This is a genomic window from Alsobacter sp. (assembly GCF_059501845.1).
Genome location: NZ_JCACDK010000018.1, coordinates 1,114,297 through 1,170,472 on the forward strand (window position 1 = coordinate 1,114,297; position 56,176 = coordinate 1,170,472).

Annotated in this window: 48 protein-coding genes and 1 tRNA gene (1 of these 49 cut by a window edge); 28 read left to right on the forward strand and 21 right to left on the reverse strand. The window is 69.3% G+C overall.

Features of this window, described 5'->3' with window-relative positions; all coding sequences use genetic code 11:
- The first annotated feature begins 33 nt into the window (after window positions 1-33).
- The 4 genes from AC5JCN_RS20180 to purU all read left to right on the forward strand — a co-directional run bounded on the left by AC5JCN_RS20180 (window position 34) and on the right by purU (window position 2,995).
- Window positions 34-720, forward strand: a complete 687-nt coding sequence (locus tag AC5JCN_RS20180; protein ID WP_495756880.1) for an urease accessory protein UreE — start codon at window positions 34-36, stop codon at window positions 718-720.
- Window positions 620-1,393, forward strand: coding sequence for an urease accessory protein UreF (locus AC5JCN_RS20185; protein ID WP_495756881.1), 774 nt, complete (start codon window positions 620-622; stop codon window positions 1,391-1,393). The genes AC5JCN_RS20180 and AC5JCN_RS20185 overlap by 101 nt, the downstream gene beginning before the upstream one ends.
- Entirely contained in the window at window positions 1,390-2,010 is a 621-nt protein-coding gene (gene ureG / locus AC5JCN_RS20190) for an urease accessory protein UreG (RefSeq protein ID WP_495756882.1), read from the forward strand. The genes AC5JCN_RS20185 and ureG overlap by 4 nt, the downstream gene beginning before the upstream one ends.
- Window positions 2,011-2,125: 115 nt before the next feature.
- Window positions 2,126-2,995, forward strand: a complete 870-nt coding sequence (gene purU / locus AC5JCN_RS20195) for a formyltetrahydrofolate deformylase (protein ID WP_495756883.1) — start codon at window positions 2,126-2,128, stop codon at window positions 2,993-2,995.
- 72 nt (window positions 2,996-3,067) lie between these two features.
- On the opposite strand, the gene AC5JCN_RS20200 is transcribed toward purU, so the two are convergent.
- A complete protein-coding gene (locus AC5JCN_RS20200) occupies window positions 3,068-4,507 on the reverse strand; it encodes a peptidoglycan-binding domain-containing protein (protein ID WP_495756884.1) in 1,440 nt (479 codons plus the stop codon).
- Window positions 4,508-4,699: 192 nt separating this feature from the next.
- Here AC5JCN_RS20200 and AC5JCN_RS20205 point away from each other — a divergent pair, with 192 nt between their 5' ends.
- Both AC5JCN_RS20205 and pbpC read left to right on the forward strand, forming a co-directional pair.
- The gene (locus tag AC5JCN_RS20205) at window positions 4,700-9,985 is read left to right on the forward strand and encodes an alpha-2-macroglobulin family protein (protein ID WP_495756885.1); all 5,286 of its coding nucleotides are present in this window, start codon (window positions 4,700-4,702) and stop codon (window positions 9,983-9,985) included.
- A gap of 190 nt (window positions 9,986-10,175) precedes the next feature.
- A complete protein-coding gene (gene pbpC, locus AC5JCN_RS20210; protein WP_495756886.1) occupies window positions 10,176-12,278 on the forward strand; it encodes a penicillin-binding protein 1C in 2,103 nt (700 codons plus the stop codon).
- A gap of 188 nt (window positions 12,279-12,466) precedes the next feature.
- Here the strand turns inward: pbpC and uxuA are convergent, their stop codons facing one another.
- A complete protein-coding gene (uxuA, locus tag AC5JCN_RS20215; protein ID WP_495756887.1) occupies window positions 12,467-13,651 on the reverse strand; it encodes a mannonate dehydratase in 1,185 nt (394 codons plus the stop codon).
- Window positions 13,652-13,816: 165 nt separating this feature from the next.
- Between uxuA and AC5JCN_RS20220 the strand changes: the two genes are divergently transcribed.
- The gene (locus AC5JCN_RS20220) at window positions 13,817-15,232 is read left to right on the forward strand and encodes an L-serine ammonia-lyase (RefSeq protein ID WP_495756888.1); all 1,416 of its coding nucleotides are present in this window, start codon (window positions 13,817-13,819) and stop codon (window positions 15,230-15,232) included.
- Window positions 15,233-15,963: 731 nt separating this feature from the next.
- Here the strand turns inward: AC5JCN_RS20220 and gcvA are convergent.
- Window positions 15,964-16,866 carry a transcriptional regulator GcvA gene (gcvA, locus tag AC5JCN_RS20225; RefSeq protein WP_495756889.1) on the reverse strand — a complete coding sequence of 301 codons (903 nt, stop codon included), beginning with the start codon at window positions 16,864-16,866 and terminating at the stop codon, window positions 15,964-15,966.
- Window positions 16,867-16,987: 121 nt separating this feature from the next.
- On the opposite strand from gcvA, the gene amaB reads away from it, so the two are divergent.
- Window positions 16,988-18,505, forward strand: coding sequence for an L-piperidine-6-carboxylate dehydrogenase (amaB, locus tag AC5JCN_RS20230; RefSeq protein ID WP_495756890.1), 1,518 nt, complete (start codon window positions 16,988-16,990; stop codon window positions 18,503-18,505).
- Window positions 18,506-18,656: 151 nt separating this feature from the next.
- The gene (locus AC5JCN_RS20235; protein WP_495756891.1) at window positions 18,657-19,871 is read left to right on the forward strand and encodes an acyl-CoA dehydrogenase; all 1,215 of its coding nucleotides are present in this window, start codon (window positions 18,657-18,659) and stop codon (window positions 19,869-19,871) included.
- Between the two features lie 39 nt (window positions 19,872-19,910).
- Here the strand turns inward: AC5JCN_RS20235 and AC5JCN_RS20240 are convergent, their stop codons facing one another.
- Window positions 19,911-20,249, reverse strand: coding sequence for a hypothetical protein (locus AC5JCN_RS20240; RefSeq protein WP_495756892.1), 339 nt, complete (start codon window positions 20,247-20,249; stop codon window positions 19,911-19,913).
- Window positions 20,203-20,442 carry a BrnT family toxin gene (locus tag AC5JCN_RS20245; protein ID WP_495757688.1) on the reverse strand — a complete coding sequence of 80 codons (240 nt, stop codon included), beginning with the start codon at window positions 20,440-20,442 and terminating at the stop codon, window positions 20,203-20,205. The genes AC5JCN_RS20240 and AC5JCN_RS20245 overlap by 47 nt, the downstream gene beginning before the upstream one ends.
- Here AC5JCN_RS20245 and AC5JCN_RS20250 point away from each other — a divergent pair.
- The 5 genes from AC5JCN_RS20250 (at window position 20,326) to AC5JCN_RS20270 (ending at window position 24,417) form a co-directional block, all read left to right on the forward strand.
- Window positions 20,326-20,571: a hypothetical protein gene (locus tag AC5JCN_RS20250; protein ID WP_495757714.1), complete on the forward strand. Its 246-nt coding sequence runs from the start codon at window positions 20,326-20,328 to the stop codon at window positions 20,569-20,571. The genes AC5JCN_RS20245 and AC5JCN_RS20250 overlap by 117 nt on opposite strands.
- Window positions 20,568-21,764 (forward strand): CaiB/BaiF CoA transferase family protein, encoded by a 1,197-nt coding sequence (locus AC5JCN_RS20255; protein ID WP_495756893.1) that lies wholly within the window; start codon window positions 20,568-20,570, stop codon window positions 21,762-21,764. Before AC5JCN_RS20250 ends, AC5JCN_RS20255 begins: the two co-directional genes overlap by 4 nt.
- A gap of 72 nt (window positions 21,765-21,836) precedes the next feature.
- Complete coding sequence (locus AC5JCN_RS20260) at window positions 21,837-22,121, forward strand: GIY-YIG nuclease family protein (protein ID WP_495756894.1); 285 nt, start codon at window positions 21,837-21,839, stop codon at window positions 22,119-22,121.
- Window positions 22,091-22,747, forward strand: a complete 657-nt coding sequence (locus AC5JCN_RS20265) for a hypothetical protein (RefSeq protein ID WP_495756895.1) — start codon at window positions 22,091-22,093, stop codon at window positions 22,745-22,747. The genes AC5JCN_RS20260 and AC5JCN_RS20265 overlap by 31 nt, the downstream gene beginning before the upstream one ends.
- Entirely contained in the window at window positions 22,744-24,417 is a 1,674-nt protein-coding gene (locus tag AC5JCN_RS20270; RefSeq protein WP_495756896.1) for a thiamine pyrophosphate-binding protein, read from the forward strand. The genes AC5JCN_RS20265 and AC5JCN_RS20270 overlap by 4 nt, the downstream gene beginning before the upstream one ends.
- Before the next feature lie 5 nt (window positions 24,418-24,422).
- Here the strand turns inward: AC5JCN_RS20270 and AC5JCN_RS20275 are convergent, their stop codons facing one another.
- Window positions 24,423-25,589 carry an alpha-hydroxy acid oxidase gene (locus AC5JCN_RS20275; RefSeq protein WP_495756897.1) on the reverse strand — a complete coding sequence of 389 codons (1,167 nt, stop codon included), beginning with the start codon at window positions 25,587-25,589 and terminating at the stop codon, window positions 24,423-24,425.
- 342 nt (window positions 25,590-25,931) lie between these two features.
- Here AC5JCN_RS20275 and AC5JCN_RS20280 point away from each other — a divergent pair, with 342 nt between their 5' ends.
- The 4 genes from AC5JCN_RS20280 (at window position 25,932) to AC5JCN_RS20295 (ending at window position 30,668) form a co-directional block, all read left to right on the forward strand.
- Complete coding sequence (locus AC5JCN_RS20280; protein WP_495756898.1) at window positions 25,932-27,059, forward strand: sugar ABC transporter substrate-binding protein; 1,128 nt, start codon at window positions 25,932-25,934, stop codon at window positions 27,057-27,059.
- 62 nt (window positions 27,060-27,121) lie between these two features.
- Entirely contained in the window at window positions 27,122-28,660 is a 1,539-nt protein-coding gene (locus tag AC5JCN_RS20285; protein ID WP_495756899.1) for a sugar ABC transporter ATP-binding protein, read from the forward strand.
- An 11-nt stretch (window positions 28,661-28,671) separates the two neighbouring features.
- Window positions 28,672-29,712, forward strand: coding sequence for an ABC transporter permease (locus AC5JCN_RS20290; protein WP_495756900.1), 1,041 nt, complete (start codon window positions 28,672-28,674; stop codon window positions 29,710-29,712).
- Entirely contained in the window at window positions 29,709-30,668 is a 960-nt protein-coding gene (locus tag AC5JCN_RS20295) for an ABC transporter permease (protein WP_495756901.1), read from the forward strand. The genes AC5JCN_RS20290 and AC5JCN_RS20295 overlap by 4 nt, the downstream gene beginning before the upstream one ends.
- Before the next feature lie 3 nt (window positions 30,669-30,671).
- Here AC5JCN_RS20295 and AC5JCN_RS20300 read toward each other — a convergent pair whose 3' ends face one another.
- Window positions 30,672-31,085 (reverse strand): DUF2177 family protein, encoded by a 414-nt coding sequence (locus AC5JCN_RS20300; RefSeq protein WP_495756902.1) that lies wholly within the window; start codon window positions 31,083-31,085, stop codon window positions 30,672-30,674.
- Between the two features lie 32 nt (window positions 31,086-31,117).
- A complete protein-coding gene (locus AC5JCN_RS20305) occupies window positions 31,118-31,255 on the reverse strand; it encodes a hypothetical protein (RefSeq protein WP_495756903.1) in 138 nt (45 codons plus the stop codon).
- 134 nt (window positions 31,256-31,389) lie between these two features.
- On the opposite strand from AC5JCN_RS20305, the gene AC5JCN_RS20310 reads away from it, so the two are divergent.
- Entirely contained in the window at window positions 31,390-32,592 is a 1,203-nt protein-coding gene (locus tag AC5JCN_RS20310) for an acetyl-CoA C-acyltransferase (RefSeq protein ID WP_495756904.1), read from the forward strand.
- Between the two features lie 69 nt (window positions 32,593-32,661).
- Here AC5JCN_RS20310 and AC5JCN_RS20315 read toward each other — a convergent pair whose 3' ends face one another.
- Window positions 32,662-33,312: a DedA family protein gene (locus AC5JCN_RS20315; RefSeq protein ID WP_495756905.1), complete on the reverse strand. Its 651-nt coding sequence runs from the start codon at window positions 33,310-33,312 to the stop codon at window positions 32,662-32,664.
- 140 nt (window positions 33,313-33,452) lie between these two features.
- Between AC5JCN_RS20315 and AC5JCN_RS20320 the strand changes: the two genes are divergently transcribed.
- From AC5JCN_RS20320 to AC5JCN_RS20335, 4 genes are all read left to right on the forward strand, one after another.
- A tRNA-Arg gene (locus AC5JCN_RS20320) sits at window positions 33,453-33,529 on the forward strand.
- A 447-nt stretch (window positions 33,530-33,976) separates the two neighbouring features.
- A complete protein-coding gene (locus AC5JCN_RS20325; protein ID WP_495756906.1) occupies window positions 33,977-34,207 on the forward strand; it encodes a hypothetical protein in 231 nt (76 codons plus the stop codon).
- 28 nt (window positions 34,208-34,235) lie between these two features.
- Window positions 34,236-34,634, forward strand: a complete 399-nt coding sequence (locus AC5JCN_RS20330) for a hypothetical protein (protein WP_495756907.1) — start codon at window positions 34,236-34,238, stop codon at window positions 34,632-34,634.
- A gap of 2 nt (window positions 34,635-34,636) precedes the next feature.
- Entirely contained in the window at window positions 34,637-35,056 is a 420-nt protein-coding gene (locus tag AC5JCN_RS20335) for a hypothetical protein (protein WP_495756908.1), read from the forward strand.
- A gap of 271 nt (window positions 35,057-35,327) precedes the next feature.
- Here AC5JCN_RS20335 and AC5JCN_RS20340 read toward each other — a convergent pair whose 3' ends face one another.
- Window positions 35,328-36,104, reverse strand: a complete 777-nt coding sequence (locus AC5JCN_RS20340) for a hypothetical protein (protein WP_495756909.1) — start codon at window positions 36,102-36,104, stop codon at window positions 35,328-35,330.
- Window positions 36,105-36,414: 310 nt separating this feature from the next.
- On the opposite strand from AC5JCN_RS20340, the gene AC5JCN_RS20345 reads away from it, so the two are divergent.
- Complete coding sequence (locus AC5JCN_RS20345) at window positions 36,415-37,755, forward strand: PAS-domain containing protein (RefSeq protein ID WP_495756910.1); 1,341 nt, start codon at window positions 36,415-36,417, stop codon at window positions 37,753-37,755.
- A 9-nt stretch (window positions 37,756-37,764) separates the two neighbouring features.
- Here the strand turns inward: AC5JCN_RS20345 and paoC are convergent, their stop codons facing one another.
- The 3 genes from paoC to paoA are packed head-to-tail and all read right to left on the reverse strand — an operon-like array spanning window position 37,765 to window position 41,618.
- Window positions 37,765-40,011: an aldehyde oxidoreductase molybdenum-binding subunit PaoC gene (gene paoC / locus AC5JCN_RS20350; protein ID WP_495756911.1), complete on the reverse strand. Its 2,247-nt coding sequence runs from the start codon at window positions 40,009-40,011 to the stop codon at window positions 37,765-37,767.
- A gap of 3 nt (window positions 40,012-40,014) precedes the next feature.
- The gene (locus tag AC5JCN_RS20355; RefSeq protein ID WP_495756912.1) at window positions 40,015-40,965 is read right to left on the reverse strand and encodes an FAD binding domain-containing protein; all 951 of its coding nucleotides are present in this window, start codon (window positions 40,963-40,965) and stop codon (window positions 40,015-40,017) included.
- A complete protein-coding gene (gene paoA / locus AC5JCN_RS20360) occupies window positions 40,962-41,618 on the reverse strand; it encodes an aldehyde dehydrogenase iron-sulfur subunit PaoA (RefSeq protein WP_495756913.1) in 657 nt (218 codons plus the stop codon). The genes AC5JCN_RS20355 and paoA overlap by 4 nt, the downstream gene beginning before the upstream one ends.
- A gap of 178 nt (window positions 41,619-41,796) precedes the next feature.
- Between paoA and AC5JCN_RS20365 the strand changes: the two genes are divergently transcribed.
- Window positions 41,797-42,447 (forward strand): DsbA family protein, encoded by a 651-nt coding sequence (locus AC5JCN_RS20365; protein ID WP_495756914.1) that lies wholly within the window; start codon window positions 41,797-41,799, stop codon window positions 42,445-42,447.
- 6 nt (window positions 42,448-42,453) lie between these two features.
- On the opposite strand, the gene AC5JCN_RS20370 is transcribed toward AC5JCN_RS20365, so the two are convergent.
- From AC5JCN_RS20370 to mgtA, 3 genes are all read right to left on the reverse strand, one after another.
- Window positions 42,454-44,178: a metallophosphoesterase family protein gene (locus tag AC5JCN_RS20370; protein ID WP_495756915.1), complete on the reverse strand. Its 1,725-nt coding sequence runs from the start codon at window positions 44,176-44,178 to the stop codon at window positions 42,454-42,456.
- 157 nt (window positions 44,179-44,335) lie between these two features.
- Window positions 44,336-44,782: a PAS domain-containing protein gene (locus AC5JCN_RS20375; RefSeq protein ID WP_495756916.1), complete on the reverse strand. Its 447-nt coding sequence runs from the start codon at window positions 44,780-44,782 to the stop codon at window positions 44,336-44,338.
- Between the two features lie 88 nt (window positions 44,783-44,870).
- Window positions 44,871-47,417: a magnesium-translocating P-type ATPase gene (gene mgtA, locus AC5JCN_RS20380; protein ID WP_495756917.1), complete on the reverse strand. Its 2,547-nt coding sequence runs from the start codon at window positions 47,415-47,417 to the stop codon at window positions 44,871-44,873.
- Between the two features lie 186 nt (window positions 47,418-47,603).
- On the opposite strand from mgtA, the gene AC5JCN_RS20385 reads away from it, so the two are divergent.
- Complete coding sequence (locus AC5JCN_RS20385) at window positions 47,604-48,005, forward strand: cupin domain-containing protein (protein WP_495756918.1); 402 nt, start codon at window positions 47,604-47,606, stop codon at window positions 48,003-48,005.
- A gap of 12 nt (window positions 48,006-48,017) precedes the next feature.
- Here the strand turns inward: AC5JCN_RS20385 and AC5JCN_RS20390 are convergent, their stop codons facing one another.
- The 4 genes from AC5JCN_RS20390 to AC5JCN_RS20405 all read right to left on the reverse strand — a co-directional run bounded on the left by AC5JCN_RS20390 (window position 48,018) and on the right by AC5JCN_RS20405 (window position 52,506).
- The gene (locus AC5JCN_RS20390; RefSeq protein WP_495756919.1) at window positions 48,018-48,857 is read right to left on the reverse strand and encodes a sugar phosphate isomerase/epimerase family protein; all 840 of its coding nucleotides are present in this window, start codon (window positions 48,855-48,857) and stop codon (window positions 48,018-48,020) included.
- A 232-nt stretch (window positions 48,858-49,089) separates the two neighbouring features.
- Window positions 49,090-50,262, reverse strand: a complete 1,173-nt coding sequence (locus AC5JCN_RS20395) for a Gfo/Idh/MocA family protein (protein ID WP_495756920.1) — start codon at window positions 50,260-50,262, stop codon at window positions 49,090-49,092.
- A gap of 75 nt (window positions 50,263-50,337) precedes the next feature.
- Window positions 50,338-51,399 (reverse strand): sugar phosphate isomerase/epimerase family protein, encoded by a 1,062-nt coding sequence (locus AC5JCN_RS20400; RefSeq protein WP_495756921.1) that lies wholly within the window; start codon window positions 51,397-51,399, stop codon window positions 50,338-50,340.
- Between the two features lie 69 nt (window positions 51,400-51,468).
- Window positions 51,469-52,506 carry a LacI family DNA-binding transcriptional regulator gene (locus tag AC5JCN_RS20405; RefSeq protein WP_495756922.1) on the reverse strand — a complete coding sequence of 346 codons (1,038 nt, stop codon included), beginning with the start codon at window positions 52,504-52,506 and terminating at the stop codon, window positions 51,469-51,471.
- Window positions 52,507-52,682: 176 nt separating this feature from the next.
- Here AC5JCN_RS20405 and AC5JCN_RS20410 point away from each other — a divergent pair, with 176 nt between their 5' ends.
- Window positions 52,683-53,810: a 2Fe-2S iron-sulfur cluster-binding protein gene (locus AC5JCN_RS20410; protein ID WP_495756923.1), complete on the forward strand. Its 1,128-nt coding sequence runs from the start codon at window positions 52,683-52,685 to the stop codon at window positions 53,808-53,810.
- Window positions 53,807-55,738, forward strand: a complete 1,932-nt coding sequence (locus AC5JCN_RS20415) for a mechanosensitive ion channel family protein (protein WP_495756924.1) — start codon at window positions 53,807-53,809, stop codon at window positions 55,736-55,738. The genes AC5JCN_RS20410 and AC5JCN_RS20415 overlap by 4 nt, the downstream gene beginning before the upstream one ends.
- A gap of 135 nt (window positions 55,739-55,873) precedes the next feature.
- On the opposite strand, the gene AC5JCN_RS20420 is transcribed toward AC5JCN_RS20415, so the two are convergent.
- Window positions 55,874-56,176 carry the 3' portion of a transglutaminase family protein gene (locus tag AC5JCN_RS20420; RefSeq protein WP_495756925.1) on the reverse strand. The gene runs 585 nt beyond the window's last position, so the window shows 303 of its 888 coding nt (coding positions 586-888); the start codon falls outside the window, past its right edge; the stop codon is at window positions 55,874-55,876.

The following is a 56,176-nucleotide window of genomic DNA, read 5'->3' on the forward strand; positions in this document are numbered from 1 at the left end:
TCCGGCGCCCTTGTCACCATCCAGGACAATCCCATGCTCCGCGCCACCGCCATCGTCCGCAGGCTCGCCGTCAAGGCCGACAAGGTCGTCGATACCGTCGTGCTCGATCATGAGGGCAGGCACCGCCGGCGCATCGCGCTGACCGGGGAGGCCGGCACCGAAGTGCTGCTCGACCTCGAGAAACCCGCCTCGCTGCAGGACGGCGATGCCCTGAAGCTGGAGGATGGCCGCCTCGTCAGGGTCAAGGCGGCAGACCAGGACCTTGTGGAGGTCCGCGCCGAGAACCCCCTGCGTCTCCTGCGGGTAGCTTGGCACATTGGCAACCGGCACACCCCGGCGGAGATCACGGCTGACGCCATCTACATCGAGGACGATCATGTCCTCGTCGAAATGGTGCGGGGGCAGGGCTGCAGCGTCACGCCGGTGCGCCGCCCCTTCCAGCCCGAGCGCGGCGCCTATGACCAGGGTGGCCACGGCCACCACGGGCACGATCACGGCCATGACCACCACGACCATGATCACGCTCACGCGCATGCCCACGCCGCGCACGGCCATGCGCAGGCGTCCGCGCACAGCCACGCCTCGTCGCACTCCCACGCGCACGATCATGGACACGAGCATGGCCACGAGCACAGGCATGAGCACGGGCCCGGCTGCGGCCACGACCACCATGATCATGACCACGGCCACGGCCACAAGCATTCGCACCGGCATGACTGACGCCGCCGCTCTGCCGTTGATGGTCTGGCTGTCGCCGGCCTTCCCGGTCGGGGGCTTTGCCTACTCGCACGGCCTGGAATGGGCGGTGGAGGCCGGGGACGTCCGCGACGCCGCGACGGCGCGCGACTGGATCATCGACCTGGTCGAGAAGGCGTCCGGGCGCAACGACGCCATCCTGCTCGCCCACGCCTGGCGCGCCGTCCGCGACGATGCCGCCGACACCCTCGCCGAGATCGCCGAGCTGGCCGTTGCCCTGCAGCCCTCGGCCGAGCGCCATCTGGAGGCGACGGCGCAGGGCAACGCCTTCGTCGCCGCCGCGCGCTCGGCCTGGGCCGTGCCGGCCCTCGACCTGCTCTCCCGCGCCTGGGACGGCGACGTCGCCTATCCCGTTGCCGTCGGCGTGCTGGCCGCCGGCCATGGCGTGCCGCTGGATGCGACCCTGCGCGCCTATCTCACCGGATTTTCCGGCAACCTCGTCTCGGCCGCCGTGAGGCTTGGGCCGATCGGCCAGACGGACGGGCAGCGCATCATGGCCGCGCTCATGCCTGTCGTCGCCGCCGTCGCGCGCGAGGCGGAAGCAGCCACGCTCGACGAGCTCGGTGGCGCGTCCTTCCGGTCCGACATCGCGTCGCTGCGCCACGAAACCCAGTATACGAGGCTGTTCCGCTCATGACCCGATCGTCCCACGGTCCCCTCCGCGTCGGCATCGGCGGCCCAGTCGGCTCCGGCAAGACGGCGCTGATGGAGCAGCTCTGCAAGCGCTTCCGGGACGTCTACGACATCGCCGCCATCACCAACGACATCTACACGAAGGAGGATGCCCGCCTCCTGACGGTCGCCGGCGCGCTGCCGGAGGAGCGCATCATGGGCGTCGAGACGGGCGGATGCCCGCATACCGCCATCCGCGAGGACTGCTCGCTCAACCTGGCCGCCGTGGACGCGATGAACCGGCGTTTCCCGAATCTCGATCTCGTGCTCATCGAGTCCGGCGGCGACAATCTCGCCGCAACCTTCTCGCCCGAGCTCGCCGACATCACGATCTACGTCATCGACGTGTCCGGCGGCGAGAAGATCCCACGCAAGGGCGGCCCGGGCATCACGCGGTCGGACCTTCTCGTCATCAACAAGATCGACCTCGCGCCCTTCGTCGGCGCCAGCCTCGAGGTCATGGAGCGGGACGCCAGGACGATGCGGCGCGACAGGCCCTTCGTCATGGCCAACACGCGCGAAGGCATCGGCGTGGCCGAGATCGCGGCCTTCGTCGAGAAGGCCGGCGGCCTGAAGGCCTGAAAGGCCCCGGGCAAGGCGCCTTTGCTGGAAAGTGGCAGCCGGATCCGGGACAGACACTCTTGCTGCAGTGCGGAAACTGTGGCCTGAGAAGTCACCACTCCGCCCGGAGCCGCCGATGCCGCAGACGCCCGATGCCTATGTCCTGAAGCTCTCCTGCCCCAACCGGCCGGGTATCGTTTCGGCCGTCTCGACGCTGCTCTTCGAGCAGGGCTGCAACATCCTCGATGCGCAGCAGTTCGACGACGTCGAGACGGACCGCTTCTTCATGCGCGTCGTCTTCAATCCGGTCGAGGGCACGCGGACGGTGGAGGATCTGCGCGGCGCCTTCAGGCCGGTGGGCGAGCGCCTGGGCATGGACTGGACGCTGCGCTCGCGCGGCGAGAAGCGGAAGGTACTTCTCCTCGTCTCCCGCTTCGATCACTGCCTGGTCGACCTGCTGTACCGGCAGCGCATCGGCGAGATGCCGATGGACGTGGTCGGGATCGTCGCCAACTACCCGCGCGAGACCTACTCCCACATCGAGTTCGGCGATGCGCCCTTCCATTACCTGCCGGTCACCAAGCAGACCAAGCTGGAGCAGGAGCAGCAGCTCTGGGAGGTGGTGAAGGCGTCGGGGGCCGAGGTCGTCGTGCTCGCGCGCTACATGCAGGTGCTGTCGGACGGCCTCGCCGCGAAGCTCTCGGGCAAGTGCATCAACATCCACCACTCGTTCCTGCCGGGCTTCAAGGGCGCCAAGCCCTACCACCAGGCCCATGAGCGCGGCGTGAAGCTGATCGGTGCGACGGCCCACTACGTCACGTCGGATCTCGACGAGGGCCCGATCATCGAGCAGGACGTCGAGCGCATCACGCACCGTGACTCGCCCGACGACCTCGTTCGCAAGGGCCGCGATATCGAGCGCCGGGTGCTGGCCCGCGCGCTCGCCGACCATCTCGACGACCGCGTTATCTTGAACGGGCACCGCACGGTGGTGTTCAACGGCTAGGACCGCCGCTGAACGACGTCATTGCGAGCGCAGCGAAGCGTCGCTGCGCTCCTCGCAAGGACGGATGGCTGATCAGCCGCCGCAGGTCACGGCGACGAGGCTGAACTTCAGCGCCTGCGCGAGGTCGCCGGCGCTGAGGGAGGCCGACGGCGGAGAGCCGGGCGTCAGGTTCGTTCCCGCCTGTTGAAGGAGGCGCGCCACGGCATCCGTCTTCACGACGGGCCAGCTTGCCGCGGGCGTGATCCCGGCCACGAGGCGCGGCTCCTGCGCGGTACCCGAGACGACCCCCGCCAGCCCGCCCTGCCGGTCGAGCACGAGGCTCCCGGCCGCTCCGTGCTGCAGGGGCGCGAAGACACGCAGGGTGCCGCTGCCCTGCGGAACACGCGCCTCTCCAGGCGCCACGACGAGTTGCGGGGCGCCTTGTCTTTGCTCCGCGAACCCGATGACCACCAGCGAAGCGCCTTCGGCCGCACCGCCGGGCATCAGGGCGGCCGGCCTGGCCTTGAGGCCGGCCACATCGAGCACCGCGAGGCCGGCATCCTTGTCGGAAGCGGCGACCTTGGCTGGAAGCGTCGCGGCGTTGATCGTCGCGCAACCCGCCACGGATGCCGTCGTCAGCACCTTGCCGGGCGCGATGGCGACGCCCGTCGCGATCAGGCCCGAACCGCCGGGGAGGCCCCGCTGCGCCGCCGCCGGCGTAACCGGCTGGGCGGACGCGCCCTGCTGCGGGGGTGATGATGCCGCCACCGCGCCGCCCTGCGCCGGATCCGGATCGAAGCTGTTGGCGATGGCAACGGCCAGCCTGTCGAACTCCGGCCCGCCGGAGATCGGGTAGGAGAAGACGAAGCCCTTCAGGGCCTGCCCGACCGCGGCGTAGCGCACATAGGTCCGCTGTCCCGCGGTGTCGGCCGTCACCACGAACCAGTCGGGCCGCAGCAGCTTGTACGTGACCTTCCGGTTCGGCGCCGGAGCGTTGAAGCGATCGAAGAGGGCAGCGAGCGGCGTGCCGTTCTCGACGCCTGTCTCCAGCGAGATGGCATTGTCGGCGCTGGCCCAGCGCGTTCCCGTCGCGCCTGCCATCGTCCGCGCCAGCGGGCGCTGCGGCACGCCGATGCGCACGCCGGTCTTGCCGTCGACGACCACCGAGAACTTGGCAGACGCCCGCGCCTTGCCGGCCGCGGCGGCAATGGTGGCGCGCTGCTCGGGCTTCAGGTTGCCGTCTACCGTCGCGCCCGTCTGTTTCTGGAAGGCACTGACGGCCCGGAAGGTCAGCGGCCCGAAAGACCCCGATGTGCCGCCGCGAAAGTCGGTCGCCCAGACGAGGTCGTCCTGTATTGCCTTCCGCTCGGCGTCGGACAGGGCCTCAAATGCCTTCTGGGCCGCCGCGAAGACGGGATCGGGCTGCGCCGCGCCGGCGGGCGCCGGCGTCTGCGCGCCAGCCGGGGACAGGGTGGCGCAGGCCGCCATCATCAGCAGGGCGGTTGCGGTGGCGGCACGGCGAAGATCGGGCATTCGGGCTCCACGGGCGCAGCCACGCGCTGGTCTACTCCGGCGGACGGGCTGAAGCGCGCCGTTCCGCCCCGGAGCTTTGGGAATGTTGCAGAAACTCTCTTTGCGGTCGAGGCAAAGGGCGTGTGCGCTCGCACGTTGCGGTGTCAAAACGGAGTGCTAGGGTTGCGGCCCCGTCAATGCCGGAGCCTGTCGATGCGCTGGACTCTTCGGTCGCTCGCCCTCGCCCTCGTCCCGCTCCTCGGGCTCCTCGCGATGGCGGGGGGCGCGGGCGCGCAGGCCCAGAAGTCCTTCGTCCGCGACGACCTGCTGAGCGACAGCGTCCGCCTGGAGGCGAGCCTGCGCAAGGAGGCCCCGGCGACGCTCCAGGGCAAGGCGGCGGCCCAGCTGCGGGCCGACGCGGCGACGGCCATCACCCGACGCAACGTCCGCCAGGCGCTCACCCTCTATGGTGCCGCCGTCGGCGCGGACGGCAAGGACGCATCCGCGTGGCTCGGCTATGCCCGTGCCGCGCTCGCGGTCGAGCCCAAGGATTCCACCGAGCGCTGGCAGTTGCGCGAGCGCGCCAGCGTCGCCGCCTACGCCGCCTACCAGCGGGCCACATCCCGCCCGGAGGAAGCCACGGCGCTTGCCGTGCTCGGCGAGACCTACGCGGCGCGGGAGGTCTGGCGCCCGTCGCTCGACGCGTACCGCGCCAGCCTTGCCCTGACCGACGACAGCGGCGTGCGCTCAGTCTACGAGGCACTGCGCGAGCAGCACGGCTTCCGCATCACCGACTACAAGGTCGATTCCGACAGCGCCGCACCGCGCGTCTGCTTCCAGTTTTCCGATCCGCTGGCACGCGGCAAGGTGGATTTCGCGCCCTACGTGGCCGTCTCCGGCACGGCCAACGCCGCCATCTCCGCCGAGGACCAGCAGCTCTGCGTCGACGGGTTGAAGCACGGCGAGCGCTATGCCATCGTGCTGCGCCAGGGCCTGCCCTCGTCGGTCGGCGAAACCCTCCTGAAGGCGGCCGACTACGAGATCTATGTCCGCGACCGCTCGCCCCAGGTGCGCTTTACCGGCAAGAACTATGTTCTGCCCCGCACAGGCCAGGAGGGCATCCCGGTCGTCTCGGTGAACACGCCGAGTGTCGACGTCTCCGTGTTTCGTGTCGGCGACCGCAATTTGATTTCCGCCGTGCGCGGCGAGTTCCTGCAGCAGCTCGGCGGCTACTCCGCCCGCACCTTCACCAATGAAAGCGGCCAGAAGATCTGGTCCGGCACCCTCTCGGTGAAGAACGACCTCAACAAGGACGTGGTCACCGCCTTTCCCGTCAGCGAGGCGGTCGGGAAGATGGAGCCCGGCGTCTACGTCATGCTGGCGAAGGCCACCGGCACCGGGAACTCCGCATCCGGCACGTCCGACGACAGCGGCGATGGCGAGGAGGATGTCGACTACGCCCTCCAGGCCACGCAGTGGTTCGTCGTCTCGGATCTCGGCCTCACCGCCATGGCCGGCGACGACGGCGTGCACGTTCTGGTGCGTTCGCTCGCCAGCGCAGAACCGCTCAAGGACGTCGAGATCCGCCTCTTCGCCCGCAACAACGAGATTCTCGCGACGAAGCCGACGGACGGCACGGGCCATGCCGCCTTTGATCCCGGCCTCGCCCGCGGCGCGGGAGGCCTCGCGCCGGGGCTCGTCGTCGCGACGGATTCCAGCGGCGACTACGGCTTCCTCGACCTCGGCACCGCTGCCTTCGACCTCACCGATCGCGGCGTGAAAGGCCGCGTCGCGCCGAAGGGTCTCGACGCATTCCTCTACACGGAGCGGGGCGTCTATCGCTCGGGCGAGACGGTGTTCGTCACCGCGCTGCTGCGCGATCCCGTCGGGCAGGCCGTCTCCGCCTTGCCCCTGACCCTCGTCGTCAAGCGACCGGACGGCGTCGAGTACAAGCGCACCGCCGTCGAGGACCAGGGCCTCGGCGGTCGCGCCCTGTCGGTTCCGCTCCTGAGCGGTGCATCGCGGGGAACGTGGAGGGTGCTCGCCTACGCCGACCCCAAGGGTGCATCCATCGGCGAGACGAGCTTCCTCGTCGAGGACTACGTGCCCGAGCGTCTCGATGTCACGCTGACGCCGAAGGACAAGTCGCTGGGAGCGGGCGAGCCCGCCCGGATCGACATCGCCGCCCGCTATCTCTACGGCGCGCCGGGCGCCGACCTCGACGTCTCCGGCGAGTACACGGTGCAGGCGGCGACGGGACCGGCCGTTCCCGGGCTCGAGGGCTACCAGGTCGGCCTGCAGGACGAGGCCTTCGAGGCCGTGTCCGCCGAGGTGGAGGACCCGCCGGTCACGGACGCCAAGGGCCTCGCGACTGCGGTCGTCACCCTGCCCGAGGTCACGGCGCCCAAGCCGATCGAGGCGAAGATCACGCTGCGCGTCGGAGAGACGGGAGGCCGCGCCGTCGAGCGCTCGGTGACGCTTCCCATCCGGCCGCGGGGGCCGGTGGTCGGCGTCAAGAAGCTCTTCGGCGACCTCGGCCAGGGCGGCACGGCCACCTTCGACGTGGTCTACGCCTCGCCCGAAGGCCAGCGCCTCGCCAGGACTGCGACGCCGTGGACGCTGTACCGCATCGACCAGCGCTACCAGTGGTTCAACCAGGACGGCCGCTGGTCGTTCGAGGCCGTGAAGTCCAGCCGCCGCGTGGCAGACGGCACCATCGACATCGGACCGGACGCGCCCGCCCGCATTGCCACTTCGGTTGAGTGGGGCGCCTATCGCCTCGAGGTGCGCGGCGGCGGCGAGGCCGGCGACACCAGCGTCGACTTCGAGGTGGGCTGGGCCGGCACGGCCACCGCCGAGACGCCCGACATGCTCGACGTGTCCCTGGACAAGGCCGCCTACGCCGACGGCGACACGATGACCCTCAGGATGGCGCCGCGCTTCGCCGGCAAGGCCACCATCGCCATTGTGTCCGACCGCGTCCAGGACCTGCGCGTCGTCGACCTGAAGGCCGGTGACAACACGGTTCAGGTGCCCGTGAAGGGCGGCTGGGGCGCCGGCGCCTATGTCGTTGCCCTGGCGCACCGGCCGCTCGACCAGGCGGCGAAGCGCATGCCCGGCCGCGCCCTCGGCGTCGCCTGGTTCGCGGTGGACGAACCGAAGCACAAGCTTTCGGTCTCGATCGCAGGGCCTGCCAAGATCAGGCCGCGCGGCACGCTGGAGCTCCCCGTCGCCGTTGCCGGCCTCGCCCGGGGCGAGGAGGCCTATGTCACGGTCGCGGCCGTGGACGTGGGCATCCTCAACCTCACCAAGTACGAGACGCCGCAGCCGGCCGCGTACTTCTTCGGCCAGCGCCAGCTCGGCGCCGAGATCCGCGACCTCTACGGATACCTGATCGACGGCATGCAGGGCACGCGTGGCGCCATTCGCTCCGGCGGCGACGAGGCAGGCCTGTCCGGCGACGCCTCGCCTCCGACGCAGGCTCCGCTGGCGCGGTACTCCGGCGTGGTGAAGGTCGGGCCGGACGGCAAGGCCAATGTCTCCTTCGACATCCCGGCCTTCAACGGCAGCGTCCGCGTGATGGCGGTCGCGTGGACCAAGGGCCGCGCCGGCAGCTCCGACAGCGAGGTCGTCATCCGCGATCCGGTGGTGGTTCAGGGCACGCTGCCGCGCTTCCTCAACCTGGGCGACCAGTCCCGCTTTTTCCTGCAGGTGGACAATGTCGAGGGCCCGGCAGGCGACTATACCGTCGACCTCGACGTGCGCGGCCCCGTCGTCATCCCCGCCTCGGCGGCGCGCAGCACGCTGCGGCTCGACGCCAACGGCAAGGCGCAGCTCACCATCCCGGTGACGGCGGCGGGCATCGGCACGGCGCAGTTCGACCTGCGCCTGACCGGGCAAGGCATCGATGCCGGGCAGAGCTTCGTGCTCGGCGTGCAGCCGGGATCGCCGACGCTCTACCGCCGGACCGTGCGCAACCTCGCTCCGGGCGAGACGGTGACGGTCTCCTCCGACCTGCTCGCGGACTATTTGCCGGCCTCGGGCGGCGTCTCCGTCGCCGCCTCGCCTTTCGGCGCGCTCGACGTGCCGGCGCTGCTGCAGGCGCTCGACCGCTACCCGTTCGGCTGTTCGGAGCAGTTGGTCAGCCGCGCCATGCCGCTCCTCTATGTGAACCGGCTGGCGGCCATCGAGTCGCTCAACATCGACGACAAGGTCGACGAGCGCGTGCGCGACACGATCGAGCGCGTTCTCGCCCGTCAGGACTCCAGCGGCTCCTTCGGCCTCTGGACGGTCGGGGGAACGGACGACCTCTGGCTCGACAGCTTCGTCACCGACTTCCTGACCCGGGCCCGCGAACGCGGCTTCGCCGTGCCGCAGCGGGCCTTCGACATGGCTCTCGACCGCATCCGCAACAGCGTCTCGAACGCCACGGATGTGGAGGCCGGCAAGGGGCAGGACCTCGCCTACGGCATTTACGTGCTGGCCAGAAACGGCCGGCCCGTCATGGGCGATCTGCGATACCTCGCCGACACCAAGCTGGCCAATTTCGGCTCGTCGCTGGCAAAGGCGCAGATCGGCGCGGCGCTCGCGCTGCTCGGCGACAAGGGGCGGGCGCAGGCGGCCTTCGCCGCCGCCCTTCAGGGCATCCAGGGCGTGAAGGACGATCGCGTCTCGCGCGCCGACTATGGGTCCAGGCTTCGCGACGGCGCCGGGATCCTGGCGCTGGCGGCGGAGTCCAACGCCTCGCGCGACCAGCTCGTCAAGGCGAGTGCCGTGGTCGAGGACGCGCGCGGCGCCACGCCGGGGCCGGGCGGCACCCACACCAGCACGCAGGAGAACACCTGGATGGTGCTGGCCGCGGCCTCGCTGTCGAAGGATGCCGAGGCCATGGCCATCACGCTCGATGGCGTCCGCCAGCCCGGCGCCCTCTACCGCACGTTCAGGGCGCAGGCTCTCGACAGCCGGCAGGTGGTGATCGGCAATGGCGGGCAGTCGACGGCCCAGGTCGTGCTGACCACCTCCGGCCATCCCATGACGCAGGAGCCGGCGGCGTCGCAGGGCTATGCCCTCGAGCGGAGTTTCTACAAACTCGACGGCAAGCAGGTGGACCCCTCGCAGGTCAGGCAGAACGACCGCATGGTCGTGGTGCTGAAGGTCACCGAACCGGAGGCCAAGTGGGCCCGCATCGTGCTCGTCGACCAGCTGCCGGCGGGGCTGGAAATCGACAACCCCAACCTTGTCGACAGCGGCACGGTGGGCGCGTTCGACTGGCTGAAGAAGGACGTCGAGCCTGCCGCGACCGAGTACCGCGACGACCGCTTCGTCGCCGCCATCGACCGCGACTCCAGCCAGCCAGCGATGTTCACGCTGGCCTACATGGTCCGCGCCGTCTCGCCCGGCCGCTACGTGCAGCCCCCCGCGACGGTCGAGGACATGTACCGCCCCGAACGCTTCGGCCGCACCGCCTACGGCACGGTCGAGGTGACTGCGGCCAAGTAGGGAGGGGCGAATGCACCTCCGTCGTCGTTGCGAGCGAAGCGAAGCAAGTGTCCTCCCGGGCACATTGAAGCGAGCCTGTCATCCCCGGCGGCCTGCGGAGCAGGCCGGGAAGGGGATCCAGGCCTGTTCGCTGTGGCTTTCTGGATCCCCTTCCCCTCCGCCGCTGCGCGGCTCCGGCCGGGGATGACACATGGCTGACCGGCCTCGCTCACTTCTGCCTCGCCTCGCTGCCGGTGCACTGCTTTGCGCCGTGGTCGCGCTGGCCGGAGCCGGTGTCGCTCTCTCCCGCTACGTCGATGCGCTGGGACCGCCCGACCTGTCGCGCGTGCCGCAGGGCTCGACGGTGGTGCTCGACCGGGAGGGCCGCCTGCTGCGCGCCTTCACCACGGAGGACGGCCGCTGGCGCCTGCCGCTGGCGGCGCAGGACGTCGACGGCCGATACCTTTCCATGCTCGCCGCCTACGAGGACCGGCGCTTCCGGTCGCACCCGGGCGTCGACCCGCTGGCGATGCTCCGGGCCGCCGGTCAGGCGTTGACGCATGGCCGCGTCGTCTCCGGAGGCTCCACGCTGACCATGCAGGTCGCGCGCCTGCTGGAGCCTCAGGACGACCGCACGCCGGAGGCGAAGCTTCGCCAGGCGGTGCGGGCCGTGCAGTTGGAGCGGCGTTTCTCCAAGCAGGAGATCCTGGACCTCTACGTCACCCTGGCGCCCTATGGCGGCAATCTGGAGGGGGTCCGGGCAGCCTCCTTCGCCTATTTCGGCAAGGAGCCGAAGCGCCTGACCCTGGGCGAGGCGGCGCTGCTCGTCGCTTTGCCGCAAAGCCCGGAGACACGCCGCCCGGACCGCTACCTTGCGAGGGCGCGCGCTGCCCGCGACCGCGTGCTCGACCGGGCTGCCGAAGCCGGCGTCATCACCCGCGCGGATGCCGAGGCCGGCAAGGCCGAGCCGGTGCCGGAGGCGCGCCGGCCCGTGCCGATGCTCGCCGCCCACGCGGCCGAGGAGGCGGTGCGCGCCGACCCATCGACGCGGATCCATCGCCTCGCCATCGATGCCCGCCTGCAGGCCAGCATGGAGCAGCTCGTGCGCGAGCGCGTCGCCCCCCTGGGCCCCCGGCTCTCGGCCGCGCTGATGGTGATCGACAACGCGACCGGGGCCGTGCGCGCCGAGGTGGGCGGGCTCGACTACCTGTCTGCCGAGCGCGCTGGCGCGGTCGACATGACGGACGCCATCCGTTCGCCGGGCTCGGCGCTGAAGCCCTTCATCTATGCGCTGGCCTTCGAGAACGGGCTCGCCCATCCCGAGACCATCCTCGAGGACCGCCCGTCGCGCTTCGGGCTCTACCAGCCGGAGAATTTCGATCTCTCCTTCCAGGGCACGGTAACTGCCCGGCGGGCGTTGCAGCTGTCGCTGAACGTGCCCGCTGTCGAACTGCTGGCCGATGTCGGCGCGCCGCGCTTCCTCGCCCGCCTGCACAATGCCGGGGCGGAGATCGAGATGCCGAAGGAGGCGCCGCCCGGGCTCGCCGTTGCGCTGGGCGGGCTCGGCATCCGCCTCGCCGATCTCGCCCGGCTGTACGCCGGCCTTGCCCGGGGCGGAGACGTGCCGGACCTCATACGGACCGCGGATGCTCCGGCACAGGCCGCCTCCGGCCAGCGCATCGCCGAGCCGGTCGCGGCCTGGTACGTGTTCGACATTCTCCGAGGAGCCCCGCCTCCCGCGAACGCGCCGGCCGGCCGCATCGCCTTCAAGACCGGGACCTCCTACGGCTACCGCGACGCGTGGGCGGTGGGCTTCGACAAGCGGATTACCGTGGCGGTGTGGGTCGGCAGGCCCGACGGAGCGGCCGTGCCCGGGCTGATTGGCCGGCAGGTCGCGGCGCCGATCGTATTCGACGCCTTCGCCCGCTATGGAGGCGAGCCCGAGCCGATCCCGCCGCCCAGGGACGTGATCTTCGCCTCGACCGCGACGCTTCCCCCAACGCTCCGCCACCGCCGCACGGACGCGCCCAAGACGATCGCGGCCACTGCGACCTCGACGCTGCGCATCGCCTATCCGCCGGATGGTGCCCGCATCGACCTCGGCGTCACCGCCTCCGCGGGCGACTCCTCGCCTCTCGCTATGAAGGCGCAGGGCGGGGTGCCGCCGCTCACCTGGCTCGTCAACGGCCGCCCGGTCGGCGAGGCCGAGGCGCGCCGCCAGGCCTCATGGCAACCCGACGGTGCCGGCTTCGCGCGCGTCTCAGTGGTGGACTCGACGGGCGCGACGGACAGTGTGAGCGTGCGGGTGGAGTAGGCGCCGGCCTGTCATCCCGGCGCGCCGCAGAGCGCAGCGGTGCGGTGCAGACCCGGGATCCAGGACCACGGCGACAGGAGGTCCTGGATCCCGGCTCTTCGCTTCGCTCCGGCCGGGATGACACCGGACCGCGGGTCTTCAGACCCGCAGTCCGGAAGCCCGTCGGAAGACGCGCGGTCCGAGCCTGTCTACGCCAGCTGCTCCACGGCCCGCATGATGCCGCGCAGCTCGGCCAGGCCCTTCAGGCGGCCGATGGCGGAATAGCCGGGGTTGGTCACCTTGGAGAGGTCGTCCAGCATGCGGTGGCCATGATCGGGGCGGAACGGAATGGCGTCGCCGGGCTTGCGCGAGCGGTTCACCTTCGTCAGCGCCGCGATCACCGCGACCATGTCGACGTCGCCGTCGAGATGGGCGGCCTCGTGGAAGCTCAGCGGGTCGGCCTCGCGCTTGGTGGCGCGCAGGTGGACGAAGCCGATGCGCGGGCCGAAGCGCTCGATGATGCCGACGAGGTCGTTGTCCGGCCGCACGCCGAGGCTGCCGGTGCAAAAGCACATGCCGTTGGCCTCCACCGGCACGGCGTCGAACAGGGCGGCGTAGTCCTCCGCCGTCGAGGCGATGCGCGGCAGGCCGAGCAGCGGCCGCGGCGGATCGTCGGGATGCAGCGTCAGGCGGACGCCGAGCGACTGGGCGACGGGGGCCACCTCCTCCAGGAACTCGATGGCGTGCCGGCGGGCGGCGGCCGCGTCCATGCCGGCATACTCGGCGATGCGGGCGCGGAAAGCGTCGAGGTCGAGCGCGTCCGTCGTCGTGCCCGGCAGGCCCGCGGCGAGGGTGCGCGTCAGCGTGTCCACCTCGTCCTGGCTCATGCCGTCGAGGACCGTGCGGGCGCGTGCCTTCGATGCGTCGTCCCAGTCCCGCTCCGCGCCGGGGCGCTTCAGGATGTAGAGGTCGAATGCGGCGAAGCGGTCATTGTCGAAGCGGAGCGCCGTGGCGCCGGTCGGCAGCGGCCAGTCGAGGTCGGTGCGCGTCCAGTCGAGCACCGGCATGAAATTGTAGCAGACGGTGCGCACGCCCTCCGCGGCCACCGCCGAGAGGCTCTCGATCCAGCCCTCGATGGACTGGCGGGCGGCCTTGCCCTTGCGCTTGACGTCGTCGGGGACCGGGATGCTCTCCACCACCGACCAGGCGAGCGGGGTGCGGCCGGGCGGCGTGGTCTCGATGATGGATTTGCGCTCAGCAACGGCCTTGCGCGTCCACACCTGTCCGGGCGCGAAATCGTGCAGCGCGGTGACGATGTCCGTCGCTCCCGCCTGCCGGATGTCGTCGAGGCTCACGGGGTCCTTGGGGCCGAACCAGCGCCACGCCTGCTTCATGTCGGTCTTCCGTGTTGATGTTCGCCGCGCATAGGAGGCCACGCCGGGCGCCGGGTCAACGCCGCCCGCGGCAACGGCCCGGTCGTTTTCGGGCCAGCAGCGCGCGCCAGCGCATGGCGCTATGGTGCGGCAGGGCGGCGCACCATCGCCGCCGCGAGGTGGCCCATGCTCGACCCCGAGACGCAGACCGTGCCGGCCCACAAGCCGGCCGAAATCCCGATCAGCGTCGCCGACCTGTTCACCATCGGCATCGGCCCGTCGAGCTCGCACACCGTCGGCCCCATGCGCGCGGCCTGCCGCTTCGCCCGGTGGCTCGTCGACAGCGGCGTCCCCTACGACAGGGTCCGCGCCGAGCTCTTCGGTTCACTGGCCCTGACCGGCAAGGGCCATTGCACCGACCGCGCGGTGCTCGTCGGCCTGCAGGGCTGGGAGCCCGAGACCGTCCCTCCCGACGACATCGAGGCCATGGTCGAGCAGGTGCGCACGCGCCGCCTGCTGCCCGTCGCCGGCGGCCGGGCCGTGGCCTTCGCGGAAGCCGACGACCTCGTTTTCCGTATGGGCGAGTTCCTGCCCGCCCACCCCAACGGCATGCGCTTCACGGCTTTCGCAGGGGAGGCGGAGGTCGCGGCGCAGACGTGGTACTCGACCGGCGGCGGCTTCATCGTGCGCGAGGGCGAGCAGTCGGATGCCGATGCCACCGGCACCGACGTCGTGCTGCCTCATCCCTTCCACTCGGCGGTCGAGCTGCTCGACTCGGCCCGGCGCTACGGGCTCTCCATCGCCGAGCTGATGCTGGCCAACGAGGCCGCCTGGCGCCCGCAGGAGCAGACCTTCGACTTCCTCGACCGCGTGCGCGACGCCATGATGGCCTCCATCGACCGCGGCTGCGCGCAGGACGGTATCCTGCCCGGCGGCCTCAAGGTGAAGCGCCGCGCCGCCGGCCTCTACCGGGATCTCACGACGCGCATCTCCGACGATCCGCTGCGCGTGCTCGACTGGGTCAGCCTCTACGCGCTCGCGGTGAACGAGGAGAACGCAGCAGGCGGGCGCGTCGTCACCGCGCCGACAAACGGCGCCGCAGGCGTCATCCCCTCGGTGCTGAAGTACTGGGAGACGTTCTGCGCCCCGGCCGGACGCATTCGCGCGGGCAGCCGCATCTTCCTGCTGACCGCAGCCGCCATCGGTACGCTCTACAAGAAGCGCGCCTCCATCTCGGCTGCCGAAATGGGGTGCCAGGGCGAGGTCGGGGTGGCGTGCTCCATGGCGGCGGGAGCGCTGGCGGCCGTTCTCGGCGGCACCAACGAGCAGGTCGAGAACGCCGCCGAGATCGGCATGGAGCACAATCTCGGCCTCACCTGCGACCCGATCCGCGGCCTCGTCCAGGTGCCCTGCATCGAGCGCAACACCATGGGAGCCGTGAAGGCGATCAACGCGGCCCGCCTGGCTTTGATGGGCGACGGCAGCCACCTCGTCCCCCTCGACGCCGTCATCGAGACGATGCGCCAGACCGGCGAGGACATGCGCTCCAAATACAAGGAAACGAGCCTCGGCGGCCTCGCGGTGAACGTCGTGGAGTGCTGAGCGCTGTCATCCCCGGCGGTCTGGGCAGCAGGCCGGGAAGGGAGGCCGGAGGGATCATTGCCTTGTCATCCCCGGCGCGCCGAAGGCGCGGGAAGGGGATCCAGCCCTGCCTTCTGAGGTGAGAGATGGCCCTGTGTCTGGCCAGCAACGGGCGCTCGGCGCGTCCCCACCCGCCGCCATACCCGAAACTCTCCCCCGCTCGCGGGGGAGATGTCCGTGAAACGGACAGAGGGGGCGCCGTTAGCCTGTTCTGCAGCGCTGCGCCTTCCCCCCTCCCTGTCCCTCCCCCGCTTCGCGGGAGAGGGTTTCCAGCGGCTCCTGAGCCTTGGCCGCGGTGCCCGGAGACACTCACTTCTCCAGCTTGCTGTGCCATGCCCGAAACTCTCCCCCGCTCGCGGGGGAGATGTCCGTGAAACGGACAGAGGGGGCGCCGTTAGCCTGTTCTGCAGCGCTGCGCCTTCCCCCCTCCCTGTCCCTCCCCCGCTTCGCGGGAGAGGGTTTCCAGCGGCTCCTGAGCCTTGGCCGCGGTGCCCGGAGACACTCACTTCTCCAGCTTGCTGTGCCATGCCCGAAACTCTCCCCCGCTCGCGGGGGAGATGTCCGTGAAACGGACAGAGGGGGCGCCGTTAGCCTGTTCTGCAGCGCTGCGCCTTCCCCCCTCCCTGTCCCTCCCCCGCTTCGCGGGAGAGGGTTTCCAGCGGCTCCCGCGTCTTTGCAGGGAAGGGCGGTCATCACGCCTCCGGCCTGCGGCATTCCTCCAGCAGCCAGTCGCGGAAGGCGGTGAGGGCGGGGCGGTCGGCCCGGTTCTCGGGGTAGACGAGCCAGTAAGCCTGGCCGCTCTCGACGGGGCGGGCGAAGGGCTGGACCAGCTGGCCGCTGGCCAGTTCCTCCTCCACCAGGAAACGCGGGACGATGGCCATGCCGAGGCCCGCGACAGCCGCCTGCGCCACCATGGCGAACTGCTCGAAGCTCGGCCCGGCCCGCCCCGACGCGGGATCGAGGCCCTGGGCGGCCAGCCATTCGCCCCAGGCCCGGGGACGGGTCGCCTGCTGCAGCAGGGGCGCCCTGAGCACGTCCTTCGGCTCGGCAATGGCGAGGCGCTGGAGAAGGGCAGGACTGGAGACCGGGACGATGGATTCGCCCATGAGCCGGTAGAACACGGCCCCGGGCCAGTCGGGATTGCCGAAATGGATGCCGGCGTCGAACGGTTCTCGCGCGAAGTCGAAGGGCAGGATGCGGGTAGCAAAATTGATCGTCACCTCCGGGTGCTTCTGGAAGAACCGCGGCAGGCGCGGGATCAGCCAGCGCGTGCCGAAAGTGGGCAGCACGGCGAGCGACAGCGTCCCGCCCGTCGTCTTGAAGGCCATGGTGGAGAGCGTCGCCGCGGCCAGTCGGCCGAGGATGTCGCGCACCTCCGCCGCATAGGCGGACCCGGCCGGCGTCAGCACGATGCGCTGGCGCACCCTCTCGAACAGAGGCACAGAAAGCTGCGTCTCGAGCGCCGCGACCTGCCTGCTGACGGCGCCCTGCGTCAGGCGCAGTTCCTCGGCAGCCCGGGTGAAGCTGAGGTGTCGCGCCGAGGCCTCGAAGGCCTGCAGCGCGCCGAGGCTGGGGACGAGGCGCGGCGAGATCATGAGCGTACGTCATGATCTCGTGAGAACTTCTCGTTTGCAACCGGGACGTCCTTGGCGTTTCCTGACGCCGCCCGACATGACCCGTGCGGGGCATCCCCGCACGCCACGAGACCGGACCGACATGACAGCAGCCGCCGATGCCCGCGCCATCCTCGACCGCCTCGGCGTCCCCGCGGACGCCTTTGGCTGGAGCGGCCTGCCCGCCCACTCCCCGATCACAGGCGAACTCGTTGCCGAGGTGCGGACCACGACGGCCGCCGGAGTGAAGGATGCGGTCGGTCGCGCCGCGGCGGCGTTTCGCGAGTGGCGCGCCGTCCCCGCCCCACGGCGCGGCGAGTTTGTCCGCCTGATCGGCGAGGAACTGCGCACCGCAAAGAGCGATCTCGGCATGCTGGTGACGCTGGAAGCGGGCAAGATCGTTTCCGAGGGCCTCGGCGAGGTCCAGGAGATGATCGACATCTGCGACTACGCGGTCGGCCTCTCCCGCCAGCTCTTCGGCCTCACCATCGCCACCGAGCGCCCGGACCACCGCATGATGGAGACCTGGCATCCGCTGGGGCCCTGCGGCGTCATCACCGCATTCAACTTCCCCGTCGCGGTGTGGTCGTGGAATGCCGCGCTCGCCTTCGTCTGCGGCGATCCCGTCGTCTGGAAGCCGTCCGAGAAGACGCCGCTCACGGCGCTGGCCGTCGCCGCCATCGTGAAGAAGGCGGGCGAGAGGTTCGGCGGCATCCCGGAGGGCCTGCACGAGGTGCTGATCGGCGGGCGCGACCTCGGCGAGGCGCTGGTCGACGATCCGCGGATCCCGGTGCTGTCGGCGACCGGCTCCACCGCCATGGGCCGGCAGGTCGGCCCGAAGCTCGCGGGTCGCTTCGCCCGTGCCATCCTCGAGCTCGGCGGCAACAATGCCGCCATCGTGACGCCATCCGCCGACCTCGACATCGCGTTGCGCGCCATCGCCTTCGCCGCCATCGGCACGGCCGGCCAGCGCTGCACGACGCTGCGGCGGCTCATCGTGCACGAGAGCGTCTACGACCAGATCGTGCCGCGGCTGCGCAGCGTCTACGGCTCCGCCAAGGTCGGCGATCCGCGCGAGAACGGCGTGCTCGTAGGCCCGCTGATCGACGCTGCGGCTTTCGCCGGCATGGAGCGGGCGCTGGCCGAGGCGCGTGCCGCCGGAGCGCAGGTGACGGGCGGGACGCGCGTGGCGGTCAATGGCCACGTCAAGGCCTTCTATGCCACCCCGGCCCTGGTCGAGATGCCGTCGCAGGCCGGACCCATGCTGCGCGAGACCTTCGCGCCCATCCTCTACGTCGTGAAGTACGCGACCTTCGAGGAGGCGATTACGCTTCACAACGCAGTAGGAGCCGGGCTCTCGTCCTCCATCTTCACCCTCGACATGCGCGAGGCCGAGCGCTTCGTCTCAGCCGAGGGCTCCGACTGCGGCATCGCCAACGTCAATATCGGCCCGTCCGGCGCAGAGATCGGCGGCGCCTTCGGTGGCGAGAAGGAGACGGGCGGCGGCCGCGAGGCCGGGTCCGACGCCTGGAAGGCCTATATGCGCCGGGCGACCAACACCATCAATTACGGGACGACCGTGCCGTTGGCGCAAGGCGTTCAGTTCGAGATCATGGGGTAGCCTGTCATCCCCGGCGCGCCGAAGGCGCGGGAAGGGGACCAGGCCTCCCTTGGGACCGGGAAGCCTGCTCCTGGATCCCCTTCCCCTCCGCGGCTTCGCCGCTCCGGCCGGGGATGACAGCGAGGCGGCCCGAAGGACGGAGGAGATCACGATGAGCGCCAATCCGAAGGCCAAGGACAAGCCCTCCCCGGCCTCCTTCACGTGGGAGGATCCGTTCCTCCTCGAGGAGCAGCTCACCGAGGAGGAGCGCCTCATCCGTGATACGGCCCGCGACTTCGCGCAGGAGAAGCTCCTGCCGCGCGTCATCGAGGCTTATCGCGAGGAGAAGACGGACCGGGCCGTCTTCGATGAGATGGGCGCGCTGGGCCTGCTCGGCGTGACGCTGCCCGACGACTATGGCTGCGCCGGCGCCAACTATGTCTCCTACGGCCTCGTGGCGCGCGAGATCGAGCGGGTGGACAGCGGCTACCGCTCGATGATGAGCGTGCAATCCTCGCTCGTCATGTACCCGATCTACGCCTATGGCGACGAGACGCAGCGCAAGACGTACCTGCCGAAGCTGGCCACCGGCGAGTTCGTCGGCTGCTTCGGCCTCACCGAGCCCGACGCGGGCTCCGACCCTGCCGGCATGAAGACCCGCGCCGAGAAGGTGGCCGACGGCTACCGCCTGACCGGCTCGAAGATGTGGATTTCCAACTCGCCCATCGCCGACGTCTTCGTCGTCTGGGCGAAGTCGCCCGCGCATGACGACCAGATCCGCGGCTTCGTGCTTGAGAAAGGCATGAAGGGCCTCTCGGCCCCCAAGATCGGCGGCAAGCTCTCCCTGCGGGCCTCGATCACGGGCGAGATCGTCATGGACGGGGTGGTCGTGCCCGAGAGCGCGCTGCTGCCGAACGTCGCCGGCCTCAAGGGCCCCTTCGGCTGCCTCAACCGGGCGCGCTACGGCATCTCGTGGGGCGTCATGGGTGCAGCCGAGGATTGCTGGCACCGCGCCCGCACCTACACGCTGGACCGCAAGCAGTTCGGCCGGCCGTTAGCTGCCACGCAGCTGGTGCAGAAGAAGCTCGCCGACATGCAGACGGAGATCGCGCTCGGCCTGCAGGCCTCCCTGCGCGTCGGCCGGCTCTTCGACGAGGGCAAGGTCGCTCCGGAGATGATCTCGCTGGTCAAGCGCAACAATTGCGGCAAGGCCCTCGACATCGCCCGCGTGGCCCGCGACATGCACGGCGGCAACGGCATCCAGGAGGAATACCACGTCATGCGCCACGCGCAGAACCTGGAGACCGTCAACACCTACGAGGGCACGCACGACGTGCACGCCCTCATCCTTGGTCGGGCCCAGACCGGCCTGCAGGCGTTTTTCTGAGGGCCGGATGAGCGGCGCCCGACTCTCCCGCGAGACGGTCTATTCGGCCGCCTCGGGCTGCGTGCCGCTCCCGTCGCGCTCGCGGAGCGGAGCGATGCGGATGCGCCCGTCCGTCCAAGCTCTCAGGATGGCATCGATCTGGGTCTGCCAGCACGGCAGCCTGGCGATCGCCTCTGCGACGTCCTGCGAGACGAAAACGTCCTCGAGCTTCACCTTCGGCAGGCCGTCGAGGCCAAGACCGGGCTTCACGAAACGCTCGCCGTCGTACCGGTCGGCGCGGGCGAAGAAGTTGTCGTCAAGTTCCGGCGGTTCGTCAGGGTCCAACGGTTCGTCAGGGTCCAGCCAGGAGGTGTCCGTATTGGGCTCGTTCGCGGCCATTCGCGTACCTCATCGAAATGATGCGCCTCGCGCTGTCACGTTCCGTCCAGATCAGGATCACCATCCGACCCCGCAAGTGGCCGACGGTGAGGTTCCGGCGTTCGCCGTAGTCTTTCCGATCATCAAGCGCCGTGTAGGTTGGGCTTTGAAAAACCACTCCAGCGTCGCCGAAGTCGATGCCGCGGTCGCGCAGGGTCGCGGCTCTCTTGGCGGGATCATACTCGATCCGCATCGGCAATCATCGTGTGAAATCACGGGTCGCAATGGCGGCGAGCCAAGCACGCCGGCCGCGCGTGAACAATGGACCGGAGGTTGCCGGTGAGCAGCGTGGCCGCCGACATCCCACCCCTGCACGGCATCCGCGTGCTGGAGCTGGCGCGTATCCTCGCCGGGCCATGGGTGGGCCAGACGCTGGCCGATCTCGGCGCCGACGTCGTCAAGGTCGAGCGCCCCGGCACGGGTGACGACACCCGCACCTGGGGACCGCCCTTCGTGGAAGCTGCCGATGGAGGCGATCTCTCCGCCGCCTACTTCCACTCCTGCAACCGCGGCAAGCGCTCGGTGGCGGTGGATTTCGAGACGCCGGAGGGACAGGCGCTGGTGCGCCGGCTGGCCCTTCACGCCGACGTCGTCGTCGAGAACTTCAAGGTCGGCGGGCTCGTCAAATACGGGCTCGACCATGCCAGCCTGCGCAAGCTCAACCCGCGCCTGGTCACCTGCTCGATCACCGGCTTCGGCCAGACCGGACCCTATGCCCAGCGGGCCGGCTACGATTTCATGATCCAGGCCATGGCCGGCATCATGGACATTACGGGAGCCCCCGACGGCGAGCCGCAGAAGGTCGGCGTGGCCGTCTCCGACATCTTCACGGGCCTCTATTCGGTGGTGGGCATCCTCGCCGCCCTGCGCCGGCGCGACGAGACGGGGGAGGGCGCGCATGTCGACATGGCGCTGTTCGACGCGACGGTGGCGATCCTCGCCAACCAGGCTCTGAATGCGCTCGTGTCAGGCAAGGCACCGCGACGGCTGGGCAACGCGCATCCCAACATCGTGCCCTACCAGGTCTTCCCGGTCTCCGACGGGCACGTGGTGGTCGCCGTCGGCAATGACGGGCAGTACGCCAAGCTCTGCCGCATCCTGGGCGAGCCGGCGCTGGCGGACAACCCGGACTACAAGACCAACGCCCTGCGCGTGAAGCACCGGGACGCCCTGTGCGCGCGCATCTCGGGCCTGACCCGCGCCTTCACCCGCTCCGATCTGCTCGGCTTGCTGGAGCGCGACGGAGTCCCGGCGGGTCCCATCAACACCATCGGCGACGTCTTTGCCGACCCGCAGACGATCGCGCGGGGCATGAAGGTCGACCTGCCCAGCGAGGCGGCGGCGGGCGGCAGCATCCCCTCCGTCCGTTCTCCCCTGATCCTCGACGGCCAGCCGCAATTCGCCGGCCGCGCCGCCCCCCGCCTCGGCGAAGACACGGCCGAGGTACTGGCCGACCCCGCATGGGGGGCGGAGTGAGCACAACCAGCGCTGGGTGGCGTCATTGCCTCAAGATCTCATACGCTGCTGCATTCGGCACGGCGGTTCGGCATGCCATACTGGGTGTACGTGATGGCGTCGGGACCGCGCGGCACGCTGTATGTCGGCGTGACGCGAGAACCGGGCCGGCGTGTCTGGGAACACTGGACGGGACAGGGCTCCAAGTTCGTGACGCGCTACGGAGTCATGCGCCTCGTTTACGCAGAGGCGTTCGACGAGCCACTCGTTGCCATCGCCTTCGAGAAGCGCCTCAAGCGTTGGCGGCGCGCGTGGAAGATCGCGCTCATCGAGAAGGCGAACCCGGATTGGGCCGACATTTCCGGCCAGGTTCACTAGTCGGAGTCATCCCGGGCGCGCTGCAGCGCGAAGCGGAGCGGCCCAGACCCGGGATCCACGAACACGACGCTGCCCGGACGGTGGTCCTGTGTCCCGGCTCTCCGCTGCGCTCCGGCCGGGATGACGGCGAAAACTGGCTGACCGTTTCCGACGGAAGCGAAGTCCTCCCGGGCGCGCTGCAGCGCGAAGCGGTGCGGCGCAAACCTGGGATCCAGGAACACGACGCTGCCCGGACGGTGGTCCTGTGTCCCGGCTCTCCGCTGCGCTCCGGCCGGGATGACGGCGAAAACTGGCTGACCGTTTCCGACGGAAGCGAAGTCATCCCGGGCGCGCTGCAGCGCGAAGCGGTGCGGCGCAGACCCGGGATGCAGGAACACGACGCCGCCCGGATGGTGGTCCTGGGTCCCGGCTCTCCGCTGCGCTCCGGCCGGGATGACGGCGGAAACTGGCTGACCGTTTCCGACGGAAGCGAAGTCATCCCGGGCGCGCTGCAGCGCGATGCGGTGCGGCGCAGACCCGGGATCCACGAACCCGACGCTGCCCGGACGGCGGTCCTGGGTCCCGGCTCTCCGCTGCGCTCCGGCCGGGATGACGGCGCAATTTCGATGAAGGGATGTTCCCCATGACCGAGCCACGCACGGGCGGGCAGCTGATCGTCGACTGTCTTGCCGCGCAGGGAACGGAGCACGTGTTCTGCGTGCCCGGCGAGAGCTACCTCGCGGTGCTCGACGCGCTGCACGACGCGTCCATCGGCGTGACCGTGTGCCGGCAGGAGGGCGGGGCGGTGATGATGGCGGACGCCACTGCGCGGCTCACCAACCGGCCGGGCGTGGCCATGGTGACGCGCGGGCCGGGGGCGACCAACGCCTCGCCGGGCATCCACATCGCCGAGCATGATTCCGTGCCGCTGATCCTCTTCGTCGGCCAGGTCGAGCGCGACATGCGCGGGCGCGGAGCCTTCCAGGAGATGGATTTCCGCGCCGTCTTCGGGTCCTTCGCCAAGTGGGTTGTCGAGATCGAGGAGGCAAGCCGCATCCCGGAGATCGTCTCCCGCGCCTTCCACGTGGCCATGCAGGGACGGCCGGGACCGGTGGTGATCTCGCTGCCGGAGGACATGCTGGTGGAGACCGCAGCTGTCGCCGCCGGCCCGCGCGTCGAGGCGGTGGAGACCTGGCCCGGCCTCACGCAGATGGCGGAACTGCAGAAGCTGCTCTGGGCGGCGAAGTCGCCGGTGCTCATCCTCGGCGGCGGGGGGTGGAGCGAGCAGGCATGCGGGCGCGTCCGGCGCTTCGCGGAGCGCTTCGATATCCCGGTCGCGACCTCCTTCCGCCGCGCCATGCTGTTTCCGGCCGACCACCCCAACTACGCGGGCGAGATCGGAATCGGCCCCAACCCGAAGCTCAAGGCGCGCATCGAGGGAGCGGACCTCGTGATCCTGGCGGGTGGACGGATGGCGGAGATGCCGAGCCAGGCCTACACGCTGTTCGACATTCCGGTGCCCCGGCAGGCGCTCGTCCACGTCCACGCCGACCCGCAGGAGATCGGCCGGGTCTACCATCCGCGGCTCGGCATCAACGCCACCCCGAACGCCTTCGCGGCGGCGCTGGAGACTGTGCAGCCGCCCAACGCCATTCCCTGGGCTGGAAGCGCTGCGGCGGCGCGCGAGGAGTATCTGGCCTGGACCGAGCAGCCCGCCCGCATCCCCGGCGCGTTCCAGACCGGCGAGGCCGTCGCCTGGCTGCGCAACAGGCTTCCGGCAGACGCCATCGTCACCAACGGCGCCGGCAACTACGCCATCTGGGTTGGCCGCTTCATGCGCTTTCGCCGCTTTGGCACGCAGCTTGCGCCCACCTCGGGCTCGATGGGATACGGGCTTCCGGCGGCGGTGGGTGCCAAGCGCCAGTTCCCGGAGCGCACCGTCGTCTGCTTCGCTGGCGATGGCTGCTTCCTCATGAACGGGCAGGAGTTCGCCACCGCCGTCCAGTACGACCTGCCGATCGTCGTCGTCGTGAGCGACAACGGCATGTACGGCACCATCCGCATGCACCAGGAGCGCGAATACCCCGGCCGCGTCTCGGCCACGGCACTCCGCAACCCGGACTTCGCCGCCTATGCGGTCGCGTTCGGCGGCCACGGAGAGCTGGTGACCACGACCGAGGAGTTCGCGCCCGCCTTCGAGCGCGCGGTCGCTTCGGGCAAGCCCGCGATCCTGCACGTCAAGGTCGACCCGGAGGCGATCACGCCCGCCGCGACGCTCGCCGGCATCCGCCAGAAGGCGCTGGAGGCGAAGGGCTGAGGGCTTCAGCCTGGCCTTCGGGCGATGATGCCGGCCTTGCGAATATCCGCCACGCTCCTGACACCGCACAGGCCCATGGCGCGGTCGATCTCGCGGCGAAAAATCTCGAGCACGTGCGACACCCCGGCCTCGCCTGCGACGGCGAGGCCCCAGAGTTGCGGGCGTCCGACCAGGGTGCAGCGGGCACCGAGGGCCAGCGCCTTCACCACGTCGGCGCCCCTTCGAAGCCCGCCGTCCACCATTACGATGGCCCGGTCACCGACGGCCTCGACGACGGCCGGAAGCGCGTCGAGGGAAGAGATGGCGCCGTCGAGCTGACGCCCGCCATGGTTCGACACGATGATCCCGTCCACACCCATCGCCGCGGCCTGTGCCGCCTCCTGCGGGTGAAGGACGCCCTTGACCACGAGGGGCCCCTTCCACACGCCCCGGATCCATTCGAGATCGCGCCAGTTCAGGCCGGGGTCGAGAAGGTTGGCCATCTGTCCCGCGAGTGAAGCCATGTCGGAGGCCTGGCCGGGCCGGACGTAGTTGCCGAACGTGATGCGCGGGATTTCCGGGCGCATGCGCCGGAGCCAGCCGACCTTGGTGGCCATGCGCACCACGTCCTTCGGTGCGAAGCGGGGCGGGATGGCAAAGCCGTTGCGGATGTCGCGTTCGCGGTTGCCCAGGAGCTGGTTGTCGATGGTGAGCACCAGCGCGTCGTAGCCGGCCGCCTGCGCCCGACGCGTCAGCTCCTCTGTGAAGCCCCGGTCTCGATAGACGAAGACCTGCATCCATCGCGGGGCGCTGCCCTGGGCGGCAAGATCCTCCAGCGTGCAGACGGAGCCGTGGCTCAGGCAAAAGGCCGTGCCCGCCGCCACGGCGGCGCGCGCCGACGCGAGTTCTCCGCCCGGCCAGAAAAGCCCGGCGAGCCCCGTCGGGGCGACCATCACCGGCAGGGAGAGCCGCTTTCCGAAGAGATCGACCGAGAGGTCGCGCTCGGCCGCCCCTTCCAGCGGGCGTGGCAGAAGGTCCCATCGGTCGAATGCGCTCTCATTGCGGCGCAGGGTGCGCTCGTCTTCCGCGCCGCCATCGGCGAAGTCGAAGATGGGGTGGGGCAGGGCGCGCCGGGCCAGCTCGCGCATCGCAGCGACGCTATAGCCCTCTCGCTTCAAGCGCTCGACCACCATTCAGTCCTCCCCGCGCCGCCTCTGCCGGGCCGCGTCGCGCCGGAGTGAAGCACGCGCCGCGGGGCCGCTCAATCGACGTGGCGGATGACGACACCTGTCTGGCCCGAGAAGGCGCCGGAACGACATAAAAGTGGTGAGATTGTCGGCCGGCACATCAAAATCCATCAGGAATCACGGCGAAAGCCCACATATTCGGCTTAACGGTGAGACTTTGGGCGTAAACGTGGCTTGCGCGTCCGGTGTGGGAGTGTCATGCTTTTGATGCTTAGGTGTAGCGCCGGTTCGCTGCAGCCGGCTCCATCTGCCGAAAAACAGGCAGGAATCCTCGGGGGAGGAAACCACATGAAGACGTTCCGCATGGCGGGTATTGCGCTCGCCGGTCTGCTGCTCTCCTCGGCCGCCGTCCTGGCCGGGCCGAAGATCGTGAACGGCCCTGGCGCCGATCCGGCCTGCTTCAAGCCCTGGAGCGAAAAGACCAAGTATATGCAGTGGGACAAGAAGCCCGGCCCGTACCGCATCGCGGTGGTCAACGGCTTCGTCGGCAATACCTGGCGAATCCAGATGATCAAGACGGCGAAGGCCTTCGCCGAGCAGCCGGGCATCAAGGAGAACATCAAGGAGTTCAAGGTCGTCTCGACCGGAACCGACGTCGCCGCCCAGCTCGGCGCCATCGAGGACTTCATCAACCAGGGCTTCGACGCGATCGTCACGATCGCCGTGTCGCCGGAAGGCTTCGACCGCGTCATCCGTCTCGCCGACAAGAACAACGTCGTCGTCGTTCCCTTCGACAACATCCTCGACACCGACAAAGTGATGATGGTGAACGAGGACCAGAAGGCGATGGGCAAGATGTCCGCCGACTTCCTCATCAAGGAGATGGGGAAGAAGGAAGGCAAGATCCTCGAGGTGCGCGGCCTGCCCGGCAACTCGGTGGACCGCGACCGCCATGTCGGCTTCCGCGAGGTGATGGAAGCCTCCGGCAACAAGTTCAACATCGTCGAGGTGGTGGGCAACTGGGACGACGGTACGGCCCAGAAGGCGACCGCCGACGCGATTGCCGTCCACGGCAAGTTCGACGGCGTGTTCACGCAGGGTGGCTCGACCGGCTCGGTCCGCGCCATGATGGACGCCAAGCACCCCTTCGTGCCGATGGCCGGCGAGGGTGAGAACGGCTTCCGCAAGCAGATTTCCCAGTATCACGACCAGGGTCTCAAGGGCCTCTCCTACGGCCAGTCGCCCGCTCTCGCGGCGATCTCGATCAAGGCCGCGATCTCTGCGCTCCAGGGCAACCCGATGCCGCAGCTGATCTCGATCCCGATCCCGGTGGCCGACTACACCACGCTCAAGGACGGCGTGAACTTCTGGTCGAACCTCACCGACAACTTCTTCGCTCCCAATGAATTCCCGCCCTGCGGCGTGAACATTTCGGCCACCGAGATCATGGCCAAGGACGAGAAGAACTCGCAGTAACCCGCCTTGGAGCGGCCCCTCCCCGGGGCCGCTCCATTCTCGGCATGGCGGAGACCGTCGCGATGGCCGCTGGTCCGGCTGATCCCATCCTCGTCCTCTCTTCGATCTCCAAGCGTTACGGCGGCGTCAGGGCCCTTGAGGGGGTGGACTTCGCGTGCGCGAGCGGGAAGATCCATGCCGTCCTCGGTGAGAACGGCGCGGGCAAGTCCACGCTCATCAAGATCATCGCCGGAGTCGTGCAGCCCGACGAGGGCAGCATGAAGCTGGACGGGCGCGACGTGCGCTTCGTCAACCCAGCTGCGGCCAATGCGGCGGGCATCGTCTGCATCTTCCAGGAATTGTCGTTGATGCCGGACCTGTCGGTGTCCGACAACATCTCGGCCGCCGACCCACCGCGTCGCCTCGGCCTTATCGACGGCCGCGCCCAGCGCCGCCGCGCCGAGGAACTCCTCGCATCCATCGGCTGCGAGGACGTGAACCCCCTGGCCCGCGTGCGCGACCTGCCACTGTCGCGCCGGCAGATGGTCGAGATCGCCAAGGCGCTCGGCAAGAAGCCGCGCCTGCTCATTCTCGACGAGGCGACCTCCGCCCTGACGGCGGCGGACGTCGAGAAGGTCTATTCGATGCTTGCCCGCCTCCGGAGGGAAGGCGTGGCGATTCTCTACATCTCGCACCGCATGCACGAGATCGAGGCGCTGGCCGACGTCGCCTCGGTGTTCCGCAACGGCCGCCACATCGAGACCTTCGACAAGGGCGCACGGTCGAGCGACGAGATCGTGCAGCTGATGATCGGCCGCGAAATCTCCTCGCAATACCCGCCCAAGCCGGTCCGGGCGCGGCCAAAGCCGGTGCTCGAGGTGAACAAGCTGGGCTGGGAAGGCCGGCTGCGCGACATCTCCTTCACCCTTGGACCGGGCGAGATCCTCGGGCTCGGCGGTCTCGACGGCCAGGGCCAGAAGGAGGTTCTCCTCGCTCTCTTCGGCGTCCTCCGCGGCGTGAGCGGAGACATCCGCATCGACGGCAAGCCTGTGCGTCCCTCGTCCCCGGCCCAGGCCAAGGACCCGTCCATCGGCATCGCGCTGGTGCCGGAAGACCGCAAGACCGAAGGCCTGATGCTGCCGATGTCCGTCGCCGACAATCTCGTGGGCGCCTCGCTGAACACGCTGTCGACCGGCCTCTTCATCGACGGCGAGCGCGAGAAGGCGGCAGTCAAAGACGCCGTCAAGGCGCTGCAGATCAAGGTCGGGCGGACCGAGGATGCCGTGTCCACCCTGTCTGGCGGCAACCAGCAGAAGGTCGTCATCGCCAAGTGGCTGATGACGAAGCCGCGCATCATCCTGCTCAGCGACCCGACCCGCGGCATCGACGTGGGCACGAAGCAGGAGATCTACAGGCTCCTGCGCGAGCTCGCCGATTCCGGCGCCGCGATCCTGTTCTACTCCACAGACTATGACGAGCTGATCGGCTGCTGCGACCGCGTGGCGATCCTCTACGACGGCCAGGTCGTGCGCGAGCTGGAGGGTGACGACATCACCGAGACCAACATCGTGGCAGGCTCCCTCAACATCGCCCCGGGCGAGACGGTGAAGATCCATGCGTGAGGCGGGGGAGCATGTCTGACATCGCCCTGAGGCTGCGGCAGAACTCGGCGCTGGCCTTCGCCGTCCTGCTCTTCTGCGTCGTCTATTTTCTCTACCACATGGTGCATCCCAAGGGCTTCTCGACCCAGGTGCTGGTGCAGAATTCCAACGAGGTCTTCACCCTCGCCATGATCGCCATGGCGCAGACCGTGCCGGTGCTGCTCGGCGGCCTCGACCTTTCCGTCGGCTCCGTCATGACGATGGTGAACTGCATCGCCAGCCATGTCGTCACGGGCTCGGCCGCCGAGATGTGGCTCGGCATCCTGATCTGCCTGCTGTCGGGCGCCGCCGCCGGCCTCGTCAACGGCATGATCGTGGTCTATGGCCGGATCCCGCCAATCATCGCCACGCTGGCCACGGGCGCCGTCTATATCGGCATCGCGCTGCTGCTGAGACCGACGCCGGGCGGCAAGCTTGACGAGGACCTGAACTGGGCCTTCACCAACTCGCTGGCTGACTTCGCCGAGACCTACGGGATCTTCGACGAGGGGAAGGCCGCGTGGTTCGCGCCGCTGGCCTGGATCCCGGTCCCGGTGGTGCTGCTGCTGCTCGTCATCCTCGTCATCTGGGTGCCCTTCCGCCGCTCGCTGACGGGCCGTACGGTCTACGCCATCGGCTCCTCGGAAAGCGCGGCCTACATGTCAGGGCTCCCGCTCAACCAGGCCAAGCTGGCCGCATTCACGCTCGCCGGATTGTTCGCGGGGATTGGCGGGTTGTTCCTCGCGATCCAGACCTCGTCCGGCAATGCAGACATTCCGCAGGCCGGTTCCTACACGCTCAACTCGATCGCCTCCGTCGTCATCGGCGGCACATCGCTCCTCGGCGGCGTCGGTGGCGCGGTGGGTTCGGTGTTCGGATCGCTGATCCTGCGCGTGATCTCCTTCGGCTTCCGCGTCTTCGACATCCCGCCGCTGATGCAGCCCCTCTTCGAGGGCATCGTCCTCCTCGCCGCCGTCAGCCTCGGCGCCGCCCGCGCCCTGCGGGTGCGCAACACGCTCGAGTTGTTCCGATGACCGCTACACGGCTCACCCTCGGCGCCGACGACAGGCCGATCGTCATTGCGGGGCTGTTCATCGTCCTCATCCTGATCGTCGGCACCATCTACACGCTGGTGACGCAGGGCACGGCGACACTGCTCTCGCCCAACTATCTCCTCCAGCAGTTGCAGGTTGGCTCGTTCCTCGGCATCGTCGCGGCGGGAATGATGGTCGTCATCCTGATGGGGCACATCGACCTGTCGGTGTCCTGGACCCTCGCCGCGGCCGCGATGATGGCGACGGCGGTTGGTGGCCCCGCGGCCATCCCGATCGGCATCGGCATCGGGCTCGCCGCCGGCTTCGTCAACGGCATCGGCGTCGGCTATCTCCGCGTGCCCTCGATGATCTTCACCCTCGGCATGGACGCCGTGCTGCGCGGCCTGATGGTCGCGCACACCGGCGGCTTCGCGCCGCAGACGGCGGCAACCGACCTGATGCGCTCCCTCGGCGCCGAGCGCACCCTGGGTATCCCCAACGCGCTTTTCGTCTGGGCCGTCGTTTCGCTGATCGTCGTCGTGCTTCTGAGCCGGACGCCCTTCGGCCGCTATGTCTACGCCATCGGCAACCGGGAGCAGGCAGCCTACCTCTCCGGCGTGCGCACGCGCGGCGTGATCCTCGTGGGGTTCATGCTGTCGGGCGCTTGCGCCGGCCTCGCCGGCGTGATGCTGGCCGGCTACTCCACCAAGGCCTACCAGGGGATGGGCGTCGCCTATGTGCTGCCCTCCATCGCGGCAGTCGTCATCGGCGGAACCAACATCCTGGGTGGCAGCGGGCGCTATCTCGGCACGGTGGTCGGCGTCGTGCTGATCGTGCTGCTGAACAGCGTGCTCTCGATCATGCAGATGCCCGAGGCGGGCCGGCAGATCATCTACGGCCTCGTCATTATCGTCATGCTGCTCGCCTATGGCCGCAGCCGGATGACGGCGAGCTGAGCGTCAGGCGGGCGGTCCCAGAACCGCCCGCGTGATCAGAACGCCTGCCGCCGCCGAAACGGCCGACACCACTGTGCCCCATGCCATGTCGATGGCTGCGACGCTGGCCGGGAAGCCCTTCATCGTGGCGAGGTTGGTGAGGTCGTAGGTGGCATAGGCGAACAGGCCGAAGAGCCCGCCCCACAGCAGCGCCGAAGTCCAGCCGCCGCCCTTGTCGGCGCCGTAGCCCGCGAAGATCACCAGTCCCACGGCGTAGAGCAGGTAGAAAGCCACCGCGACCGGCACGTCCGGGCGCGGCGAGAGCAGATCGCCGAGCCGCTCCACGTAGAAGCTGCGGGCCACGACACCGAGCCAGACGAGGTCGAGGGCGACCATGGTCACGGCAGTGCCGGCGTAGAGCAGAAGTGTGCGGGTCATGCAGGCGCTTACGCGCGGCGCGCGGCCACGGATCAGCCTGCGGGCGTGTTGTGGCAGGTCTTCGGCGTGTCGGTCTGCTGCAGCGGGTTGAGATTGATGTTGCCGCAGCGGTCACAGCCGGCGGCGACAAGGCAGATCCCCAGGCAGAGCGCGATGCGGATGACGGTCAAGGAAGCCTCGGAACGGTGGCGGCGCGGTGGCGCCCGGGCGTAGACTTGGGCCGGATGCGGCGCGGCGTCAACCGCTCGCCGGCCCGGACGGGACTGCGCCCGCAGCGGCAAGGGCGGGCCTCGGAGGAAGAGCCATGGCCACTGACCATCTCGACAGCGACCCCATCGTCATCGTGGGTGCGGCGCGGACGCCGATGGGCGGCATGCTCGGCGACCTGTCACCGCTGGCCGCCCCGGCCCTGGGAGCCGCGGCGATCGCCGCAGCCCTGGACCGCGCCGGCGTGCCCGGCGAGGACGTGGACGAGGTTGTCATGGGCTGCGTCCTCACGGCGGGCCAGGGGCAGGCGCCCGCCCGCCAGGCAGGGCGTGGCGCGGGCCTGCCGGATGCCGTGCCGGCCTCGACCGTCAACAAGATGTGCGGCTCCGGCATGATTGCCGTGATCGGCGCCTGGGAGGCGCTGCACGCGCGCCCCGGCGACACGATCGTGGCCGGCGGCATGGAATCGATGAGCAACGCGCCCTACCTCGCGCCCAAGGCCCGCGCCGGCATGCGGCTGGGCCATGGCGTCCTGCTCGACCACATGTTCCTCGACGGCCTCGAGGACGCCTACGACAAGGGCCGCCTGATGGGCACCTTCGCGGAGGACTGCGCGTCGTTCTTCCAGTTCTCGCGCAAGGAGCAGGATGGCTACGCGCTGTCGTCGCTCGAGCGTGCGCTTGCGGCCCAGGCCTCGGGCGCGTTCGGCGACGAGATCGCGACTGTCGACGTCCCGGCCCGCTCCGGCGCACGCAGCGTGACCACGGACGAGCAGCCGGGCAAGGCCGACCCGGCGAAGATCCCGACGCTGAAGCCCGCCTTTCGCGAGGGTGGCACGGTGACCGCTGCCAATTCCTCCTCCATCTCCGACGGCGCCGCGGCGCTGGTCCTGATGCGTGCCTCGACGGCGGCGCGGAGGGGCCTGCAGCCAATTGCCCGCATCGCGGGCGTCGCCCGCCACGCCCGCGCGCCGAAGGACTTCCCGACCGCCCCCGTAGGCGCGCTGGAGCGGCTCTGGGACAAGACAGGCTGGCGCGATTCGGACGACACGCTCTACGAGATCAACGAGGCGTTCGCCGTCGTGCCCATGGCCGCCATGCGCGAACTCGGCCTGCCGCACGACCGCGTCAACGTGCACGGCGGCGCCTGCGCCCTCGGCCACCCGATCGGCGCGTCCGGCGCGCGCATCCTCGTCACCCTGCTCAACGCCATGCGGCGGCATGGCCGCCCGCGCGGCGTCGCAACCGTGTGCATCGGCGGAGGCGAAGCCACCGCAGTCGCGGTGGAGCGGTTCGAGTAGCCGCCGGGAACGCCCGGGCGAGCCACTCCCGTCACGCGGGCGCAGCGAAGCAACCCAGCCCCACGGGGACTATTTCGTCCCGCCGTTCATGCTGGCCTCCTCGGCCAGCGCCCTCTCGACGAGAACCTTCTCCCCGCGGCGCAGCGCCGACCAGCCCGCCACCAGCGCCACGACCACCACGACGAACCCGATGACGGCCGCGGCACCGGCGAGCCTCCTGGCGTCGGCGCCGAGCATGTAGCCGGCCAGGCCGTAGAAACCGGCCCAGAGAATGCCCCCTGCGGCATTGGCGAGGACGAAGCGGTCCCACGGCATGCGATTGGCGCCCGCCAGCACCGCCGCGAACACCCTGAGGAAGGCGACGAAGCGGCCAAACAGCACCACCTTGCCGCCATGGTGGCGGAACAGGTAGCGCGCCAGGGCCTGCCGCTCGTCGGTGAGCCCGACGGCGTGGCCGAAGCGCAGAAGGGCGGCCTGCCCCAGCGTCCGCCCGATGAGGTAGCCGATATTGTCGCCGAGAATGGCTCCGGCCATGGCCGCGACGATGACAGCCGTGATATCTACCTTGCCGCCCGTGCCGGCATAGATGGACGTGGCAAGGAGCGCGCTCTCGGCCGGCAGCGGCAGGCCGAGGCTCTCCAGCGTGATCAGCGCGAAGATGAACCACGCGCCCCACGCCTCGACGAGATGGATCAGTTCGGCTTCGGAAAAGAAGGTCACGGGCGGGACAACTCGGCTGGCGCAGACCCGACCATGCCGCCCCACAGCCGCCCCGGCAAGCCGCCCGACAGGGGTTGCAATGGCGCCGGAGAGAGGCTAATGACACCCCGCCGGCGCCGCTCAGCGGCTTCCCGGCCAGTGCGCCCGTAGCTCAGCTGGATAGAGCATCAGACTACGAATCTGAGGGTCGGACGTTCGAATCGTTCCGGGCGCGCCATTCCACTTTTTTGACCTGAGATGTTGCCTAACAGCTTGAACGGCAGGGATAAAGCTGCCGTTCTAAGTCCGCTTTTGCGCGTGTAGCGCAGACGGTCCGAAAGCACGAGTTTCAACACCGTGCGGCGGTCTTCCAGCTTACCGAAGCCCAGAGATTCAAGGGTGTCCGACGAATTCGAGCGCCGTTCCAGCAGGAAATACTCATTGAGATTCTTGCGGCACGAGACGAGCACGAGACCGGCGGCGACTGACCCGGTGAGCTCCCTACAGCGGGCCGGATGTCGAGAAGGAGCCAACCTGAAATATGGGATTCGCAAAGACCAAGTGTCTGCCAAGATCTTGTCAAACAGGACATGCGCCATTCCTCGCATGTCGTGTTTTTTTGCCCTTTGGGATTCACAGGCGAGTCCGAGACGGGCAGAATCGTGCCTTCACGGAGGGCGGGCCGATGGACGCGGAGTTTCTGGCGCAGCTTGCAGCGGGGGCTTTAGCAAAACGAGCCGAGATTCCACCCGATACGACTTTAAACCGCTACACGCGGGATAGGCTCGCCGCACAAGCCGCCTGTTTTGCGCTCGGATCGGCGGGCTTGCTCGCCGATGAGGGCGAAGTCCTGCATTGCGATCTGACCCACCAAATCACGTTGAGGGCACGCTACGGCGTGGATCCAGACCCATGACCACGATTGACCGCGCGGCGCGGCTATCATGACCGAGGACGAGGTTTCCACGGCGATTGAGGAGCTACGCTCGCTCTGTACGAACGTGGTCGGCTTCTACGACCTTGCCCACGAATTCTACAAAAACGACAGCGTGGATCAGCTCAAGGCGGACGCCTATGTCTACGCTTGCGGCCACGTGCTGGCGCGGCGGGTGTTCAGCCTGTCCCAACGTCTCGACGAAGGAAGGCAGTTCATCGAGCTGGCCGACGCTTTGCGGCCGATGAGACAGCTTTGCGCGAACGTCATTGGGGCCAACGCTTGGGTGGACAGCGACGCTGCCTCCGAACACGAACGACTGATCTGCCACGGCCAAGCTTATGCCAGTGGTTATGCACTCGCCCTTTGGGTCATCCGTATCAATAACGAGCTGACAGGGAGGCCGTAGACATGCAGGGGATCGACCGCCGCGCCTTTCTGGCTGGCCTTAGCGCAGCGGCAACTGTGCCTTTCGGCCCCGCCCAACCAGCAGCGGCAGCGACCTATCCGCTTGTCCCTGCTTTGCCTTCGCCTCTCACCGACCAAATGCGTGCGCGGATAATTCTCACAATCCTTGAGATGGATTCCGCCTTGCGCAACAGGCCCGAGGCTTCGGACGACCGCGACGCGGATGCCTACAAGATGGTGATCGCCCGCAAGCGTATGGCCCTCATCTGGCACCGGGCGGACTCTCTCGAACGCATGGCCTCGATTGCTCGCCGCTATCCGCCGAGCCGATTGCGCATGCAGGCCCTCATGGATGCTCGTTTAGCTGGAGCAGATGAGTGGATCGGCCTTTGGATAAGCCGCCCCATTGCCTACAGCTATTGAGCGTCCCCGCGCGAAGCAGTTGTCTCTCCTTTGAGGGCAGCAACAAAGGGCCATGCGCCAGCCCGAACAGGCGCAACCTATCTCCTCAAATTGGCACCTGGATCGACATAGGGCTGATCGAGGCGCGCCAAATTTCCCAGGCTTATCGGGACTCGCCGAACGCGGTGAGCGGCCGCGTTCACACGCCCGCGTGGCCAGCGCTGGGCCTGACGCGCATTGCGCGTGCCACCAGCGCCGGGTGCCTGCGTTCGTGCCGGTCTCGCGCCGGAGCCTACTTCCGTTTGCGGCCTTCCCATGGCGCCTGGCTGGTGGTGCCTGCCAGGGACTCGGCCGGTAGCGGCGGCACGATTCCCAGGACGCGGGACAGGCCCTGCCGGGCGAGCTCCTTGGCGTTCTCGGACGAAGACTGGGCGGACGCCGCTGGCTGGGCCTGCGGGGGTTCGGCAACGACGGGCTGCTCGGGCGGGGGTGGAGGGGCAGGCTCGGCGCGCGGTTCCGGAGTGCGCTCCGGCATGCGGGGGCGACGCCCCACGGTCGCGTCCAGCAGGTCCAGCAGGTCTTCGAGGCCGGAATTGCTCACCGACAGCTCGCCGCTGCCCGGCACGCCCGCCAGAGCGAGCGACCTGTTGGCATATTCCTCCCCTGTGACCTCGGGCCCCAGCCATGCCGGCGGGCGGAAGGCGCGCGAGGCGGGCCCGCTATCCGTGATCACCGTGGCGACGTCGAGCATGCGACCCCCGGTCGAGATGCGGTCCAGCAGGATCTCCTGCCCGTCCACCGGAAGAATGGCACGGTCGATGTCGATGCGGCCGATGGAGACGTCGAGCAGCGCCTCGGCGTGCCGGCGCGGCACCGTCGTCTCCTCCAGCGCGATCTGGCCGTCGCTCTCCTCCGCCAGCACGAGCACGGCCTTGTCGCCCTGCAGCTGCACATGGGTGCTGCGGCCCTCGCCGCCGTTCAGGTATCCCTCCACTACCCAGGTGGTGGGAATCTGGCGCCGGACCAGGCGAGCAATCCCCGACGCGACTAGAAATTTTCTCGCTGCCATTTGGCCCTCTCGCAACGCACCCCGCCGTCAGCCTTCCATGGAAAGCAGAATCACGCATCGGGTTCCGCACCTGAGACATCAACCGTGCGAAGTTGGACCACGGTGAGGCAGATTGAGTGACAAGGGTATTTCATTTGCCGCTTCCGACGTTGCATCTCCTCGGGGCGGGAAGCTTCCAGACCCTTTGGCTCGGGAACTCGGCGTAAACGTCCATTGAATTAAGTTGATTTCTCCGGTCCGTGCGGTGTCGCCGCGCGGCCGGCGCATGGTTCGACCTTCAGGCATGTCTTCCCCCCTCGGGAGATGCGGAATGGACTGGCTGATCATCGCGTCCGGATGTCTCGCCGCCGGCCTGGGCCTGGCGACGGTGGCGTTCGTTCAGTTGCGGGTTTCGCGCCGCCGCCTCGCGCAACTGACCTCCGCCGTCGACAGCATTCCGCAGGGCCTCTGCCGCTTCGACCACGAAGGCCGGCTGATCGTGTGGAACCGCAGCTATTGCGAGATCTACAACGTGCCGTCCGACCGTCTCTACGAAGGCATGCCATTCCGCGACCTGATCGAGCTGCGCTTCAGCCTCGGCAATGCGCCGGCGGTCGACCGTGAAGCCTTTTTCGACGCCCGCGTGCGCGTGGTCGGCGAAGGGTCCTATTCGGAGTCGTCGGTGCCGCTGAAGAACGGCCGCATCATCCGCATCTGCCACAATCCCATGCCCGACAAGGGCTGGGTCGCGCTGCATGAGGACATCACCGAGAAGCAGCGCGCCGACGACGAGCGCGCCGTCTTCGCCGAGCGCGAGCGGCACAGGGAGCTGACGGAAGCGGCCATCGGCGCATTCCAGGCCGATGCGGACCCGGTGCTGGGCGATCTCGGCGAGCGCGCCCACGGCATGGACACCACTGCGGCAAACCTGCTCCAGGCGGCTGAAATTACCTCGCGCCAGACACAGGTCGCAGTCCGCACCATCGAGGAGGCGCATCTGAGCGTCGATGGCGCAGCCGGCGCGGCTCATTCGATCGCGCGTGCGATGTCTTCGCTGGAACTTCGCCTGACGCATTCCGCGGAGGTGATGTCGGGCGCCATGCGCGAGGCCGAGCAGGCCGACACGGAAATAGGCGGGCTCGCCTCCGCCGCGGGGACGATCAGCCAGATCACGGACACCATCCGCGACGTGGCCCGCAAGACCAACCTCCTCGCCCTGAACGCGACCATCGAGGCGGCGCGGGCCGGCGAGGCCGGGCGTGGCTTCAGCGTCGTGGCGACGCAGGTGAAGGAACTGGCCGAGCAGGTGGAGCGGGCCGCGACCCAGATCGGCACGCAGGTGCTGCTGGTGCGCCAGTTCGCTCAAAAGGGCGTGGACGCCATCCACGCCAATGTCGAGCGCATGCGCAGCGTCAACGACGAGACCGACACCGTGAGGCAGTCGATGGCCGAGCAGACCCGCGCGGCCGCCACCATCAGCGCCACCGTCAACACGGTGATGGAGGGCACGCAGCAGATCCGCGCCGTGCTGGGAGAGGTCGAAGCGCAGATCGAGAACGTCCGGCAGTCAGCCGGAGACGTGCACAAGGCCGCCCGCAGCCTCACCACGGCCGCCGACGTCCTGCGCGGCACGACCCGCTCCTTCCTGGGGCGGGTCGCCGGCGGTGCATGAAGGCTGCGTTCACGCCGCGTCGGGAAGTCCCCTGATCACCTTGTCCAGCGTCACGGGATAGTCGCGCACCCGGACGCCGGTGGCGTTGTAGACCGCGTTCGCCAAAGCCGCCGCCACGCCGCAGATACCGAGTTCCGCGACGCCCTTGGCCTTCATCGGCGAAGATACCGGGTCGGTCTCGTCCAGGAAAATCACCTCCTGGTGCGGGATGTCGGCATGCACGGGCACCTCGTAGCCCGCGAGGTCATGGTTGACGAAGAAGCCGGCGCGCGTGTCGACGACGAGCTCCTCCATCAGCGCAGCGCCGACGCCCATCGTCATGGCGCCGATCACCTGGCTGCGCGCCGTCTTGGGGTTGAGGATGCGGCCCGAGGCACAGACCGCGAGCATGCGGCGCACGCGGATTTCAGCCGTCGCCGCATCGACCCCGACCTCGACGAAGTGCGCGCCGAAGGTGGACTGCTGGAACTTCTTGGCGAGGTCGCCGAACTCGATCATGTCCTCGGCCGAGAGCTCACCCTCGCGCGCTGCATCTTGCAGCGGCACGGCGCGCCCGCCGGAGCGCACCTCCCCGTCGGCGAAGACGAGGTCGGCCTCGTTGAAGCCGAGGCGCTGAGCCACCTGCTCGCGCAGCTTCACGCAGGCGGCGTAGACGCCCGACGTAGAGCAGTTGCCGCCGAACTGGCCGCCCGACCCTGCCGAGACGGGGAAGCTGGAATCGCCCAGCTTCACCACGACCCGCTCCATCGGCACGCCCATCATCTCCGCTGCCGTCTGCGCGATGATGGTGTAGCTGCCGGTGCCGATGTCGGTCATGTCGGTCTCGACTGTCACCAGGCCCTGCGGATCCAGGCGGACACGGGCGGCCGACTTCTGCGAGAGGTTGTTGCGGAAGGCTGCCGCCATGCCGTGCCCGATGAGCCAGTTGCCGTCACGGGTCGCGCCGGGCCGACGGTTGCGGGCGTCCCAGCCGAAGCGCTCGGCGCCGATCTCCAGGCAGCGCACCAGCTGCCGCTGCGAGAATGGCCGCCGCTGGTTCTCCGGTTTCTGGCCCTCCCCGGCAGCCTTGCCGGGATCATCCGGCACGATCTGCGTGTCGTTGGCGATGCGGAACGCGACGGGGTCTAGCCCCAGCCGCTCCGCCATCTCGTCCATGGCGATCTCGAGCGCCATCATGCCCGTCGCCTCGCCGGGCGCGCGCATGGCGTTGCCTTCCGGAAGGTCGAGGGTGGCGAGACGGGTCGCCGTCATCCGGTGCTCGCCCGCGTAGAGGGCCCGGGTCTGGCTGACCGCCCCGTCGGGCTCGCCGCCCTGCAGGTCTCCGGACCAGCTCTCATGCGCGATGGCCGTGATCGTCCCGTCGCTCCGTGCGCCGATGCGGATGCGCTGGATCGTGGCAGGCCGGTGGGTCGTGTTGTTGAAGATCAACGGCCGCTGAAGCGTCACCTTCACCGGCCGGCCCGCCGCCTTGGCTCCGAGCGCCGCGAGGATGGCGTCGGCGCGCACGAAGAGCTTGCCGCCAAAGCCGCCGCCGACGAAGGGCGAATCCACTCGCACGGTCTCGGGCGGCACCTTGAGCGTCTTGGCGATATCCTTGTGGGCCCACGCAATCATCTGGTTGGAGGTCCACACGGTCAGGTTTTTACCGTCCCATGCCGCGATGGAGGCGTGCGGCTCCATCATCGCGTGCGCCTCGTCGGGCGTGGTGTAGGTCTCGTCAAGCTTTACCTCCGCCTGGGCGAACGCCTTCTCGAAGTCGCCGACCGTAGAGTCCGGCGGTCCGCCGGTGACCTTCTCCGGCTTCTTGGCGCGCTCACGCTCAGCGGCGAGGTCGAAGGCGCCGTTTTCGGGCGCGTAGTCGACCCGAACCAGGGAGGCCGCGTCGCGAGCCTGCTCGAAGGTCTCGGCGACCACGAGGGCGATGGCCTGGTGGTAGTGCTGGATCTCCGGTCCACCCAGCAGCTTGGCCGTATTCAGGTCGCCCTTGTCGAGCGGGCCGGCATTGTCGGCCGTCACCACGGCGATCACGCCCGGCGCGGTCCTGGCGCGCTCGGTGTCCATGGACCTGATGCGTCCCTTGCCGATGGTCGCGCCCACCACGTAGCCATAGGCCTGGTTGGGCGCGACGTCGTGGCGCTCATAGGCGTAGGGCGCGCGGCCGGTGGTCTTCAGCTTGCCGTCGATGCGGTCGAGCGGCTGGCCCACCGCCTTCAGCTGGTCGATGGGGTTCGTTCCTGCGGGTTGTTCGAACTTCATGGCTCACCCCCTCGCCTCGGCCAGCACCGACGCGAGCGTGCGCTCGACGAGCGGGACCTTGTAGGCATTGTCATGCGTGGTGCGGGCACCATCGAGGAGCCTCGCGGCTGCAGTCTTGGCGCCCTTCGGCATTTCGGCCTCCGCCGCCTCGACACGCCAGGGCTTGTGCGCCACGCCGCCGAGCGCGACGCTACCCGTGCCGTCCTTGCGGACGACCGCGGCGACCGACACCAGCGCGAACGCGTAGGAGGCCCTGTCGCGCACCTTGCGGTAGACCTGCATCCCGCCCACCGGCGGCGGCAAGGTGACGGCCGTGATCAGTTCGCCCGGCTCCAGAACCGTCTCCACCTGCGGCGTGTCGCCGGGCAGGCGGTGGAAGTCGGCGATGGGGATGGCGCGGGTGGAGCCGTCCGGCTTCACCGTCTCCACCACGGCGTCGAGGGCGCGCATGGCCACCGCCATGTCGCTGGGGTGCGTGGCGATGCAGGCATCGCTGACGCCCAGGATGGCGTGCTGGCGGCTAAAGCCGCCGATGGCCGAGCACCCGCTGCCCGGTGCCCTTTTGTTGCAGGGCTGGGCGGTGTCGTAAAAGTAGGGACAGCGCGTGCGCTGCAGCAGGTTGCCGGCCGTCGTGGCCTTGTTGCGCAGCTGGCCGGAAGCACCTGCCAGCAGGGCGCGGGCGAGGACGCCGTAGTCACGCCGGACCCGCTCGTCGGCCGCGAGGTCGGTGTTGCGCACCAGCGCGCCGATGCGCAGCCCGCCTTCCGGCGTTGGCTCGATGCGGTCCAGCGTCAGGCCGTTGACGTCGACGAGATGGGCCGGCGTCTCGATCTGCAGCTTCATCAGGTCCAGCAGGTTCGTGCCGCCGGCGATGAACTTCGCGCCGGGCGTGCGAACCGCAGCGGCAGCGGCTTCGGCCGGGGATCCGGCGCGCTCATAGGTGAACGGCTTCATGCCTTCCTCCCTGCGACTTCGAGGACGGCCTCGGCGATGTTGGAATAGGCGCCGCAGCGGCAGATGTTGCCGCTCATGCGCTCGCGCAGCTCCATCTCGGTGAGCTCCGGGCGAGCCACGAGGTCGGCGGTGACGTGGCTCGGAATGCCGGCCTTGACTTCGTCCAGCACGGCGACGGACGAGCAGATCTGCCCGGGCGTGCAGTAGCCGCACTGGAAGCCGTCATGCTTCACGAAGGCCGCCTGCATCGGGTGCAGGTCGTCTGGCGAGCCCAGGCCCTCGATCGTGGTGACCTCGTCACCCTCGTGCATGACCGCGAGCGACAGGCAGGAATTGATCCGGCGTCCGTCGACGATGACGGTGCAGGCACCGCACTGGCCGTGGTCGCAGCCCTTCTTGCTTCCGGTCAGCTGCAGATGCTCGCGCAGGGCGTCGAGCAGCGTCGTGCGCGTGTCGAGCGACAGCGCATGCTCCTTGCCGTTGACGGTGAGCTTCACCGGCGCGGTGACGGGAGGACGCGGAGCAGTCTGCGCCGCGGACGGCGCGGCGTCGCCCTGCGCCAGTGCGGGGCCGACCTTGGTGGCGGCCGCGACTGCAGCGGCGCCGACGAGGACCTCCCGCCTGTTCATGTCCGGAAAGCTCGGAGGATGCATGCGGGATCTCCTTCGGGGGCGGCCGCGCGGCGATGTCGGTGATTGATTTCGGGCCCCAACGCCCGCGCGCCGGTGGCGTTCCTCCGCAAGAGGCTGCACAGCTCCGGGTGTGACAGCCTGTAGCAGTTCGTCCACCTTTGACCGGCGAGGGTGTCGCCTGAAGCCAGGGGAACGGGACATGGCGGACAGACGATGGGTGAGGCGACGGGGGCTTCTCACCGGAGCGGTGGCATTCGTGGCCGCTGTCGCTGCAGCCATGCCGGTGGTTGCCCAGGAGGCTGTCGCGGTCGTCGACAAGCAGGCGCTCTATGGCGGCGGCGCGCCGGTGCTGGGCAACCCCAGGGGCGACGTCACGATCGTCGCGTTCCTCGACTACCAGTGCCCCTATTGCCGGAGCATGCATCCCGACCTGATGCGGCTGTTGCGGGAGGACGGCCGCGTGCGGCTGGTGCTGCGCGATTGGCCGATCCTGTCGCTTGCGTCTGTCGTGGCGGCACGTGCGGCACTGGCGGCTCGCTACCAGGGGCGGCACGCCGCCGCGCACGACGCGCTGATGTCCCTGCGCGGACGGCTCGACCAGGCCGCGATCGACACTGCGCTGACCGACGCCGGGGTCGACCCCGTTCGGCTCGCTCAGGACGCCGCCCGGCATGCCAAGGAGATCGACGCGGTGCTGGCCCGCAGCGTCGCGCTGGCGGAACGGATCAGCCTCTCCGGAACGCCGGCCCTCGTCGTCGGGCCCTATTTCGTGCCCGGCAGCCTCTCCGCCGCCGACCTCGCCAAGGCCGTGGCGGCAGCGCGGGACGCGGGCAGGGGCAAGCGCGGATAGGTGGCCTCAGGCTTCGCCCGGCAGGTCCACACGCTGCGGGACGAGCAGTGCGAGCCCGCCGTCCGGCGCGGCGGCGAGGGTATGGACGTAGAAGCAGGTCGGGTCCCGGTTCGTCGCCTCCATCACCGGGGAGGGGGCCGAGACGATGCGCAGCCCGGCGCAGGTGCCGATCCAGTCGATGTGACGGTGCCCGTGCATCGCGACGAGCCGCTTCGCATGGGGCTGCAGCAACCGCACGAACCAGCTGCCATTGACGAGAGCCGTGCCGATACGCTCCGAGAACGCCTTGGCCGGCTTCGGATACTCCACCATGTGGTGATGCAGCGCGATGATCCACCGGGCCCGGGGCTGTGCCGCAAAGAGCCCGGCGAGCGCCCGCGCATCGGCGGCCGGGACGAGCCCCAGCGCGTTGGTGAAAGAGAAGTGTGTCTCGGCGTTCGAGTTCAGCACGACAACACCCAGCCCGTCCGGCCCGTCCGGAGGCAGGATCTGCGGGAAGCTGCCGTCCCACACCTGCGACAGCCGCTGCGAGAGCAGGAGACCGCCGCGGTCGCCGAACCGTGCGATGGCCTCGCGATGCGGCGCGACGGCTTCCGAGAGCGTCGGGCCGAGCCCATCGGGGCCCGTGCCGGGGAGGCGGACGCGCGTGCCCTGCACGGCCTCCATCGCGGCGAGCGTGCGCAGCTGCCGGAGGCGCTTCTTCGGGCTGGTCGGCAGGTCGAGCCGGGCCGGATTGGCGCGGTCGACGATGTTGAGGTCGTGGTTGCCCGGCAGGACGAGCATGATCTCGGCCAGCGCGGGATGCGTCGCGAGGAGATCGAGGAACTCCGCAAACTCGCTCGGACGCCCGGCATCGGTCATGTCCCCCGTGACGAGGACCAGGTCCAGCGGATCGGCCGCGTGGATCTCCTCCAGCCGGGAGAAGGCCTGGGCCAGCCTGTCATTACCGCGCGGCCCGGCGCGGCCGCTCTCGATCCGGAAGCCGTAGCGTTCGCCGACGACATGGATGTCGGAGAGGTGTGCAATTCGCCAGCGGCGCGCTTCTGGCGGCACCGTGTCGAAGGCCTCGAGGTCACGCGGCTGCTCCATCGTGCCGTCGGCGAGGCCCCAGACTAGCGAAGCGCCCGCCAGATAGACGGCGAGCAGCACCACGGCGTTGGCCAGCACCGGTACGACGAGCCGCAGCGGCGCCGTCAGGTCCGCCATCGACCCGTGCCAGCGTGTATGCGGCCAGGCGAGTGCCACGAAGACCAGCGCGGCGGCGCAGGCGACCACGCCGCCCCCGATCGCGCTCCAGGCCCGCATGCGGGCATGCGCGTCCTCACCGGCTCCGCGGCTCAGCAGCCGCTCGCCGGCATGGCGCAGCGCCTCCCGGCAGAGTGCATAGCCGGGCTGGACGGCGAGCGAGTTCAGCGACCAGAAGCTTCTCTCCGCCGCGCGGAACAGCGGCCGTCCACCCAGAGCCGCGGCCCCAGCGAGCAGGATCAGCACGATGATCGGCCAGGCTCCCGCGATGTCGGCGATGCGCCCGGAAAGGCCGGAGATCCAGCCCCCCGCGATGAGGGGCGCAGCGCCGAGCAGCAGGGCAGGCAGCAGGATCAGCAGCGCCCAGGCGACGATCAGCTTGGGCAGGCTGATTTCCGTGAGAAGGCTGCCCGCGATGGCGAGCAGGGACCGTGACTTGGTGCTGGACGCGTCGTCCTCCACGTCCCCCGCGCGGGGGTCCAGCAAGGGCGGTCGCGGTTCGGCGGCTCCTCGTGGCCCATGCCGGCCTGTCGACATGGCCCGATCAACTCCCGCTGCACTCAAGCCATGGTTGCACCCGCAGCGCAGGTCTGGCTAGTCCGGCCGGCGTTCCCGCCGCGACTTTCCCGCAGCATGTCCGCCCTCAACCGGACGCGAGCACGACCACGAGCGTGCTGACGCGGCCGTCGCCCCAGTAGGGCAGGGCAAGCCGGGCCGGCCTGGACCCGGACGGCTGGGCATGGGCCGGACCACGGGAGCGGATCGCGGCACCGCATTGCTCCTCCAGCCCGTCGAAGGGATCGCGGCCGGCGAACTCGTCCAGGAAATGGCCATGGACGTCGCGGCCGAAGCGGCGGGTCCACTGGGTGCCCGCCCTGTCGAGCCGCAGCCGCAAGGGATTGTGGAAGACGCCCACCAGTGCCACGGCGGAGCCATCCGGCCAGGCCGCGGGATCCAGATCGTCGGCGAAGGGCAACTGGGTTTCGCCCCTGCGGCAGCGCACCCACACGTCGAGCACAGTGGCGAGGCTGCCATCGAGCGAGGGCGGAACGGCGTAGGCGGCGTCGTCTGTCGTGGCATCGTGGGTCATGGCGTCGTCCCCGGGTCCGGCACGAGGGGGGCGGCGAACCTCACCTCGAAATGCTAGCCGCACATCCAGCAGCCGTCATTGATGCATCTCATCGCTGACGCTCGCGTGCCGGGTGCGGCCGAGGCATCGCGAAGTGTTTCAGCACCTCCGCGGCTCCGAGATACGCGGCCACCAGCACAGCCATCGCGGCGAGCGCCGGCCAGGAGAGCCTCCCGAAGCCGAGCGCCCCTGCAAGAGGCCCGAGGGCCGCGGCCAGCGCAACCGTGAGCGCGAAGAGCGAACTTGCGACGAGGATACGGTTCGGCCGGCTCAGCCAGGCGGGGCGAACCGTCCTGATCAGGAAAACGACGAGCACCTGCGTGGCCATCGACTCCACGAACCACGCGGTGCGGAACGGGGCCTCGGGCAGTAGGAACACGAGGAGCAGCAACGCGAAAGTGGCAATGTCGAACAACGACGACAGCGGACCCATGACCAGGGAGAACCGGAGAACCTCGCGCATGTCCCAGGAGTGAGGGCTTTTCGTCTCGGTCTCGTCGACGTCGTCGAACGGTATGCCGATCTCGCCAATGTCGTAGAGCAGGTTGTTGAACAGCACCTGCACGGGCGTCAGCGGCAGGAATGGCAGAAAAAGCGACGCGAACGCCATCGACAACATGTTACCGAAATTGGAGGACGTGCCCATCCGCACGTATTTCATGATGTTGGCGTAGGTCCGCCGCCCTTCCATCACCCCGTCGGCGACGACGCCGAGATCCTGCTCCAGCAGTATCAGGTCAGCGGCGGCCCGGGCCACGTCGGAGGCATCGTTGACGGACACGCCCGCGTCCGCGGCCTTGATGGCGGGGGCGTCGTTGATGCCGTCGCCGATAAACCCGACGGTGTGGCCCCGCGACTGGAGGGCACGGACGATGCGCGTCTTCTGGTCCGGCGAGACGCGGGCGAACAGGTCGACGCTCTCGACCCGGGCCGCGAGCGCGGTGTCCCCGAGCGCGGAGATTTCGGATCCCGTCAACATGCCGCGCGCAGGCAGGCTCAGTGTCTCGACGATATGCTCCAGAACGGGTGCCGCGTCTCCCGAGACGATCTTGATACGCACCCCGGCCCTCTCCAGCCGCGCGATCGCCGGGGCGGCGGAAGCCTTCGGCGGATCGAGGAAGACGCACAGTCCGACGAAGACCAGATCGTCCTCGTCCTGCACCAGCGGCACAGCGCGGTCAGCGGGCATCGGCTTGCAGGCGACGGCAAGGCAGCGCAGTCCCTGGGCGGATTTTTCCCGCAGCAGCGCCTCGGCCGATGCCCGCGCGACAGCATCGAGCGGGCGGGTCCCATCGCGGGTTTCCACCCGGGTGCAGCGCGTGAGAACCTCCTCCGGCGCACCCTTGACGACGAGCAGCCGCCGACCCGCCTCTTCTGCCAGCACCGACACGCGCCGGCGCTCGAAGTCGAAAGGCACGTCGGCAACCCGGCTCCAGCCGGACATGTCCGGCCCATCCGGAGCCCCGAGAATGGCGTCGTCGAGCGCGCTCCTCACCCCGCTCTCGAAGCGGCTGTTGACGGCCGCCAGTTCCAGCACGCGCGGCGAGTCGACACCGTCCGGGCCGGGGTGGCCGGCGAGCGCGATGCGCGCCTCGGTCAGCGTGCCCGTCTTGTCCGTGCACAGCACGTCCATGGCCCCTAGGTCGTGGATGGCAGCGAGGCGCTTCACCACGACCTTGCGCGCCGCCATCCGTACCGCGCCGCGCGACAACGTCACGGTCATGATCATCGGCAGCAGCTCGGGGGTGAGCCCCACCGCCAGCGCCACTGCGAACAGGAAGGATTCGATGACCGGCCGGTGCAGCGCCAGGTTGGCAAGCAGCACGAAGAGCACGAGAAATGCCGTCATGCGCAGGATGAGAAGCCCCAGCGCGTGCAGCCCGCGCTCGAACGCGGTGGGCGGCTCGTCCGAGCGCAGGGCCGCGGCGATGCCTCCGAAGCGGGTGCGCGAACCCGTTGCCACCACGAGCATCGTCGCCTCGCCGCTGACCAGCGCCGTCCCGCCGAAAAGGGCCGCGAAAGCTTCAGCCGGAGCCTCCGACAGGCAGGGGCCCGGCCGCTTCTCGACGGGGAAGGGCTCGCCGGTCAGCAGCGCCTCGTTGGCGTGAGCGTCCCGGCTCGCCAGCACGACGCCGTCGGCGGGCACGAGGTCGCCCGCACGCAACAGCACGATGTCGCCCGGGACCAGGTCCTCGACCGGGAGGTCGCACGCGGCTCCGTCGCGCAGCACGCGGGCGCGCACCGCGACGGAGCGTTTCAGCGCCTCCGCCGCGGCCTCCGCCCGGTGCTCCTGCGTCACGTCCAGCGCAATCGAAACGGCAAGGATCGCGAGAATGACGACGAAGCTCGCCCAGTCTCCCGTGGCTCCGGAGACGAGCGCGGCGACGATCAGGATGGCCACCAGCGGCTCGACCAGCCGGCGCCCGATCCTGGCGAGGATCCGCCGGCGGGGCGCCTCCACGGCGACATTGGCGCCGAACTGCTCCAGCCTTGCCGCCGCCTCGGTCCCGGCCAACCCGGCCGGCGAGGTTCGCTGGCCTGCCAGTGCCTCTTCGGGCGCGGCAGACCAGAACACGTCGGAGCCACCCTGGACCATGCGCGTTCTCTCCCGGCGCCGGCCGGCCCGTGCCGCGGCGATACCAGGGGAATAGCCCAGGTTATGCCAACGCGGATCGGCGGGCGAGGGAGCCTTTCGCGGGGCAGCCCGGCAGGTGACGGCGGCCAGGCGCGTGCTAGTCTTCCTCCAACGGCCTCGAAAGGCCGATGCACAGGAGGATACGGAATGCCGGGCAAGTTCGTGCTGGCCAGCGAGACGCCCCCGCAGCTGCTGGAATGGGGCCGCCTCGGCTGGCTGTCCAACCCGCCGAACACGGGTGCCTCGAACCTCACGGTCATCGACGTCACGCTGGCGCCCGGCAAGGGCCACGCCTTCCATCACCATCCCGAGCAGGAGGAGGTGATCTTCGTCGTCTCCGGTCGGGTGGAGCAGTGGGTGGACCGGGACAAGAAGCTCCTGGGAGCGGGCGATTCCGCCTTCATTCCGGCTGGCGTCGTGCACGCCTCCTACAATGCCGGTGACGGCGAGGCGCACATCCTGGCGATCCTGGGCCCCTGTGTGGGGGACCAGGGTTATGTCAGCGTCGAGGTGGCCGACCAGGAGCCGTGGAAGGGCATGCGGGGCTGAGCGCCCCGCGTCTCACCCGTTCCAGCCGTTGCGGATCGTCTGGATTCCCTCGAGGTAGACCTGCTCCGGCGCGGGAAAGAAGTCGCGCCAGACACGCGTGGCGGCGGCAAGTGCCGGCAGGGCACGGCCGAAGGCCTCGATGGTGAGCCAGCCGTCGTAGCCCGCGGCTTTGAGGCTCTGGATCTCGCCCTTCATGTCGATATGACCCCGCCCTGGCGTGCCGCGGTCGTTCTCGGAGATGTGGACGTGGACGATGTGGCGCATGGCCCCGCGGGCCGCGCCCTTCGGGTCCTTTTCCTCGATATTGGCGTGGAACGTGTCGTACATGGCCCGGATGCGCGGATGGTTCACCGCGTCGCAATAGGCGGCGAGGTCCTCCATCGTGTTGAGGAAGTAGCACTCGAAGCGGTTCAGGGCCTCCAGCGCCAGCGTCACGCCGTGCTTCTCGGCGATGTCACCCACCCTGCGGTGCGTCTCGATGCCCCGCTTCCACTCATCCTGCGTGCGCGGCTCGCCGCTGAACTGGCCCAGGGTCGAGTGCAGCGGCCCGGCGAGGGTGTCGGCACCCAGCGCCTGGGCGCACTCGATGGCCCAGGTGAGGTACTTCACGGCCTCGTCCTGCGTGCCCTCGCCGATCGGGTTGGCATCCGGGCTCCCGACAACCGTGATGGCGGTGCGTGGCAGCTCCAGCTCGTCGAGGATCCTGCCGATCTGCGCGTAATGGTCGGGATCGCCCTCGAACATGGGGATCTCGATGCCGTCATAGCCGGCCGCCTTCAGCGCCTCGAACTGCGGACGGTGGCTGGGCAGGACGTGCGACGTCCACAACAGCATGTCGAAGCCGATCTTCATCCTTGCCTCCCTGGAGTTTCCCCTGGCGGGCGTCTGTCGCGCCCATGATGGTGGGCAGGCGGAATTGGTCCGCCGGCCTCTGGATCAATTCAAGCTTGCTGTACCGTCTTTGCGAGGAGCGTAGCGACGAAGCAATCCAGAATGGTGCCGGGGAAGGCGAACAGGACTGGATTGCTTCGCTGCGCTCGCAAGGACGGCCTTTGCCGGTCCGTGAGACTGCTGCCCGATCTCCTCACAACTTCGTCCAGACGCCGCCCTTGGCGGACGACTTCACGGCCGCCTCGATGAAGGCGAGGCCCTTCACTCCGTCCTCGACAGTCGGGAACGTGACAGCCTTGTCCGGCTTGCCACCGTTGCGGGCGGCGCGGATGGCCTGCGCAGCCTCCGAGTAGATGGTGGCGAAGCCTTCCAGATAGCCCTCGGGATGCCCGGGCGGCACGCGGGTGACCCGGTTGGCGTCGCCGGTCGTTCCGGCTCCCCCGCGCCCGATGATCTGCGTCGGCTTCCCGAACGGCGTCCAGTAGAGGTAGTTCGGGTTGTCCTGTCGCCAGGAAATTCCGCCCTTGGTGCCGTAGACCCGCAGCTGCAGCCCGTTCTCGTTGCCCGGCGCCACCTGGCTCGCCCACAACGCGCCGCGCGCTCCGTTGCCGTAGCGCAGGAGGACCTGCGTGTTGTCGTCGAGCTTGCGCCCTTTCACGAAGGTGGTGAGGTCGGCCAGCACCTCGGCCAGGTCCAGCCCCGTGACGAAGTCGGCGAGGTTGTAGGCATGCGTGCCGATGTCGCCGATGCAGCCACCCGCGCCCGAACGGGCCGGGTCCGTCCGCCACTCCGCCTGCTTCTGGCCCGTGTTCTCAAGCGGCTCCGTCAACCAGTCCTGCGGGTACTCCACCTGTACGACGCGGATCTCGCCCAACTCGCCCGAGCGCACCATCTCGCGCGCCTGCCGCACCAGCGGGTAGCCCGTGTAGTTGTGCGTGACGGCGAAGACGAGGCCGGACTTGTTGGCGAGTTCGGCGAGCTTCCGCGCCTCCTTCAGCGTGGTCGTCAGCGGCTTGTCGCAGATGACGTGGATGCCGGCCTTGAGGAAGGCCGCCGCCGCCGGCGCGTGCATGTGGTTGGGCGTGACGATCGCCACCGCCTCGATGCCGTCCTTCAGGCGGCGCTCGCGCGACGCCATCTCCTGGAAGGTGCCGTAGGTGCGCTTCGGGTCCAGCCCGAGCGCCGCGCCCGAGCGCATCGACTTTTCCGGCGTGGAGGACAGCGCCCCCGCCAGCAGCGTGTAGTGATCGTCCAGCCGCGCGGCGATGCGGTGCACCGCGCCGATGAAGGCGCCCTCGCCACCGCCCACCATGCCGAGCCGGATGCGCCTGCTCCCGGCGCCGTCGTCCCGTCCCTCGATGGCCATGTCCGTCTCCTCCTCGCGGTGCGTCGTGCCGGCCGGGACGCTGCCCGGCCGGCGGCGCGCGCTCTTTGCCTCAGTCTACCCGCGCAGCCCGAGCATGCGGCGGACCTGCTTCTTGTCGATCTCCCGCGCCGTGAAGTCGTCGAAGGACTTCTCCGTGGTCTGGATGATGTGGGCGGCGATGAACTCCGCACCTTCGCGCGCGCCGACCTCGCTGTCCTTCAGGCAGCATTCCCATTCCAGCACGGCCCAGGAATCGTAGCCGTTCGCCGCCATCTTCGAGAAGATCGCGCCGAAATCGACCTGCCCGTCGCCCAGCGACCGGAAACGGCCGGCCCGGTTCACCCAGGGCTGGAAGCCGGAATAGACGCCCTGTCTGCCGGTCGGGTTGAACTCGGCGTCCTTCACGTGGAAGGCCTTGATCCGCTCCTTGTAGATGTCGATGAAGTCGAGATAGTCGAGCTGCTGCAGCAGGAAGTGCGACGGATCGTAGTTGATGCAGCAGCGCGGATGGTTCTTCAGCTTGGCCAGGAACATCTCGAAGGTGATGCCGTCGAAGACGTCCTCGCCCGGATGGATCTCGTAGCAGACGTCGACGCCCACCTCGTCGAAGGCGTTCAGGATCGGGCGCCAGCGCCGGGCCAGCTCCTCGAAGGCGGTGTCGATCATGCCCGCCGGGCGGGCCGGCCAGGGGTAGAGGAACGGCCAGGCGAGCGCGCCGGGGAAGGTGACGTGCGCCTTGAGGCCCAGGTTCGCTGAGGCCTTGGCCGCGTGCATGACCTGCTCGACCGCCCATTTCTGCCGATCGCGCGGCTTGCCGTGCACCTGCGGCGGGGCGAAATTGTCGAAGGCCTCGTCGAACGCCGGGTGTACGGCGACGAGCTGGCCCTGCAGATGGGTCGAGAGCTCGGTGATCTCGATGCCGTGCTTGGCGGCCGTGCCCTTGATCTCGTCGGCGTAGGTCTTCGATTCCGCCGCCTTGGCGAGGTCGAACAGCCGCCCGTCCCAGGACGGGATCTGAACGCCCTTGTAGCCGAGCCCGGCGGCCCATTGGCAGATCGAGTCCCACGAGTTGAACGGCTTCGTGTCGCCCGCGAACTGCGCGAGGAAGATCGCCGGTCCTTTGACGTTGCTTGCCACCTCTGTTTCCTCCTTGGTGTCCGTTCTTGCCTGCCCTCACCGCCTCTCCGGGCGGCCATGAGCCGGGGTTCAGGGCATGTTGTCCCGGATGAAGATGTCGATGCGAATGCGCTCCTGGTCGGGCACCATCGGCTCCCCAGAGCAGTGCGCCAGAAGCACACGGGCGGCCGAGCGGGCCTCGTGACCGGGATCCTGGCAGATCGCCGCGTCCATGATGCCGCGCACGAGAAACCGGCGCGTGTGCGGCGTCAGCTCGTGGGCGATGTAGACGACCTGCTGCGCCCGCCCGGCGGCCTCCAGCCCCGCGGCGATGCCACGATTGCCGGCACCGAGCGAATAGAGACCGACGAGATCCGGATGCTCGGCCAGCAGGCGATCTGTGATGATGCGCGTCTGCTCGCTGTCGTCGCGGCCCTCCTGGGTCGGCAGGACGACGAGGTTCGGGTATTCCGCCGAGATCACCTGGGTGAAGCCGAACTGCCGCTCTGCATGGTCGCGCAGGCCCAGAGAGCCGGCAACGACGCCGACAGTGCCCTCTCGCCCGGCGAGGAAGCGGCCCATCAGCGTCCCTGCGGTGCGGCCCGCCGCCGTGTTGTCGATGCCGACATAGTGCAGGCGGCGCGCGGTCGGGGCGTCGGAGACCAGCGTCACGACGCAGACGCCCTGGCCCGCGAGGTCGTCTATCGCTGCCCGCACGCGGGGATGGTCGAGGGCGACGGTGGCGACGCCGTCGTAGCGCGATCCAAGCGCCTCCAGCGCGGCGGCGAGCTTGCCGGGATCGAAGACGTCGACCTGCAGCGTGTCGATGAAGGCCCGCTGGGCCGCCAGCCAGTCCGCCGTATGTCGGACCTGCTCGGAAAGCAGGCCCATGAAAGTGTTGTTTCCCTTCGGCAGGACAAAGCAGAACCGGAACGTCCTGTTGCGCGCCAGCCGCGCCGCGGCGGGGTCGGGCCTGTAGCTCAGCTTCAGGATGGCCGCCTCCACCCGGGCCACCGTCCGCTCGCGGACGCCGGGTCGGCGATTGACGACACGGTCGACGGTGGCGAGCGAAACTCCCGCCTCCCGTGCCACGTCCTCGAGCGTTACCCTCTCACTTGTCATTGTCATTGCGGCGGATACTGACCTCAGCTTCTGAGGTGCGCAACTCAATTAGTTGCTGCAGCGCAACGGCGGACACGGTCGCGTGGGGTGACGCCGGGTGCCCTCGACCTCGGCGCAGAAGCCGCGCATTCTCCGCTCCGGCGGCGCAGCCGTTGCCGTTGTGAAGAGGGAAAGCGGACGGAATGTCATTCGCGTCGCTGGCACGGTCCGCCCGGCTTTTCAGCGGCCTCGTGCTGATGCTCTTCGTGGCGATGCACCTCGCCAACATCGCGCTCGGTGTGGCAGGCATGCACTACGTCGCGGCAGGCCATCCATGGCTGTCCGGCCTGTGGAGCAATACGGCAGGTGCCCTTCTCCTGCTCATCGCTGCCATCATCCATGCGGTGTTCGGTCTCCTGGCCGTCGCCCAGCGCCGCAGCCTGACCCTTGGGCGGCAGGACATGGTGCAACTGGTGCTCGGGCTTGCCGTGGTTCCGCTGCTCATCTCGCATGCCCTGAACGTCGGCGTGGCACCGGCGCTCAACCAGTCCATCGATGGCGGCTACGAGGTCACGCTGGCGCGCTACTGGGTGATCTTCCCCGGCGCGTCCATCCGCCAGCTCGCGATGGTTGTGATCGTCTGGATCCACGCCGCCATCGGTTTCGTCTCGTGGCTGTCTCTGCGGGAGTCCTGGCCGCGCTGGCGCGGGCTGGTCCTGCCCGTGCTGTTCGCCATCCCGATTCTCGCCTTGCTCGGCTTTGCAGAGGCCGGGAAGGACGTGCTCGACCGCTACGAGGCGGACGCGGCGTTCCGCGAGAGCGTCGCGGCTACCGTGCAGGGCATGGGTCCCGTCGCGCCGCTGCTGGGCCATATCGAAAGCGTCGTTCTCGGCATTTACTGGATCTGCGTCGCGGCGGCGCTCGTCTCCCTCGGCCTGCGGCTCAGGGCCGGCCGGCGCAGGCCCGTCAACGTCCGCTACGAGGACGGGACGGTCGCCACCGGCCGCTTTGGGCTGACCATCCTCGAGATCAGCCGCGCCAACCACGTGCCGCACGCCAGCGTGTGCTCTGGCCGCGGCCGGTGCGGCACCTGCCGGGTGCGTGTGACCGCGGGGAGGGAGGTGATCGGGCCCGAGGACGACGTAGAGCGCAAGACGCTGCGCGGACACGACGAAGGCGGGGCCGTACGGCTCGCCTGCCGGGCGCGCGTCTTCGGCCGCGGCGTCGAGGTGGTGCGGCTGATGCCGTTCCACGCCGACGCATCGGCGGCACGCGATCCCGAGCCCTGGCTGGCCCACGCCGCTGCGATCCAGGCCGGAGAGCCGGCATGAGAACCACCGGCCTCGGTCCACTGCGCGATCTCTTGAGCGCGGCCCAGGAGACGATGGCGCTGCTCGGCGCTTCGCTCCTGTCGGTGCCCGGCGAGGCAGCGGATCTCTGGAGCCGGGCCTCGGCCTCCCTCCTCACGGCGGAGGGCGTTCGGGCCTTCGACTACGTGCTCGTGCTTTTCCTCGTGGCGGCCGGGCTCGAATGGCTGTTCTGGAGCTATGCCTGGCCGCTGGCCCGCAACCTGGAGACAGCCGAGCCGCGGACCCGGCTGGGCATCTACAGGGTGGTGCTGCACCGCGCCGGCATCGGCCTGTTCGGCATCCTGTTGTCCACGCTGGTGCTCTTCGCGCTTTCGACGGGGTTCACCTGGCCGGCCGGCGTGCAGGACGTTGTCGTGACCGTGGCGGCGGGCGTGGCCATCGTCCGACTGGTGCGGCTGGCCGCTACCGCCCTCGTCGCTCCAGCGGCGCCCCGGCTCAGGATCATCCCGGTCAAGACCGTGGCCGCCGGGCGCCTCGTACTGGCCGCCACCATCGTCGCCTCGCTGCTCACCACCGCGCTCCTGCTGCCTGGCCTGCTGGCGGACACCATGGCCGCCGAGCACCTGCCGCGCGTGCTCCGCGCGGCGGCGGTGGTCGGCTTCGGGGCCCTTTTCGTCCGCGCCGCGATGCCGGCCCGGAAGTCCGATGCGCCTCCACCCCTGCGACGCAGGCGCGCCGTGCCCAAGCCGGTGCTCGCGGTCATCCTCTACGGGCTCGCCGTGCTGCTCTGGATCGGCGGATCGCAGCGCTGGGCGCTGACCATCGGCGTGCTCGTCGCGGCCTTCGTCCTTCAGAAGCTGGTTCAGGCCGCCGTTTCCGCAGTCTGGTCCGCGTGGCGAACGGACCGTGCCGCCGCCGCCCGGCGCGCGGGCGAGACGGAGGAGGAAGCGCTGGAGGAGGCCGCCTCCGTCTGGCCGGCCCTGTCGCAGCGCTTCGCCCGGTTCTTCGTGGCGCTGGCCGGCGTGGCCGTGCTCGCCTGGGTGTGGGACGTCCCGGTCTGGCAGATGTCCGCGGTGGACAGCCCGGCCGGCCGCTTCGTGGCGCGCCTCCTGGGGGCAGTGGCGCTGGTGCTCGTCGCCGACATGGTTTGGGCGGCGGTCGACGGAGCGGTCACGGGCCGGCTGCAGCGCATCGCGTCGGGCGGAGGTGATCCCGAGATGGGCGCCAATGCGCGCCTCGTGACCCTCCTGCCGCTCGCCCGCAAGGCAACCGGCGTCGTGCTGCTGACCCTGCTCGTTCTGTCGCTGCTGTCGGTGTTCGGCATCGAGATCACGCCGCTTCTGGCGGGTGCCGGCGTCGTCGGCATCGCGGTCGGCTTCGGCGCGCAGACACTGGTGCGCGACGTGCTCTCGGGCGTCTTCTACCTCGCCGAGGACGTGTTCCGGATCGGCGACTACATCGAGGGCGGATCCTCGGCCAAGGGCACGGTGGAGCGCATCACGCTGCGCACGGTGGCCCTGCGCCACCAAAACGGCCCGCTGCATTTCGTGCCCTACGGCGTGCTCGGCGCCGTGCGCAACAATTCGCGGGACTGGGTCATCGACAAGTTCGAGCTGCCGCTTCCCGTCGATGTCGAGAGCGAGTTCGTGCGCAAGATGGTCAAGAAGATCGGCCAGCAGATGACCGAGGACCCGCACCTCGCATCGCTCATCGTCGAGCCGCTCAAGGCGAAGCTCTACCGCATCGAGCCCGGCGTGAAGGTCTTCCGGTGCAAGATCCAGACGCCGCCCGGCAAGCAGTTCGAGGTGCGCACGGAGTGCTACAAGCGCATCGAGAAGGCGCTGAAGGAGGCCGGCATCAGCTTCGCCGACAGCCGCTCCAGCATCGTCCTGCAAGGCTCGCTGCCCGCCGCCGCGGGCGGCCCGTTGCCGGAGGCCCAGCCGGCCTGATCGATCGTCGTTGCGAGGAGCGAAGCGACAAAGCAATCCAGAAGGTGCCGGATCAGGCGAACAGGCCTGGATCACTTCGCTCCGCTCGCAAGGATGCGGCCTTGGTCGGCTCGCGGCCGCCATGACCACCGAGGCTCAGCCAGCCTGGGCGGCGATCTCCAGCGGCACCACGTCGACCGCCACGGACAGGCTGTGCCCGGCGCTGGCGAGCACGACCCCGGAAAGAGGCGCCACGTCCGAATAGTCGCGTCCCACGGCGAGTTCGACATGGTCCACCCCGGCGGCGACGCCGTTGGTGGGGTCGATGCCGAGCCAGCCGGCCTCCGGTCCGGCCCATACTGCCACCCAGGCATGCGTCGCATCGGCCCCGGTGAGGCGCTTGCCTCCTGCCGGGGCCGTGGTGCGGAGGTATCCGCTGACATAGGCGGCGGGAATCCC

Bases quoted from the DNA above. Each gene is read 5' to 3' on its own strand.
- AC5JCN_RS20180 (WP_495756880.1), top strand. From the start codon at position 34: ATGCTCCGCGCCACCGCCATCGTCCGCAGGCTCGCCGTCAAGGCCGAC.
- AC5JCN_RS20185 (WP_495756881.1), top strand. From the start codon at position 620: ATGGCCACGAGCACAGGCATGAGCACGGGCCCGGCTGCGGCCACGACC.
- ureG (WP_495756882.1), top strand. From the start codon at position 1,390: ATGACCCGATCGTCCCACGGTCCCCTCCGCGTCGGCATCGGCGGCCCA.
- purU (WP_495756883.1), top strand. From the start codon at position 2,126: ATGCCGCAGACGCCCGATGCCTATGTCCTGAAGCTCTCCTGCCCCAAC.
- AC5JCN_RS20200 (WP_495756884.1), bottom strand. From the start codon at position 4,507: ATGCCCGATCTTCGCCGTGCCGCCACCGCAACCGCCCTGCTGATGATG.
- AC5JCN_RS20205 (WP_495756885.1), top strand. From the start codon at position 4,700: ATGCGCTGGACTCTTCGGTCGCTCGCCCTCGCCCTCGTCCCGCTCCTC.
- pbpC (WP_495756886.1), top strand. From the start codon at position 10,176: ATGGCTGACCGGCCTCGCTCACTTCTGCCTCGCCTCGCTGCCGGTGCA.
- uxuA (WP_495756887.1), bottom strand. From the start codon at position 13,651: ATGAAGCAGGCGTGGCGCTGGTTCGGCCCCAAGGACCCCGTGAGCCTC.
- AC5JCN_RS20220 (WP_495756888.1), top strand. From the start codon at position 13,817: ATGCTCGACCCCGAGACGCAGACCGTGCCGGCCCACAAGCCGGCCGAA.
- gcvA (WP_495756889.1), bottom strand. From the start codon at position 16,866: ATGATCTCGCCGCGCCTCGTCCCCAGCCTCGGCGCGCTGCAGGCCTTC.
- amaB (WP_495756890.1), top strand. From the start codon at position 16,988: ATGACAGCAGCCGCCGATGCCCGCGCCATCCTCGACCGCCTCGGCGTC.
- AC5JCN_RS20235 (WP_495756891.1), top strand. From the start codon at position 18,657: ATGAGCGCCAATCCGAAGGCCAAGGACAAGCCCTCCCCGGCCTCCTTC.
- AC5JCN_RS20240 (WP_495756892.1), bottom strand. From the start codon at position 20,249: ATGGCCGCGAACGAGCCCAATACGGACACCTCCTGGCTGGACCCTGAC.
- AC5JCN_RS20260 (WP_495756894.1), top strand. From the start codon at position 21,837: ATGCCATACTGGGTGTACGTGATGGCGTCGGGACCGCGCGGCACGCTG.
- AC5JCN_RS20270 (WP_495756896.1), top strand. From the start codon at position 22,744: ATGACCGAGCCACGCACGGGCGGGCAGCTGATCGTCGACTGTCTTGCC.
- AC5JCN_RS20275 (WP_495756897.1), bottom strand. From the start codon at position 25,589: ATGGTGGTCGAGCGCTTGAAGCGAGAGGGCTATAGCGTCGCTGCGATG.
- AC5JCN_RS20280 (WP_495756898.1), top strand. From the start codon at position 25,932: ATGAAGACGTTCCGCATGGCGGGTATTGCGCTCGCCGGTCTGCTGCTC.
- AC5JCN_RS20285 (WP_495756899.1), top strand. From the start codon at position 27,122: ATGGCCGCTGGTCCGGCTGATCCCATCCTCGTCCTCTCTTCGATCTCC.
- AC5JCN_RS20290 (WP_495756900.1), top strand. From the start codon at position 28,672: ATGTCTGACATCGCCCTGAGGCTGCGGCAGAACTCGGCGCTGGCCTTC.
- AC5JCN_RS20295 (WP_495756901.1), top strand. From the start codon at position 29,709: ATGACCGCTACACGGCTCACCCTCGGCGCCGACGACAGGCCGATCGTC.
- AC5JCN_RS20300 (WP_495756902.1), bottom strand. From the start codon at position 31,085: ATGACCCGCACACTTCTGCTCTACGCCGGCACTGCCGTGACCATGGTC.
- AC5JCN_RS20310 (WP_495756904.1), top strand. From the start codon at position 31,390: ATGGCCACTGACCATCTCGACAGCGACCCCATCGTCATCGTGGGTGCG.
- AC5JCN_RS20325 (WP_495756906.1), top strand. From the start codon at position 33,977: ATGGACGCGGAGTTTCTGGCGCAGCTTGCAGCGGGGGCTTTAGCAAAA.
- AC5JCN_RS20330 (WP_495756907.1), top strand. From the start codon at position 34,236: ATGACCGAGGACGAGGTTTCCACGGCGATTGAGGAGCTACGCTCGCTC.
- AC5JCN_RS20335 (WP_495756908.1), top strand. From the start codon at position 34,637: ATGCAGGGGATCGACCGCCGCGCCTTTCTGGCTGGCCTTAGCGCAGCG.
- AC5JCN_RS20340 (WP_495756909.1), bottom strand. From the start codon at position 36,104: ATGGCAGCGAGAAAATTTCTAGTCGCGTCGGGGATTGCTCGCCTGGTC.
- AC5JCN_RS20345 (WP_495756910.1), top strand. From the start codon at position 36,415: ATGGACTGGCTGATCATCGCGTCCGGATGTCTCGCCGCCGGCCTGGGC.
- paoC (WP_495756911.1), bottom strand. From the start codon at position 40,011: ATGAAGTTCGAACAACCCGCAGGAACGAACCCCATCGACCAGCTGAAG.
- AC5JCN_RS20355 (WP_495756912.1), bottom strand. From the start codon at position 40,965: ATGAAGCCGTTCACCTATGAGCGCGCCGGATCCCCGGCCGAAGCCGCT.
- paoA (WP_495756913.1), bottom strand. From the start codon at position 41,618: ATGCATCCTCCGAGCTTTCCGGACATGAACAGGCGGGAGGTCCTCGTC.
- AC5JCN_RS20365 (WP_495756914.1), top strand. From the start codon at position 41,797: ATGGCGGACAGACGATGGGTGAGGCGACGGGGGCTTCTCACCGGAGCG.
- AC5JCN_RS20375 (WP_495756916.1), bottom strand. From the start codon at position 44,782: ATGACCCACGATGCCACGACAGACGACGCCGCCTACGCCGTTCCGCCC.
- mgtA (WP_495756917.1), bottom strand. From the start codon at position 47,417: ATGGTCCAGGGTGGCTCCGACGTGTTCTGGTCTGCCGCGCCCGAAGAG.
- AC5JCN_RS20385 (WP_495756918.1), top strand. From the start codon at position 47,604: ATGCCGGGCAAGTTCGTGCTGGCCAGCGAGACGCCCCCGCAGCTGCTG.
- AC5JCN_RS20390 (WP_495756919.1), bottom strand. From the start codon at position 48,857: ATGAAGATCGGCTTCGACATGCTGTTGTGGACGTCGCACGTCCTGCCC.
- AC5JCN_RS20395 (WP_495756920.1), bottom strand. From the start codon at position 50,262: ATGGCCATCGAGGGACGGGACGACGGCGCCGGGAGCAGGCGCATCCGG.
- AC5JCN_RS20405 (WP_495756922.1), bottom strand. From the start codon at position 52,506: ATGACAATGACAAGTGAGAGGGTAACGCTCGAGGACGTGGCACGGGAG.
- AC5JCN_RS20410 (WP_495756923.1), top strand. From the start codon at position 52,683: ATGTCATTCGCGTCGCTGGCACGGTCCGCCCGGCTTTTCAGCGGCCTC.
- AC5JCN_RS20415 (WP_495756924.1), top strand. From the start codon at position 53,807: ATGAGAACCACCGGCCTCGGTCCACTGCGCGATCTCTTGAGCGCGGCC.